The sequence below is a fragment of the Thalassotalea castellviae genome (genome assembly GCF_031846185.1).
GTDB classification, from domain to species: domain Bacteria; phylum Pseudomonadota; class Gammaproteobacteria; order Enterobacterales; family Alteromonadaceae; genus Thalassotalea_H; species Thalassotalea_H castellviae.
On sequence record NZ_JAVRIF010000001.1, the window covers coordinates 346027 to 403697 of the forward strand.

The 57671-nt window shown below is 37.1% G+C and carries 50 protein-coding genes and 1 tRNA gene (2 of these 51 only partly in view); 21 read left to right on the forward strand and 30 right to left on the reverse strand.

Going from position 1 to position 57671, the window contains the following annotated elements; genetic code table 11:
- From RM573_RS01545 to RM573_RS01575, 7 genes are all read right to left on the reverse strand, one after another.
- Window positions 1-2169, reverse strand: partial view of a choice-of-anchor D domain-containing protein gene (locus tag RM573_RS01545; RefSeq protein WP_311576182.1) — the 5' portion only. 789 nt of this gene lie to the left of the window's left edge; 2169 of the gene's 2958 nt are visible here — the first part of the coding sequence; its start codon is at window positions 2167-2169; its stop codon lies off the left edge, out of view.
- A gap of 408 nt (window positions 2170-2577) precedes the next feature.
- On the reverse strand, window positions 2578-3771 hold the full coding sequence (locus RM573_RS01550) for an MFS transporter (protein WP_311576185.1): 1194 nt from the start codon (window positions 3769-3771) through the stop codon (window positions 2578-2580).
- Window positions 3772-3832: 61 nt separating this feature from the next.
- Window positions 3833-5326, reverse strand: coding sequence for a tetratricopeptide repeat-containing sulfotransferase family protein (locus RM573_RS01555; RefSeq protein WP_311576188.1), 1494 nt, complete (start codon window positions 5324-5326; stop codon window positions 3833-3835).
- 275 nt (window positions 5327-5601) lie between these two features.
- On the reverse strand, window positions 5602-8097 hold the full coding sequence (locus tag RM573_RS01560) for a TonB-dependent receptor (protein ID WP_311576191.1): 2496 nt from the start codon (window positions 8095-8097) through the stop codon (window positions 5602-5604).
- Between the two features lie 109 nt (window positions 8098-8206).
- Window positions 8207-9052: a carbon-nitrogen hydrolase family protein gene (locus RM573_RS01565; RefSeq protein ID WP_311576194.1), complete on the reverse strand. Its 846-nt coding sequence runs from the start codon at window positions 9050-9052 to the stop codon at window positions 8207-8209.
- 334 nt (window positions 9053-9386) lie between these two features.
- Window positions 9387-11228: an aminotransferase-like domain-containing protein gene (locus RM573_RS01570; RefSeq protein WP_311576197.1), complete on the reverse strand. Its 1842-nt coding sequence runs from the start codon at window positions 11226-11228 to the stop codon at window positions 9387-9389.
- Between the two features lie 390 nt (window positions 11229-11618).
- Window positions 11619-13868: a heparinase II/III domain-containing protein gene (locus tag RM573_RS01575; protein ID WP_311576200.1), complete on the reverse strand. Its 2250-nt coding sequence runs from the start codon at window positions 13866-13868 to the stop codon at window positions 11619-11621.
- 774 nt (window positions 13869-14642) lie between these two features.
- Between RM573_RS01575 and RM573_RS01580 the strand changes: the two genes are divergently transcribed.
- Window positions 14643-17648, forward strand: a complete 3006-nt coding sequence (locus tag RM573_RS01580) for a TonB-dependent receptor (protein ID WP_311576203.1) — start codon at window positions 14643-14645, stop codon at window positions 17646-17648.
- 225 nt (window positions 17649-17873) lie between these two features.
- Here RM573_RS01580 and RM573_RS01585 read toward each other — a convergent pair whose 3' ends face one another.
- Window positions 17874-19229 (reverse strand): aminotransferase, encoded by a 1356-nt coding sequence (locus tag RM573_RS01585; protein ID WP_311576206.1) that lies wholly within the window; start codon window positions 19227-19229, stop codon window positions 17874-17876.
- A gap of 124 nt (window positions 19230-19353) precedes the next feature.
- Between RM573_RS01585 and RM573_RS01590 the strand changes: the two genes are divergently transcribed.
- Complete coding sequence (locus tag RM573_RS01590; protein WP_311576209.1) at window positions 19354-20280, forward strand: LysR family transcriptional regulator; 927 nt, start codon at window positions 19354-19356, stop codon at window positions 20278-20280.
- A gap of 122 nt (window positions 20281-20402) precedes the next feature.
- Here RM573_RS01590 and RM573_RS01595 read toward each other — a convergent pair.
- The 7 genes from RM573_RS01595 to rlmE all read right to left on the reverse strand — a co-directional run bounded on the left by RM573_RS01595 (window position 20403) and on the right by rlmE (window position 26753).
- Window positions 20403-20487: transfer RNA gene (locus RM573_RS01595), tRNA-Leu, on the reverse strand.
- A gap of 16 nt (window positions 20488-20503) precedes the next feature.
- Window positions 20504-20911, reverse strand: coding sequence for a preprotein translocase subunit SecG (secG, locus tag RM573_RS01600; protein WP_311577401.1), 408 nt, complete (start codon window positions 20909-20911; stop codon window positions 20504-20506).
- 9 nt (window positions 20912-20920) lie between these two features.
- The gene (gene tpiA / locus RM573_RS01605) at window positions 20921-21688 is read right to left on the reverse strand and encodes a triose-phosphate isomerase (RefSeq protein ID WP_311576211.1); all 768 of its coding nucleotides are present in this window, start codon (window positions 21686-21688) and stop codon (window positions 20921-20923) included.
- A 100-nt stretch (window positions 21689-21788) separates the two neighbouring features.
- Window positions 21789-23123: a phosphoglucosamine mutase gene (gene glmM, locus RM573_RS01610; RefSeq protein WP_311576213.1), complete on the reverse strand. Its 1335-nt coding sequence runs from the start codon at window positions 23121-23123 to the stop codon at window positions 21789-21791.
- A gap of 23 nt (window positions 23124-23146) precedes the next feature.
- Window positions 23147-23932 (reverse strand): dihydropteroate synthase, encoded by a 786-nt coding sequence (folP, locus tag RM573_RS01615; protein ID WP_311577404.1) that lies wholly within the window; start codon window positions 23930-23932, stop codon window positions 23147-23149.
- A gap of 153 nt (window positions 23933-24085) precedes the next feature.
- On the reverse strand, window positions 24086-26023 hold the full coding sequence (gene ftsH / locus RM573_RS01620) for an ATP-dependent zinc metalloprotease FtsH (protein WP_311576217.1): 1938 nt from the start codon (window positions 26021-26023) through the stop codon (window positions 24086-24088).
- 100 nt (window positions 26024-26123) lie between these two features.
- On the reverse strand, window positions 26124-26753 hold the full coding sequence (rlmE, locus tag RM573_RS01625; RefSeq protein ID WP_311576220.1) for a 23S rRNA (uridine(2552)-2'-O)-methyltransferase RlmE: 630 nt from the start codon (window positions 26751-26753) through the stop codon (window positions 26124-26126).
- 123 nt (window positions 26754-26876) lie between these two features.
- On the opposite strand from rlmE, the gene yhbY reads away from it, so the two are divergent.
- Entirely contained in the window at window positions 26877-27173 is a 297-nt protein-coding gene (gene yhbY, locus RM573_RS01630) for a ribosome assembly RNA-binding protein YhbY (RefSeq protein ID WP_311576224.1), read from the forward strand.
- Between the two features lie 127 nt (window positions 27174-27300).
- Here yhbY and RM573_RS01635 read toward each other — a convergent pair whose 3' ends face one another.
- On the reverse strand, window positions 27301-27681 hold the full coding sequence (locus RM573_RS01635) for a DUF3192 domain-containing protein (RefSeq protein ID WP_311576227.1): 381 nt from the start codon (window positions 27679-27681) through the stop codon (window positions 27301-27303).
- A 183-nt stretch (window positions 27682-27864) separates the two neighbouring features.
- Here RM573_RS01635 and RM573_RS01640 point away from each other — a divergent pair, with 183 nt between their 5' ends.
- The gene (locus RM573_RS01640; RefSeq protein WP_311576230.1) at window positions 27865-28173 is read left to right on the forward strand and encodes a hypothetical protein; all 309 of its coding nucleotides are present in this window, start codon (window positions 27865-27867) and stop codon (window positions 28171-28173) included.
- Here the strand turns inward: RM573_RS01640 and syd are convergent.
- A complete protein-coding gene (gene syd / locus RM573_RS01645; protein ID WP_311576233.1) occupies window positions 28170-28748 on the reverse strand; it encodes a SecY-interacting protein in 579 nt (192 codons plus the stop codon). The two genes, RM573_RS01640 and syd, sit on opposite strands and share 4 nt — an antisense overlap.
- Window positions 28749-28811: 63 nt before the next feature.
- On the opposite strand from syd, the gene queF reads away from it, so the two are divergent.
- The 5 genes from queF to RM573_RS01670 all read left to right on the forward strand — a co-directional run bounded on the left by queF (window position 28812) and on the right by RM573_RS01670 (window position 34218).
- Window positions 28812-29657 (forward strand): NADPH-dependent 7-cyano-7-deazaguanine reductase QueF, encoded by an 846-nt coding sequence (queF, locus tag RM573_RS01650; RefSeq protein WP_311576236.1) that lies wholly within the window; start codon window positions 28812-28814, stop codon window positions 29655-29657.
- Between the two features lie 199 nt (window positions 29658-29856).
- On the forward strand, window positions 29857-31452 hold the full coding sequence (locus RM573_RS01655) for a diguanylate cyclase (RefSeq protein ID WP_311576239.1): 1596 nt from the start codon (window positions 29857-29859) through the stop codon (window positions 31450-31452).
- A 30-nt stretch (window positions 31453-31482) separates the two neighbouring features.
- Window positions 31483-32832 carry a nucleotide 5'-monophosphate nucleosidase PpnN gene (ppnN, locus tag RM573_RS01660; RefSeq protein WP_311576242.1) on the forward strand — a complete coding sequence of 450 codons (1350 nt, stop codon included), beginning with the start codon at window positions 31483-31485 and terminating at the stop codon, window positions 32830-32832.
- Window positions 32833-33645, forward strand: a complete 813-nt coding sequence (gene xni, locus RM573_RS01665) for a flap endonuclease Xni (RefSeq protein WP_311576245.1) — start codon at window positions 32833-32835, stop codon at window positions 33643-33645.
- A 126-nt stretch (window positions 33646-33771) separates the two neighbouring features.
- On the forward strand, window positions 33772-34218 hold the full coding sequence (locus RM573_RS01670) for a DUF3192 domain-containing protein (RefSeq protein WP_311576248.1): 447 nt from the start codon (window positions 33772-33774) through the stop codon (window positions 34216-34218).
- A gap of 112 nt (window positions 34219-34330) precedes the next feature.
- Here the strand turns inward: RM573_RS01670 and rlmM are convergent, their stop codons facing one another.
- Genes rlmM through RM573_RS01690 form a run of 4 tightly spaced genes read right to left on the reverse strand, consistent with a single transcriptional unit; the run spans window position 34331 to window position 37480 of the window.
- The gene (gene rlmM, locus RM573_RS01675) at window positions 34331-35467 is read right to left on the reverse strand and encodes a 23S rRNA (cytidine(2498)-2'-O)-methyltransferase RlmM (RefSeq protein ID WP_311576251.1); all 1137 of its coding nucleotides are present in this window, start codon (window positions 35465-35467) and stop codon (window positions 34331-34333) included.
- Window positions 35464-35850, reverse strand: a complete 387-nt coding sequence (locus RM573_RS01680) for a DUF423 domain-containing protein (RefSeq protein WP_311576254.1) — start codon at window positions 35848-35850, stop codon at window positions 35464-35466. The genes rlmM and RM573_RS01680 overlap by 4 nt, the downstream gene beginning before the upstream one ends.
- 54 nt (window positions 35851-35904) lie before the next feature.
- Window positions 35905-36585 carry an alpha/beta family hydrolase gene (locus RM573_RS01685; protein ID WP_311576256.1) on the reverse strand — a complete coding sequence of 227 codons (681 nt, stop codon included), beginning with the start codon at window positions 36583-36585 and terminating at the stop codon, window positions 35905-35907.
- Window positions 36575-37480, reverse strand: a complete 906-nt coding sequence (locus RM573_RS01690) for a transcriptional regulator GcvA (protein WP_311576259.1) — start codon at window positions 37478-37480, stop codon at window positions 36575-36577. The genes RM573_RS01685 and RM573_RS01690 overlap by 11 nt, the downstream gene beginning before the upstream one ends.
- A 296-nt stretch (window positions 37481-37776) precedes the next feature.
- Here RM573_RS01690 and RM573_RS01695 point away from each other — a divergent pair, with 296 nt between their 5' ends.
- On the forward strand, window positions 37777-38064 hold the full coding sequence (locus tag RM573_RS01695) for a hypothetical protein (RefSeq protein WP_311576262.1): 288 nt from the start codon (window positions 37777-37779) through the stop codon (window positions 38062-38064).
- A gap of 217 nt (window positions 38065-38281) precedes the next feature.
- Here the strand turns inward: RM573_RS01695 and kdsA are convergent, their stop codons facing one another.
- From kdsA to hemA, 7 genes are all read right to left on the reverse strand, one after another.
- On the reverse strand, window positions 38282-39124 hold the full coding sequence (gene kdsA / locus RM573_RS01700; RefSeq protein ID WP_311576265.1) for a 3-deoxy-8-phosphooctulonate synthase: 843 nt from the start codon (window positions 39122-39124) through the stop codon (window positions 38282-38284).
- Between the two features lie 32 nt (window positions 39125-39156).
- Window positions 39157-40431 carry a DUF819 family protein gene (locus RM573_RS01705; protein WP_311576267.1) on the reverse strand — a complete coding sequence of 425 codons (1275 nt, stop codon included), beginning with the start codon at window positions 40429-40431 and terminating at the stop codon, window positions 39157-39159.
- Between the two features lie 109 nt (window positions 40432-40540).
- Complete coding sequence (locus tag RM573_RS01710) at window positions 40541-41326, reverse strand: tetratricopeptide repeat protein (protein ID WP_311576270.1); 786 nt, start codon at window positions 41324-41326, stop codon at window positions 40541-40543.
- Window positions 41327-41439: 113 nt separating this feature from the next.
- Window positions 41440-41802, reverse strand: coding sequence for a SirB2 family protein (locus RM573_RS01715; protein WP_311576273.1), 363 nt, complete (start codon window positions 41800-41802; stop codon window positions 41440-41442).
- 34 nt (window positions 41803-41836) lie between these two features.
- On the reverse strand, window positions 41837-42700 hold the full coding sequence (gene prmC, locus RM573_RS01720; RefSeq protein WP_311577407.1) for a peptide chain release factor N(5)-glutamine methyltransferase: 864 nt from the start codon (window positions 42698-42700) through the stop codon (window positions 41837-41839).
- 19 nt (window positions 42701-42719) lie between these two features.
- Window positions 42720-43808, reverse strand: a complete 1089-nt coding sequence (gene prfA / locus RM573_RS01725) for a peptide chain release factor 1 (protein WP_311576276.1) — start codon at window positions 43806-43808, stop codon at window positions 42720-42722.
- Window positions 43809-43947: 139 nt separating this feature from the next.
- On the reverse strand, window positions 43948-45210 hold the full coding sequence (hemA, locus tag RM573_RS01730) for a glutamyl-tRNA reductase (RefSeq protein ID WP_311576279.1): 1263 nt from the start codon (window positions 45208-45210) through the stop codon (window positions 43948-43950).
- A 163-nt stretch (window positions 45211-45373) separates the two neighbouring features.
- Between hemA and lolB the strand changes: the two genes are divergently transcribed.
- The 11 genes from lolB (at window position 45374) to arsJ (ending at window position 55383) form a co-directional block, all read left to right on the forward strand.
- On the forward strand, window positions 45374-46042 hold the full coding sequence (gene lolB, locus RM573_RS01735; protein ID WP_311576282.1) for a lipoprotein insertase outer membrane protein LolB: 669 nt from the start codon (window positions 45374-45376) through the stop codon (window positions 46040-46042).
- Between the two features lie 2 nt (window positions 46043-46044).
- Complete coding sequence (ispE, locus tag RM573_RS01740; RefSeq protein ID WP_311576285.1) at window positions 46045-46944, forward strand: 4-(cytidine 5'-diphospho)-2-C-methyl-D-erythritol kinase; 900 nt, start codon at window positions 46045-46047, stop codon at window positions 46942-46944.
- Between the two features lie 115 nt (window positions 46945-47059).
- A complete protein-coding gene (locus tag RM573_RS01745; RefSeq protein ID WP_311576288.1) occupies window positions 47060-48007 on the forward strand; it encodes a ribose-phosphate pyrophosphokinase in 948 nt (315 codons plus the stop codon).
- Between the two features lie 118 nt (window positions 48008-48125).
- Window positions 48126-48977 carry a substrate-binding periplasmic protein gene (locus RM573_RS01750; RefSeq protein WP_311576291.1) on the forward strand — a complete coding sequence of 284 codons (852 nt, stop codon included), beginning with the start codon at window positions 48126-48128 and terminating at the stop codon, window positions 48975-48977.
- 240 nt (window positions 48978-49217) lie between these two features.
- Window positions 49218-49847, forward strand: coding sequence for a 50S ribosomal protein L25/general stress protein Ctc (locus tag RM573_RS01755; protein ID WP_311576292.1), 630 nt, complete (start codon window positions 49218-49220; stop codon window positions 49845-49847).
- A 22-nt stretch (window positions 49848-49869) separates the two neighbouring features.
- Complete coding sequence (gene pth, locus RM573_RS01760) at window positions 49870-50454, forward strand: aminoacyl-tRNA hydrolase (RefSeq protein WP_311576295.1); 585 nt, start codon at window positions 49870-49872, stop codon at window positions 50452-50454.
- 38 nt (window positions 50455-50492) lie between these two features.
- Entirely contained in the window at window positions 50493-51584 is a 1092-nt protein-coding gene (gene ychF, locus RM573_RS01765; protein WP_311576298.1) for a redox-regulated ATPase YchF, read from the forward strand.
- Between the two features lie 132 nt (window positions 51585-51716).
- Window positions 51717-52559: a metalloregulator ArsR/SmtB family transcription factor gene (locus RM573_RS01770; RefSeq protein ID WP_311576301.1), complete on the forward strand. Its 843-nt coding sequence runs from the start codon at window positions 51717-51719 to the stop codon at window positions 52557-52559.
- A 22-nt stretch (window positions 52560-52581) separates the two neighbouring features.
- Window positions 52582-53073 (forward strand): phosphatase domain-containing protein, encoded by a 492-nt coding sequence (locus tag RM573_RS01775; protein ID WP_311576304.1) that lies wholly within the window; start codon window positions 52582-52584, stop codon window positions 53071-53073.
- Between the two features lie 9 nt (window positions 53074-53082).
- The gene (locus tag RM573_RS01780; protein ID WP_311576307.1) at window positions 53083-54102 is read left to right on the forward strand and encodes an ArsJ-associated glyceraldehyde-3-phosphate dehydrogenase; all 1020 of its coding nucleotides are present in this window, start codon (window positions 53083-53085) and stop codon (window positions 54100-54102) included.
- A gap of 42 nt (window positions 54103-54144) precedes the next feature.
- Window positions 54145-55383, forward strand: coding sequence for an organoarsenical effux MFS transporter ArsJ (arsJ, locus tag RM573_RS01785; RefSeq protein WP_311576310.1), 1239 nt, complete (start codon window positions 54145-54147; stop codon window positions 55381-55383).
- Here arsJ and RM573_RS01790 read toward each other — a convergent pair.
- On the reverse strand, window positions 55380-56174 hold the full coding sequence (locus tag RM573_RS01790; protein ID WP_311576313.1) for a phytanoyl-CoA dioxygenase family protein: 795 nt from the start codon (window positions 56172-56174) through the stop codon (window positions 55380-55382). The genes arsJ and RM573_RS01790 overlap by 4 nt on opposite strands.
- Before the next feature lie 99 nt (window positions 56175-56273).
- Window positions 56274-57671 carry the 3' portion of a winged helix-turn-helix domain-containing protein gene (locus RM573_RS01795; protein ID WP_311576315.1) on the reverse strand. 636 nt of this gene lie beyond the right edge of the window, so the window shows 1398 of its 2034 coding nt (coding positions 637-2034); its start codon lies off the right edge, out of view; the stop codon is at window positions 56274-56276.

Sequence of the window (57671 nt, forward strand, 5' to 3'; positions counted from 1 at the left end):
CTCTAACCTCATTAAACCAACGGCACCGACAACCGATTTAGCGGTTGAATAAGAAGGTAATGACATGACTTCACAATAAGGATAATCCCCTCTTCTGGTTTTACAACTACTGACATAGTTGATCCCATCAATCACGACCCCATAGACCGTTTGATCTGCAGAAGCCTGATCCGAACCAATTTTACTGGTATCAATTGATGCAGTTGGAAAATCAACCGTCAAGTCTGCAATTGTTTTTGTTGGCATACGACGAGCAACTTCGGCTTGGTAGTTATTTGCTATAACGCCAGCATTGACAACACTGCTTGGGGTATAGCTTGCATCAAGAATCCCCCAGCTATCATATTTAAAATAAGCACATGTTTCTGTCGCTATTTGATAGGCCACATTAGAAATAGACCCATCGGTTTTAAAAAGAAAGCTTAAGACACCGTTATGTGTACAGTTAGCGCCAGCTTCTTGTAAAGCAAAAGGAATTGACGCACGACTAAAACCATTATCATTATTTTCATTCCATACTCTGCCCGGCTCTAAAATGTAATGCCATGAAGGGTGTTCCGTTGGAATTAATCCTCGTTGAACAGGTATAATATGAGTACCTTCTTGCACGAATTCAAAATCAAACTCAGGTAGGTGCTCTGGATCCGTATAACTCCCAGCAATACTCGTACCTTGCTCTTGCAAGTTACCCGTGGTCGACTCTCCGGTGAGAACTAAGCTACCTTGAAAATTATTGGTTGGATTAGCCGCTTCATTTGGCACAGCAAAGGCACTGTAATCAACTAAGTTGAAGCTAGTGCTGTTTAATGCAGTTGAGGTAAGTAAGGTACGATTAACTGCACCACTACCCGATAATGGGTCGTAAACACTTCCCGAATTTTCTGCAATTGCGTTGCCAGTTAATGTTAAAGTAGCACTGCTTTCATCGGCATCGTTATTCGTGATCGTTAATAGCTCGTTTAACGTCCCTTCACTTGTAGGCGCATATTGAATATTGATATTGCAACTGCTATTTGGACTAAGAGTTTGATTAACACACGTTTCGCTACTGATACTTAACCCACTTGAGTCAGCACCATAAATACTTCCTATTAATAAATCGGCAGTGCCTTCATTGGCAACGGTGATCAGCAAAGACGACGTTTGATTTACAACCACATCACCAAAATCTGTCGAGCCGGTTATCGTTATTTCAGGAGCTTGAGCGGCGGAATAAATAGAAAATTCATCGGTATAACAAACATCATAATCATTATTATTATATTCGTTATTAGAATTGCCTTGCATTCGAACATGTAACTGGGCCAAATTATTGGCATCACTACTTAACTTAACACTACCATTACGGTAATACCAATCGTCTTCACCGTTCGAAACTGAAGCGATGGTTGAATAACCACTACCGGTATTAACTTGAATATCACAAGACTCGCCAGCTTCTAGCCAGCCCCCAAGTAAATGCCAATCGATAACGATATTACTTTTGCCGAGCGTTGAAAATGTTTTCGTTAAGTTTGCAGAGCCTCTCAATTTAATAGCATTGCCACTCCAAACATAAATACCGGTTTCTTGAGACACGCCGGTAGCAGCAGTAGCATTACCATTATCAGCAATCCAAGCTGACCAGCCAGCATCTAAATTATCGCTAAAGGGCAAAGTTGCTGGAGCAACAATCGGATCACCTTGAACGGTAATATTGTCAAAATAACAATTATCAGCATTATCCGTTGCATTAGCCCGCGCTCGTATTTGTAGGGCAGCATTATCGCTTGCCCCCGTTGGCGAAATACTTCCAGAATACCAAGTAACCCCATCGTCTTGTCCATTAACTACTTCTTCAATTGTTAGCCAATTTGCGCCATTATCAACAGACAGCTCTGCAATACATGTATCAGTACTTTCTAATAAATAGCCTACAACGCTTGCATCAATACTAACATTATCAAAACCTGCAGTTGATATGGTTTGCAATGCTGATTTCTTATTTTGTAATCGTAACGAGTAATTTCCGTTATATAAATTCGCTATAGCGTCATTGCCAACTCCAGAGATTTGCCAGTCGCTTATATCACCATCTTGAAAATCGTCACTGAAAAGGGTCTCTGCAACACTAGGAAAACTTAAGATAGATAAGAGTACGAACATACTTTTATTATTTATTTTATTCATCGTTTGTCCTTTTTATTATATTTTTTGATTAGATGTATTTTGATACAAATTCTATTAAGGGATAATCAAACTAGCACTGTAAAACTAATTCACATAGCACCAAAAGCCAGCATCATCTGGTGCCAGATCAAAACGATTAGAGACGATAATAGCTTTTTAAAACCAGTGAACTAAAGTTGTTAATATGTTGAGGACGACAGGTGTTTTGATGATTTTCTTCTAGTGACAAAACGAGGTTAATTTGCACAGTATCAACAAGATAAAAGTAAACGTCAGAAGTTATCGTTAAAAATATGGCTGGATGACAGTATTATTTGAATAAAAAAAGATAGTAGAAAAATAAGCTAATCTCGCGAGAATAAAATATTTATTCAAGCGAGAAGTTAACGAACTATAAAAGCTAAATCACTAAACCATTGTTTTTTTGTCGAGTGACAACGCTGGCTTAATCACCACGATTGCACATAAAACAAGACCTATTACCGCTATATCAATAACCTGCTGGTAATTCTCATCATGAAGCACTAACGCTGCGATCATCGGGCCAGATGCTAAGCCCATTTTAGAGGCGACGCCACCTAACGCTGCCATTTGACCACTTTTATCCAATTCAGAACAAATTCCAAATAAATAAGGTAATACAAATGCCCAAGTGATCCCAATAGTTATATTCGTCATTAAATAAATCATTTCATTGCTACTAAAGTGAAGTAACCAGCTACAAAAAGCCGTAAGTAAAGTGGCAATCACAACTGGAATGGTTCGGCCATATTTAGTACCTATCAGGATAACTAACAATGCCCCAATTAATGCCACCCAACTAGCAACACCTAAAGCATTGGACATAAAATCAAGCGATAAACCATCGGCTTTGCCTAAACTGATCATGTAAGCAAATAGCCCCATGTTCGCCGCTTGAAATAAAAAGATTCCGCTTAAGTTTAAAGTTAATGGCAACCGCAATCTTTGTGTTGTATCACTGGCAACAGTTTTTAAAGGCTCAATTATTTTTTCAACCTCATAATGAGGTAAAAACGGCATCATCAACAAGGTGATTAACGTAAAAGTCGTTAATGAGACAAATAGTGCACTAGTGCCAAATTCTGGAACCAACCCGGGTAAATACATGATGCCAAGGCCCCCAAGCCCCCATTGAATTAATAACAGATAGCCAAAGGTTCTATCGGCTTCAGAGGTGCGTGAAATAATACTAAAACCAATACCAACTAATAAACCGCCTGTTAAGCCATGAAAAGCTCTAAACGCAATCATAGTCACTGGTTCGGTAATAAAAATACAGCTTGCATCTATGGTTATTAAAGCAATTAATAATAAGTAACACCAACGTTGCCATCGAATATGTTTTATGACAAAAACCGCTAACAAAGCACCTATCGCTGCACCATATAAATTAGCGGAGCTGACAAATCCCGCCTGTTGACTGGTAAACGCAAGCCCTTCTTTCAGGCCGTTTACTACCGCAGGCATAATATTGATATAAAATATGCCTGCTGTTGTTAAAAACGCCAATATAATACGTGCAATCACGCCATTGGGGGCTACTTTTATTTGCTCGAAAGGGACTGTGGAAATACTTGGCATTTAATAACTCTTATTGTTAGATATGTTAATTAATAATCTGGTTTAACATGGAATATTCAGATCAGTCACAAGCGATACCCGCTTGGACAAGTAATTGCTTTATTGGTTGTAATTCTTTTTCAAACTGACGCCATTTACCCGTCGAACTTCGATAAACTTTTTCTCTTACTTGGCTGGCACTTGCAGTGGTAGATGGCGCGCTATTATTTTGAAAATCAATACACTGTTCTTGCCAATCGAGATCGCAATAAGCAATCAGTTTTTTCGCTTCTTTCGATAAATCATCAACCACATCTTCATAAGCAACTTGATGAATAATATTGGCTAATACCTTTAACCAATGTTGCATCATGTTATGGTGAGCAATGTAATATTGAGCCAATTCTGTTAATTGATAAGAAAATGGGTAACCATTAGTGAAAAGTTGCTTATAGATTGAAAAACAAGTATCTAAAGGATGCCGGGTCACATGAATGATTTTTGCTTTAGGTAACGCTAAATGGATCAATCCAACGTATAGTGAGTTTAACGGTAACTTATCGATAAAGTGACGCGTATGACCAGTCTCAGGCCGAGTGCTGTTGATATAATGTTTGCCCAGTGCTTGAAAATCAATCTGACTCGTTAATTCAACTAACTCATTTCGTGTTTGAGGTGGAGTTTTAGTGACATTTTTAACGGCTTCCATCATACACAAAGCAAAATTATTTAGCTCACCGGCATTAAACACTTCTTGGTGATTACTGATAATGCGTTCAACCAATGTCGAACCTGTTCGAGGTAAACCTAGAATAAATATCGGCTCATTATTTTCAAGCGGCGCTGCTTTATTTGACGCTTTTAACGTTAAATTGCTAGCTTGATATTGCTGAAAAAATTCTTTTGTAAACGTCGTGGTTATTTGTTTTAACGTTGAAATATCATGTTCAACTTGATATCGCATACAATCACGACGACTTTTAGCACCGAAATTGAGTTGTTCAAAACATTGTGAATATTTCCCAATGTCTTCTAATTCTTTTGCCAGAGCATAATGAATTTGCGCTTTACTAATCGGGTGTTTAACCCCTTGTTTTAATATTTGTTGAAGTTGGTCTATATGGTTATTGTTTTGGCTTTGTTTTTTTAAACTCGAGCGCAACCAATAAGCTTCATAATCATGAGGATTTAATGATAAAGCGTGATCTAAATGGGTTTCTGCTAAGGAAATATTGCCTTGATAACGAGCAAGAGATGCTAGATTAAAATAAAGTTGCGCACTTTCAACCGGTTGTTTCTTTTCATTAATAAAACCAACGGCTTGTTGATAATAATACTGCGCTTGTTCAAAATCATTTAATTGGTTAAACATCACAGCTAAGTCATTACATTGCGCTAAGTTTGCTGCTTGTTTGTTTTTCAAGTTAAGCGCAAGATCATTCGCGGCGCTTTTATCAAGCATTAACAACAAGGTATTCACTTTCTGTAATTGCCATTGTAACGAACTTGGTTGCAATTCGATCGCTTTATTGATGGTTGATAATGCCAATTCGGTATTTTTTAACTGAAAAGCCAAAAAGCTTGTAGCATACCAACCGTCTGCATTATCAGGAAATTCTTGGTTAATTTTTTGACACGCAAGCTCAGCTTTCGCGACATTCTTTTGATTAATAAAGGTCCAAGCTTGATCAAGTTTTAATTCAATGGCTTGGTTTATCGATGTGATACTGATGTTAAAATCCTTACACTCAAAATAAAAACACTTAGAAAGAAGTAATCATAACAACATAACTTGTTGTGAAAACGCTAGCAACAATGATCATTCACATGACCATTGTTGCTAACGACCGATTAAAAACTATATTTAGCCGTAAGTCCTATTGTTCTAGGTTGACTAATATAATCTTTTGATGAATTACCTAAAAAGTTTTCAGACGGGTCTGTGCCCATAGCATTTTCAGGTATAACGCCGGTAACACCATCCTCATTGAAGATATTATTCACGTATAAAGTAATATCCCAATTATCAGCACTTAATCGAGTGCTTGCTCCCCAGATAGAAAAGCCATCTATATCTGATTGATATTTACCTTCACCAAGTGCATTGACTGTATCCGACTGATAATAACCATTCACTTGTGATATCCAATACATGCCATTATCCATAGAATGGGTGTAATCCATCGATAAACTCAAGGTGTTTTTAGGCGTAGCAGGTAAACGGGTTCCGTCTGAAGCAACTAAGTAGGTGGGATCAGTTGCACCAATACCTGATGGTGCATAGAAATCATCTGTTAATTCCGCTTCAATATAAGCATAGCCAAGTACGTAATGTAAATCTTCGGTTAAATAGCCTTGCAGTTCCAACTCAACGCCCGACGTTTTAGCTGATTCACCATTTGCTACGGCGAAGAATCCCCAAGTAGTTGCGGTGTTTAATTGCGGATCTTGCCAGTCAATCATAAAGGTTGAAAGCGTATAACTATGTGCGCCGCCAGATAAGTAGCCTTTAACACCCATTTCATAGTTCACGGCATAATCTGAAGTATATTGTTGCCACTCAGGTCTTTCTTCTAATGAGCCACTAAGTGGCACCGCGTTAGCACCACCTCGACGATAGCCTTCAGCGATTGTTGCGTAAAGCATAGTGTCGTCTGATAAATCGTAAGACAAATTACCTTTAAACAAGGTGTCGCTTTCTTTCGTTTTAAAACTTGGCTCATCACCTAAAAACGGCCAAATAGGTAATGATAAAATTGTGTCATTACTAAATTGGTTATCGAAATAACGTGCTCCGACAGTAGCGCGGAATTTATCTGAAATATGATAAGTTAATTCACCAAAAACTGCCGTATCTTCGAAATTTTGATTTCTGATATAATGGAAGTCATTATCAGTATAAACCATACCGTAGCCCCCCATAATATCCCACCAAGTTGAGAACGCTGAGAAGGCCCACTCTTGATACCCTGGCATATAGCTATCTTGAGTAGAAAGCGTGTCTTGATCCATATAGTAAGCACCAATTACCCAATCAATATTGGCTTTACGTTCATTCGATACTAGACGTAACTCTTGCACAAAAGCATCTTCTTTATAACCGCGTTCAGCCATAGCTAAAGGTCGAGGCGTGCCATAATACAGATCAGCAAACCAGTTGTTTTGTGCGTAAAACCCTGTGTTATCGCTAATTGAGTTACCTTCATGCGTATATTGAGATGAGCTTGATGTTAAAGTTGCAAAACCTAAGTTCCACTCAACTTCTAACGTAGTTAATGATACATCACGTTCAGAAGGTTCAAGCAACACAGCACCATTTTCATAATCACCGTAGGCTTGTTCACTACCATCAACCCAATGAGTACCGCGGGTAACTTGTCTACGTCCGCCTATTTCATCATTTTGAAATTGATGGGCTAATAAAAAAGTTAAATCACTAGTCGCTTCAAACAAAGCAGATACTCTACCGTAAGTAATATCCACGGTATCTGCGTCTTCAACACTTCTAAAGGTATTTCCACCAGAAGCTATATCACCATTACTTGCAGGAGGGTTATAACCTGGAGAAGCAACAAATCCGCCTGAAGGGTCAAAATTTGCCGAAGGAATACTACCGGCTGGAGCTTTAGAATTATCAACTAAATTATAAACATTGGTGTAATCTACAATTCCGTCGTTATCAATTTTTCCTACATTGGCTCGAATAGCGAAGCGATCGGAAATAGGCAAATTGAGCATAATATCTGTATTTAAATTAAAGCCCTCAGAGCCTTCTGCTTGCCCTAAACCAACACTGGCTGTGCCAGTAAATTCTTCGGTATCAGGACGATTCATACGATATTTTACGGTACCCGCTAACGAACCCGAGCCATATAACGTCCCTTGTGGTCCACGCAGCACTTCTACCATTTCAACATCTTTTAAAATGAAATTGGCATATAAAGGCGTATCGTTAATATAAGAAGCAACCGTTGGTACCGCTGACAAAGCAACGTCGCCATTTGCACCACCATCAACGTTGACACCACGAATAATAACCCCATTAACCGCGCCAGAATTGCGATAACCGCGATCAACCACAGTGATACCAGCAACATTGCGCATCAAATCAGAAGCATCAATAATACCAGCATCTTCGAGCTCTTGGCCTGACACCGCGGAGATATTATAAGGAATTTCTTGAAGTGTTTGTGCTCTTCGGTTTGCGGTAACTTCAATTATTTCAATTTTGCCTTTTTCAGTAGCTTCTGCTTCAGCGGCATTTGCGCCTATCGATGTAAACGACATGAATAAAGCGGTACTCACTGCACTAGAAACGAGCGACTTACTAAAATCTACCTTTTTCATAATATTCCTCGGTGTGTATTGTTTTTAATTTTTCTGAATTTAGAGTAGAACAATCAAATCGCTCAACATAGAGCCAGTTTTGTACTTATGATAGTTCCAGTTTTACGTTTTAACTTTTCGGTACTTCTAATGGTCCAAGTTTGCTCAGTGCGCTATTTTTACGTGCTTTTTCTTGGTTATACGAAAATTTTATTGGGTTATCTCTAAAACTTTTTAACGGTTGACCTAAACCATGTATACCGCGTTCTCGGTTGCGTCGTACCACCGAAAAGTCAATTTCAACCGGAAACACTTCTTTGTTGATCCCCGCTTGATGAATAACACTGCCGTCGGGAGAAACAATGATTGACTTACCATTGCCATAATCTCCAAGGCCATTTACAGCAATAACATAACACTGATTGGTAACAGCGGTAGATTTTGCCATTGATAGCTCCACTTCACGATCTATGGTGCCAGTTAAAGTAGGATAAATAAGTACTTCAGCTCCCAAGCAAGTTAACTCCCTACTCACTTCAGGAAACCAAAGATCATAACAAATGGCTACGCCAATCCGTCCTTGTGGTACGTCAAAAACCACAAAATCTTGGCCGCAAGATACGCCTTTTTCATAAGGCAAAAACGGATATATTTTACGATAACGTTCAATCACAACCCCTTCATTATTAATAACGGAAGTTGTGTTAAATATTTCATCATCACATAACTCGTAATCTGAACCTGGTATCAACCAGATATTGAGTTCTTTTGCTAAATCGCAGTAAAATTTTTCTGCTTTACTGGGCAATGTAGATGCATATTTTTTTTCTGGACCATAAGTACAAAGTTCACTGAGCACTATCATATCCACCCAAGGGAAGCGCTTTTTGGTGTTTTTTATCTCTTGACCGATAGTGGCTAAATTATCGCCACATGGAAGTGACAACTGCATACCGGCGATAGAAAAATGGCTCATTACAATAACTCTCGTGATAAAAATGAATAAACAATCTAATTAATAATTTTACTGTACGGAGTTTAACAAGATAAGGTTAGTACCAGATAGAAACTAACTATAGGTCCAGTGTTGAATTTAAAACAAAGTAACTAGGAGAAGGTGCTTCAACATAAAAAGCTAAAGCTTATGCTTTTTGCATTAAACAAAGCCTAAGGGGTTAAACAAGTTGCATCACCATATAGTGTAACACCTTGTTTTAATTGTTTATATTGAGTTATTTTTTATAAAACTACTTAAGTAAAACTCCCTGCTATTATTGTTAAATTAAATAAAAAAATAATGGATAAAGACATTAATCAAGATACGTTAATTGACGGACAAAACAGTAGTTTTGATCGAACCATTTCATATCATTGCCATCCATAATGACATAAAAACCTTTAACTTCACCGTAGCCCCATAAATTCCATTGACGATAATACATATCTCCTTCCACCCACCAACGTCCAATATCAAATTCTGCGTCAATACCACCGGTATGTCCTTTCATTGAACCATCACTTAATAGCTCAATAATACAAGGAACGCCATAAACCATTTGACACTCTAATTTGGCTCCAGACAAGGCATTCTGTAGCGAAGCACCCGTTAATAGATTACCTTTTGCATCCGATAATTTTTCTTCAAATTCATCCGTTAATTGATGAATAAGATCTGCTAATTTACTCACCCCTACGCGAATTTTATCCGTTGCAATACTGGTAATTCCCATCCGGAAGCAATTCTCAGGATAAACAGAGCTGGCAAAATAGCGTTTCGCAGGCTCAATTAAAATACCTATTTCTGCGGCCTTCTCGCGTAAGTAATCTCCATCAAGTTGTTTTGGCCCTGTGATCCAATACGCGGTGCCTCCTTGGATAGGTCCAGTATCAATACTATCAGGTAAATAGATATTTAATGCTTCTCTTAATTCTAACCAACGCTCAAAAAACACCTTATGCAAGTGCATCATAAAAGAGTCGTAATAACCCAATGATAAAAAGTAAGACACCGCACGTTGATTCGATAATGGAGGATTGCGCATCATTATTTTACGCAGTTTTTTCAGTTCATTAATTACTGAGCTATCAGCAACAATAAACGCAATTTGAACCCCAGAAGCTAATACTTTCGACAAACATGACACATAAACCACCCGATTGTTTTTATCTAAACTCCTTAAAGCAGGGTGTGGTTGACCAAGAAAATTACTTTCAAACTCAAAATCATCTTCAATAATTATAAAGTCATGTTTATCAGCTTTTGTCAGCAGTTGATCTCGACGTTCCATAGACATAGTAATACTAGTTGGGGTTTGATGACTCGGTGTGGTGTAAATAACATCGCAATCATTGAGCTTGTCATCAACCACCATGCCTTTGTCATCGATCTCTTGATAAACTAACTTTGCACCTTGTTGTGACAATAAATCACGCATTTCAGGATAGCCAGGCTCCTCTACAGCAGCAGTAACTGAGTTATCTACAAATAATTGGGTAATTAAATGGAGTGCTTGTTGAGTACCAACCGTAATTATAACTTCTTCACGGCTTGCTTGAATGCCGCGGCGAGGTAGAATTTTACTTCGGATCTCATCAATTAACATAGGATCATCTTGTAACCCTTGTAACTCAGACCATTGATATATTTCACCGCTGGCATTGGCACGGTTATTAGCATCACGCCATTCTTTTATCGGATATAATGACGAATCAAATTTACCATCAATAAATGGATAACTATAACTACGCCAGTTTGAGGGACATGAACTATAGGTTGTTAACGATACCGCGCCTTTAAAATTATAATGAAAAGGCGTTTTAAATTGCGCTAATGATGTCGATTTTTTACTAGTAAGTGCTTGATTGTGTAATTGTGAGTTTGATGTTTGAACACAACCTTTGTGAATATTGTCACTGACAAAAATTCCACTGCGTTCTTTCGAAATTAAGTAGCCTTCTTCAATTAACGCTTGATACACAAGAACTATAGTATTTCTTGAAACATTTAATTGTTTGGCAAACTTTCGAGAAGATGGAAATTTACTGTTTGGTGGAAAAGCGCCAACGAGAATACCATCAACCATTTTAGTACGAATTTGACTTTGCAAACTTTCATCTGATTGATGATCTATATGAATTAAAGGACTAACCATCTTACGACACCTATTTACCAAATGACTAATTTACCAAGAAAAAAGTAAATGATTTACCGTGTAATCTAACCTTATTTCTTTCAACAAATAAATAGTAAATATTCAACGCTATGTTTTATTTGTACAAAACATTCACAATTTTGAGTCATTATAAGCAAGAAAACGGTTTGGTAACCAATGCGGTTGCACGATAAATAGGCTAACATTTAACAGTAATGATCCCCCTTTCAAACATGGCAAATTTAACTGATGTTAAGTACGCACATAAAAAAGCATCGTTTCATAAATGTAGCGGATATTATGGTTGGGTAAAGTGTGAAATCACAGATTAATAAACAGAAAGCTCGTATTAATGGTATAAAATCAATACGAGCTCATAGCTCTCGAAGCTTAGTTCAGGTAAAAATATTGAAATGGACCAGTCCAATGATATGTTTGACCATTTAGTTTCAATTGATGCTTTGCCGCTTTATTAACGTTCTTATTAGCAACAACAAAATAACGCATGTCACCTTTTACCGTTTTAATGGATACGGCGGTATAGTTGTCATCATCTTGAAGGACTAATAATTCAGCAATATTACTATTTGAATTATGTGCTGATTCAGAAACGGGGGTATAACTGCCATGCGGTTCGATCACTGATGCAAAAAGTGTTTGTTTAGCATTCTTTCGGCTAAGGATAATGGCAGGATCTTTACGTAAATTAAACTGAGGATCATTTGCACCAATACGGGCAAGTTGCACTTTATCACCCTGTTCAGTCGCCATGGTTAAAGTATAAAAACGGCCTTTATCTAACCATGAGAATTTAGTATTTTCACTATTGGCTATCCCCTCAGCTTCCAAGTAAAGGTGTTGATAACCATTATTATCGCCTAACGGTTTTAAAGTGCGAGGAATTTGATAATCAATATTTGATTTTAGTATTTGACCAAAATAGTAAAATGGTAAGTCATATTGGTGATTGTTTTGAGCATCAGCTTTAAACAAATCTAAAACGAATGCTTTTTCAAAAGCTTCATCTTTGATCATCGCCATGGTTCTTTGCATTTTAGTGCCTGGGTAGGCATTTAGTTCTTCAGCACTGATCACTTGAACCGCTTTATTTGAAGCGTCGTAAAAACGCAACTGGGAATGATGTAGGCTACCTATTTCGTATTTTCCAGAAAAATGTGATTGTCTATTTTGAACCAACGTATTATGCGCAATGGTTTGTTTTGCCCAAGTTTTGTTTTCTGGCAGATAATTGCCTCCTCCTTTTTGTTCAATATTAACAAAACGAGCTAAACCGTAGTCCTGCATGATTTCTTCGCCTTGGCCATAAAGTGAAAATGACAATTTGTCATAATGGCCATGACTTAAGCCTTGAGCGGTATATTTAAATAATAAGGTTAACGCTTCATCACCATGACGTAATAAACCTAATCCACCTTCATCGCCATCAGATCCATCCGAGTAATTTTCAGAGCCTTTGGTAAATTTTTTCGCTAAGCCATCACGAATGCCAGCAGCAACGGCATAACCGGTGTCATCAAGTAAAACCCGCCCTTGTTTTTCGGCGATACTCAATAAACGAGGATCTTTATTACCATAAAAATAAGCTATATTAACCGCAGTTACTACCGCATCGTTGTAGTACGACATACCTTTTTGGCCATCATTAATCGGGAAAAAGTCACCGTCAGCATCAGATAAATTCAATAAAACATCTACCGCTTTTAATAATACGCCATTTTTATAATTTAATACGTCAAGATCTGGCCTTGCATTATTTAATGCTTGGGCAAAAACTAAAAAAGGATACATAGCATAACGTTGATAGTAAGGTCCTTCGGTATAATATCCATCAGGTGAAAAAGGTTCATTTAAATTCGCGAAAAAACCAGCGCCTTGTCCTTCTACTTTCAGGAAACCACCATCATCATCTTTTGCACCAATTGCTAAACCATCTTCTTCTAAACCATATAAAGCTCGTTGAATAAGCTCTTCATCTTGCATGACTAGACCTATCATACCAACAGCTGCAGCTCCCCATGTACTATGGTTGTGTACTCGATTAAAAAACTGCGGGCTATCAATTGAGATATGATCAGCAAAAGGTTTAAATAAATTATCTTCTAAGGTTTCTCTGTCTGCTGCAGGTAACCAGTCATAAATAGCATCATAAGCTTGCGCTGCATACACCAACCAATTTGAATCATTTAGCGATTGCCAAAAAAGTTTTCCTCTTGCGTATGAACGTGTTTGTGGGTGTAAAGGGAGATCTTTATACATAGCTTCATATTGAAAAAACATATCACGCACATAGTTTGCATACTTTTCATCTTCTAAAATTTGAAATAAGACGCCTGCCTTTTGTAATAAAAAGAAATTCGCTTTATGACGTTGATGAGTATAGCCACCGGAAAAATCACGGGGTATCGGAGTATCAATACCTTGTTCAATTTCAGCATCAACTTCTGTTTTCAATTGTTGCAAGGTTTTATCAAACAAAGGTGTTTTTCCTAAGCTTGCTTGAATTTTTGTGATGCCTTCTTTCGTTAAAATTAATCCTTTGCGATCACTTGCATGACAGGCTGAGATAAGCCCAAAATTGATAGCGATTAACAACCAAGCAATCATGATAATTGGCTTCATGTATTTAATACCTTTTCCATTGTTTGAGAAAAATAAAGCAAAAGTGTTAAAACTTAATTCTTCTCAGAACACCTTTTGCTCATTATTAAACGATGAGTTGTTTAATAATAATATTGATTTACTTATTTTTAATTAATATAAGCAAGTTAAAAAGAGTAATAATTTAAAATAAGAGCATCGAATTTACACCCTTAACTTAAAATAACAGCATCTTTATTTATATTGCTAATCTCTCCATAGTTTTCCTAAGAGCTAGGTAAAACACTGGTAATAGACCTGACTTTCAAATTGGTTACAAAAGTCAAAATCAAATGTAAACAAAAACAACCAATTGGTCAACCAAAACGCTTATCATAGTTTTTTAATCAACTATTTAATCATTCTATTTGTATATTTATCAAACCATTTAGCGATAAATAACTGCCAAATCAGCAATACTGAACAAAATATAGCTGCAAAAAAATATTTTAAATAAAACGATTAAAAACAATAACTTAAACAAAAAGCTCCATGTAAAAACAAAGCCAACACTAAATGTTAAACCATATTGGTAATAACCGATGCGATATTTATTTTGACCAATTAACCACTAAAAGGGTTGACCTTTTGAATTTTAATTGTAAGTATAATGAACAATCTTTGTAAGTATCATCGATATGCTTATAAAGATTAAAAGAAAGGTTTATCAAAAAGACTATATAAAATTTATTCAATAAAAGTGTTAAACAAAAAAACATTTTTATTTTTAATGATAAAGAACCACTGGGGAAAAACATGAAACAAAAACTATCGAAAATAAGCTTAGCAGTTCTGTCTGCTACTGCGCTTAATATGACAACATCTGTGTACGCACAAGATGCTGAAGAAGCAGCGAAAGAAGTTGAAGTTATCGAAGTTACAGGCATGCGTAGTTCACTAACAAGCGCACTTGCTGAAAAACGTGACACTGATAACTTAACCGAAATCATCATGGCAACGGATATTGGTAAGTTACCTGATCAAAACTTAGCAGAAGTACTTGAAAACGTAACGGGTATTCAAATTACACGTACCGCAGGTATAGGTACAGGTGTTCAAATTCGTGGTAGTAATGCTAACCGAGTAGAAATTAACGGTGCTTCAACAGTAGGTTCAGGTGCTGGCCGTAGTGGTATGAACTTTGAAGATTTATCGGCTGCAATTATCGCTGGTGTTGAAATTACTAAAGCACCAGAAGCTAAAACAACAGAAGGCTCTATTGGCGGTACGGTAAATTTACGTACCATTCGCCCGCTTGAATTATCTGAAACATTAGGCTCGTTACGTGTTCAAGGTGAAGACAGTAGCCTTACCACCGATGGTGTACAACCACGCATTTCTGGTGCATACGGTGATAACTGGGAAACTGACTCTGGTCGTTTTGGTGTCGTAGTAAGTGGTAGTTATACAAAACAAGAAGCAACTTCATTCCGCCCTCGTGTTGACCGTGATGGTAGTCTTGTTGAAAACGCAAGTGCTGATGTTTACCGTAATGGTTCATTAGAAGACCAAGCCACTAAACGTCCAGTAGCTCAATCTTTTGACTTTCTAGGTGTTCAATTCTTAAACCAAGAACTAGAAAACTTTGAATATGAAACCACTAACTTAGCAACAACGTTTGAATTTGCACCAAATGCAGATATGAAATTTTTCTTTGATGCGATTATAACTTCTCAAGAACGTCGTCAAGACAGTACTCGTGTTCAAGCATCAGGTGTTAGTAGTGTATTAAATTATAATTTACCGACTGAGTTCGAAACAGTAGATTTTGGCTCTTTAGACGGTGTTGATTTAGGCAGCATCCAAGCAGCATTACGCGGTACAGTTCAACCAAACTTAGGTGTGGATGATGATGATCCTAACTTACGTTTTAACAGTGATACAGGTGCACGTGTTACAGATACACAAGTATTTAGACTAGGTGGTGAATGGCAAGGTGAAGACTTGTTTATTAGTGCAGAAGTGTCAACTTCTAGCTCTGACACAAGAACACCTTCTTTGAACTCTCAATTAAACTTTATCAACCCTAACCCACTGACGCCACTTGATGGTTCAAGTAACGATAATGCCGTACCATTTATTTATGATTTATCTGGTAATGCGTTAACTTTTGGTGTGGATTTCGACTCTCCTTATGCTCCAACAGTAGCTGACTTATTAAATCCAAACAATGTGGTATTAGACCAAGTAGATATTTCACGTAGTACGGTTGATAACTCTGACGATACTTTCCGTATAGACTCAACTTACTTTATCGACGATAACATTATTACTTCAATTGACTTTGGTTACCGTTACAATAAAGCTGAGCATAGTGCGGTTTCTATTACTGACCGTATCGGTGGTTTTAGTAAAATGGTAGATAGCCCTAATGGTTCTTTATTTTCTGAGCTTTTAGTTGCTGGCCCTAGTCATTTTGGTGACGCTGATGGTCGTGAATTAGCTATGCGAAATTTCTTAATTGTTGATCCTAACCTTGCATTTTCTGACCCTGATAAAGTTTTATCTGTTTTAGAAAGCGCAATGGCAACTCATGGTGGTAATCAAGATTATTCTGACTTAACACCAGGTGATACTGCAGCCTTTAACATTGAAGAAAAAAATCACGCGTTTTATGCACAAGCAAACTTTGAGTATGAAATGATCCGCGGTAACTTCGGTGTTCGTCACGTTAAAACTGATATAGCATCTACTGGTAACACCGTTGTAAATGGCAACGTAACGCCAACAACAAACACTGCAGATTATAGCTTCACATTACCGCGTTTAAATATTGTCGCTGATGTACATGATGATGTATTGGTACGTTTAGGTTGGGGTAAAGACATTTTACGTCCAAACTTTGGCGACTTAAATACTTCTGTATCATTTGGTACTAACGAAAACCAAGCTGTAGAGTTAGGTAATGCGGCTCTAGAGCCTGAAGAAGTTACTTCGTTTGATATTGGTGCTGAGTGGTATTTTGCTGAGGCTGCTGTAATCAGTATTGGTTACTTTAAGAAAGATCGTACTAACTTATTTGTGATTGAATTAGACAGTGCGACACTAGATGCAAATGGCTGGCGCGACAGTAACCCTGCTTGTTCTGGTGGTGGTATATGGAACCCAGCAGTACAACCAAACGTCTTGGGTGACCCAAATACAGTTGGCTTATGTGTTGACCGTGAATCAAAATTCAATGACTCAGCTACAACAACTCAATCAGGTTTTGAAATGGCATTTCAATATGACCTATCAAGCTTTGAAGAACAGTTAGGTTGGGCATCAGGTTTTGGTATTGTTGCTAACTATACTATTCAAGAATACAAAGGTGGTTCTGCATTCTATACGTCTGCAACGCGTGGTACCGATATCTTTAATGCTATTAACGGTGTGTATGATGACAGCCAATTTGTTAAATACACATCAGACCGTGGTCTTTTAGATTTCTCTGAAAATGCGTATAACGTTGCTGTATACTATGAAAAGCATGGTTTAGCCGCTCGTTTACGTTACACATGGCGTGATGCGTTCCGTACAGAAGATACGGCAGCGGGTGCAAGTCTTAACTCTACATTAGGTTTCCCTGTTACTACACATGACAGAGGCCAGCTTAATGCCAGTGTGAGCTATGATGTAAACGAAAAATTAAACATTGGTTTAGAAGCAGTTAACTTAACGGAATCAGATATTACGCAATCTTGTGTTAACGAAGGCGCTTTATTATGTGCTCAAGGTATCACTGACCGTCGTATCACTTTCGGTGCTAGCTACCGCTTTTAATACCAGTTTGAATATATCAACTTGATATTTTCATAGAAAAAATGAATAAAGAGCAAGCCGACCGGCTTGCTTTTTTTATGAAAAAAATTTGATTAAAGGTGAATACCTTGAGTATGGTTAATGCTTATTGATATGCCCAACTTACCCGCTTATGTATAGAAAAAACGAGTGTTGATATGTTTGAGAAACGTTTAAACACTCATTTAGCCCTTGAATTTACCCCCGCTACACCTTAACAATTAAGTTATTTTTCATAGCATAGATTAGTGTTTCGTCTAACGCTTTTTCCAAAACGAATATCATCTCGTCTATTTGTGAGGTTGTAATGATAAGTGGCGGACAAAATGCTAAAGAAGAGCCTGCAATCGCGCGCGTTATCATACCTAACCTCTGGCATGCCGCCATCGCATAATGACCGATGTCACCATTAGGAAAAGCTTGACCTGTTTTTTTATTTGCCACCATTTCAACGGCCGCAATCATGCCTTTTCCACGTATCTCACCAACTAAAGGATGCGCGTTTAATTTTTGGAGTTTAGACTGCATATAGTCACCTTTCACTGCAGCGTCATCGAACATATTATCTCTTTGATATATTTCCAAAGTTTTTAACGCAACAGCACACGCCACCGGATGACCTGAGTACGTATAACCGTGTCCGAATACTCCAACTTTATTACTAGGTTCAATTAATGCCTGATAGATATCGCCACTGATCAGTGAAGCACTGATTGGCATATACGCTGAGGATAATTGTTTAGCTAACGTCATTAAATCGGGTGATTTTATTCCCATAGTATTACTACCAAAATCGTTACCCGTTCGGCCAAATGCAGTAATAACTTCATCGCACCAAAATAAAATATCGTACTTTTCCAAGATAGCTTGGACTTTTTCGTAATAACCTGGGGGTGGCACAATGACACCACTGGCTCCAGTTATAGGCTCAACAATAAAAGCCGCGATAGTCTCAGGACCTTCTTCAATAATGAGTTTTTCTAGATTATTTGTGATCCTATCGACAAACTCTATCTCACTTTCATTTTCTAATGCACCTCGGTAGTAATGGGGTGCATCTGTTCGTAAAATACCTAATGCCTCAAAAGGTAAATCAAAATTCGAGTGATTTACAGGCAAGCCTGTTAAAGAAGCAGAAGCGATGGTCACACCATGATATGAGCGCTCTCTGGCGATTATTTTATACTTTTGTGGCTTTCCAATCGCATTAAAATAGTATCGTAATAACTTAATATGAGTATCATTTGCGTCACTACCAGAATTACCAAAAAATACCTTTGCATTATTCATTGGTACCATAGAGGTTAATTTCTCGGCCAAATCAATTCCCACTTGATGAGTTTTCCCACCAAACATATGGGAATAAGACAACTTACTCATTTGATCAGTGCAAGCATCAATCAATTCTTTATTGTTATAGCCTAAGGAAGAGCACCACAAACCAGCCATGGCTTCTAAATATTTATTTCCTTTATTATCATAAACATAAACACCTTCACCTCGTTCAATGACTAAGTTACTTGGCTTTTTCAGATTGGTGGTTGGGTATATAATTTGGCTCATAATCAGTTATAGTCTTTGGTTATTGTTTAATAAATCGTATAAGAACTTTTAATTTGTTTATATAATTACTTGCCTATACTTACATTTAGATATACAAATATAATAAAACTTTTCATGAGTCATTATGGGTAGAAAAAAAGCCGCTCTTTCACGTCAACTTGCAGACATTGATTTACGTTTGTTAAATGTTTTTAAAGCTGTGGTTGATTACGGTGGATTTAGTGCCGCCGAACTCCCTCTTAACTTAGCGAACTCAACAATATCTAATTACATTTCAGATTTAGAAAAAAGATTAGATATGCATTTATGTATTAGAGGGCGTGCAGGATTTAATTTAACTGAACACGGTGTAGTAGTTTATAATGCGACAACAGAGCTATTAGCTGCCATAGATCAATTCCGTACGACAATTAACCATTCACACAACCGACTTTCCGGCTATTTACATATAGCGTTTGCTGAACACATGTTAAGTGTTCACAACTCATGTGTAACCGATGCACTAAAGTCTTTTACCCAATTAGCACCAGATGTAGAAGTAAAAATCAGTACCATGAGTTCAGATGAAGTAACTATTGCGGTTCAAAACAAAAAAGTTGATATCGGTATTACCGTATTATCTGAGCGTTATCATGAAATAGAAACGTTAGCTTTATTCTCTGAGGAAATGTATGTTTATTGCGCTAAAGGACATCCGCTTTATGAACAAAACAATATTACAACACAAGATTTACAACAGTACCCATTTGTAGAATCTCCCCGGCTTTTGCGTGGCCGTGAACCTCATCCTGATATGGAGTTGTGGAAAAAAATGGCGAAAGCACATCATCAAGAAGCAAGAGCAACGCTTATTTTAACAGGGGCATATCTTGGAATATTACCCAAACATATCGTGATGAATTGGGGATTAAATCAAAGAATGAAGCCGCTATTCCCTAAGCTTTACGGGTATCAAAACACCTTTAAAGCAATTAGACGAAAAAATATCGGCAACGCGTTAATCTCAAATGCTTTTTATCAGTGTTTAACTGACTCATTGAAAGTTCAATAAATATTGTTGTACAAAAACAATAGTAATTTTAACTACTGTATTAGGTTCCCGCTAGGTTCCATGATTTAAAATTTTCAGGAAACAAAAAGGCTTACATCGCTGTAAGCCTTATTCTATATAGTTGGTGCAGATGGAGAGACTCGAACTCTCACGCCCTAAGGCACCACCCCCTCAAGGTGGCGCGTCTACCAATTCCGCCACATCTGCAATTTAAAACTTTTAACTAGTCTGGAATATCGCGGTTATCCGTTGCTTTCTTTTCTGAAGTAGCAGCAGCTGGTACATCAGGGTTTTCTGAAGCAACTGGTTCGGCACTTTCTTGAATTGGCGCAACATCATTACCTGGGATAGTTTGCTCAGCAGGAACAGCTAACTCGTTCCACTCATCACTTGATTTCACACGATTTGCAGTTAAGTTACCTAACACTAAACTGATAACAAAAAAGGCAATGGCTAACCAAGTAGTGGCTTTAGTTAAAAAGTTACCCGAGCCACTTGAACCAAAAATAGTTGCTGACGAGCCGGCACCAAATGATGCGCCCATATCAGCACCCTTACCTTGCTGAATTAACACTAAACCAATTAAGCAAATTGCTACAATTAGGTAAATTACAATTAAACTTTGATACAACATATTTTACTATCCTTTCGCAGCTGAACAAATCACTTTAAATTCGTCAACTTTTAAACTAGCACCACCAATCAATCCACCATCGATATCTGGTTGTGCAAATAATGTTTCGCAGTTAGAAGCATTAACACTTCCACCATATAGCAATGGCACTTTGTTCGCTATTTCAGCGTTACTCAGAGCAAGAAATTCTCGAATAAACTGATGCGTTTCTTGTGCCATTTCAGGTGATGCTGTTTTTCCTGTACCTATTGCCCAAACAGGCTCGTAAGCAATAACAACATCATCAAATTTTTCAATACCAATTTTGTCAATTACCGACTGTAATTGAGCCGATAATACAAGATTAGTTTGCTCGGTTTCTCGCTCCGCTTCACTTTCACCGATACATAATATTGGTGTTAAACCAGCATCAAGAACACAAGCCACTTTATCCGCAACTAACTTAGATGATTCTTTATAAATATCGCGTCTTTCTGAATGCCCCACAATAACATATTGTACTGAACATTCCTTCAACATATCGATAGATATTTCACCTGTAAATGCACCGCTTTGATGTTCATTAACATTCTGACTGCCTAAATGAATGCTTTTTTGTAAGCCTTCGCGTTGAGCAATGGCTGTAAATGAAGCGAGATAAGGAAAGCTTGGACATACCACTACATCAACATTTTCAGTCAAGTGTACAGCATTCAATCCAGTAATCATGTCATTGATTAACGATAAGTTGCCATTCATTTTCCAGTTGGCAGCTACAATTGAGCGTCTTTTCATTTGTCTTTCCTAAATCAAAGCGGCGAGATATTAACGAACCTACTCACAAGATACAAGTATTTCACTTAATAACTTGTTCATTTGCTCAATATTCAACCGGTTAACAAGCTTTTTTGACGGCATCAGCAATTTCATTCGCTAAAGCGGTTACTTCATCAATTTCTGGACCTTCAACCATAACTCGAATTAATGGCTCGGTTCCTGACTTTCTTAATAGCACTCGACCTCGTCCGGTAAGCTTTTCATTGACTTTATGAACCGAAGCGACCACTGAATCCGCTTGTAACGGATCGTTATCACCCGAGAAACGAACGTTCACTAATACTTGTGGTAGTTTTGTCATGCCTTGGCGTAGTTCAAACAAGCTTTTCCCTGTTGAACAAACAGCCGTTAATACGTTTAATGCGGCAATTATGCCATCACCTGTAGATGTATGTCTTAAGTTAATCACATGACCTGAGTTTTCAGCACCTAATTGCCAACCATTTTGCTTAAGCATTTCCATTACATAGCGATCACCTACTTTACTACGTGCAAAAGGTACTCCCATGTCAGCTAAAGCTAACTCTAGGCCCATATTACTCATTAACGTACCAACAACGCCTCTAATACTTCCTGATTTCAAATCATGGCTAGCGATCACATAAACACATTCATCGCCATCTACAATATAGCCCGTGTGATCAACCATCATCAAACGGTCACCATCACCATCTAAGGCGATTCCTAAATCAGCTTGATGTTCAACAACCGCTGCGCTTATCGCATCCATAGAGGTTGCGCCACAGCCTTCATTGATATTTTTACCGTTTGGTGACGTACCAATTTCAATAACTTCAGCGCCTAATTCTCGAAAGACATTAGGTGCAATATGATAGGTTGCCCCATGGGCACAATCGACGACAATTTTCATGCCCGACAAAGAATATTCACTCGGGAAGTTACTCTTACAAAATTCTATGTATCGCCCTGCTGCATCATCAATTCTATTCGCGCGCCCCAAATTAGCCGAATCAACACAACCCATGTCTTTATCAAGTTCAGCTTCAATAGCAAGTTCAACGTCATCAGGTAACTTTTGCCCATCTTGTGAGAAAAACTTTATACCGTTATCGTAAAAAGGATTATGAGAGGCACTGATCACAATGCCTGCTTCAGCACGAAAAGTTTTGGTTAAATAAGCAATAGCAGGAGTAGGCATTGGGCCTAATAAACCAATATCGATACCCGCGGCAGAAAAACCAGCCTCAAGTGCTGATTCAAACATATAGCCTGATATACGCGTGTCCTTACCCACCAATACTTTTTTTGTCCCTTTTGCTGCTAACACTTTACCTGCAGCATAACCAAGTTTCATCACAAACTCAGGGGTGATTGGATATTGCCCGACTAATCCTCTCACGCCATCAGTACCGAAATATCTTCTTTCAGACATTATTTTTCCTTAATTTTAAAATTTCACTCGCAGGTGATTTTATGCGTAGTTGCTAATATTCTCATAGCGTCCATGGTTTCTTTAACATCATGCACACGTATTATTGATGCGCCATTTTGAACCGCTAGAATAGCAGTGGTAACACTACCAACTAAACGCTCTGAAACATCTCTCTTTAATAAGTTACCTATCATAGATTTACGAGAAGTTCCTGACAAGAGGGGTAAACCTAACGTTTTAAATGAAGTTAATTGCGACAGCAATTGATAATTTTGCTCAAGCGTTTTACCAAAACCAAATCCTGGATCTAAAATTATCCGTTGCTTATTGATACCTTTGGCTTCACATGCGGCAATACGTTGTTTAAAAAAAGTTGAAATATCTTCAATCAAATCATCATAATGAGGATTGTGCTGCATAGTTCTAGGTTGCCCTTGCATATGCATTAAACAAACGGGCACAGTAGATTGAGCGACAACTGACAAACAATGATCATTTTGTAATGCTCGTACATCGTTAATTAAATCAGCGCCGTACTCTATAGCTGAAGCCATCACAGCTGATTTACTGGTATCAATTGATACCGCAACATCAAAACGCGCTTTAATTGCTTTTAGCACGGGAATAATACGAGAAATTTCATCGGATTCAGCCACATCGACAGCGCCCGGCCTAGTAGATTCACCACCAATATCAATAATATTTGCGCCATCGTTGATCATAGTTTCAACTTGACGAAGTGCATTATCGATTTGTGTATATTGACCACCATCAGAAAAAGAATCAGGGGTGACGTTTAAAATGCCCATGATCTGAATATCTTGAGGAGCAAATGATATTCCAGCGGGGCTAGTTAAAATATTCAAACAAGTCTCTTATTTTTATTAACGGTATAATTAAATAAAATAAAGCCCCGATTAACTAAGTTTAAATCGAGGCTTGTTTTGCATTGCTGAGTAAATTTATTTAGCCGGCATATCAGACGGCTTATCTAAATCAGGTTCAACTTTATTTTCATCTTTCGCGTCTTTTTTAGCCGCTCCAGATTTAGGTGGTTCATTTTTATCAATGTTATCGCCATGGAAATCTGACGGTGGACGAACTTCTCTACGCGCCATTAAGTCATCAATTTGTAACGCATCAATGGTTTCATAGTGCATTAACGCATCTTTCATCGCGTGCAAAATATCAATATTGTCTTTTAATATTTGCTCAGCGCGTTGATAGTTACGATTCACAAATTCTTTTATTTCAGCATCAATCGCTTGCGCCGTTTCATCAGACATATTTAACGACTTAGCAGACGTTCGACCTAAAAATACTTCGCCTTCTTCTTCAGCAAATAACATAGGGCCCATTTTTTCAGATAAACCCCATTGTGTTACCATTTTTCGCGCTAGCTGAGTAGCACGTTCAATATCGTTAGAAGCTCCGGTAGAGACTTTGTCAGCACCGTAAATCATTTCTTCAGCAATTCGGCCACCATAAAGTGATGAAATATTGCTTTCTAAATGCTGTTTAGAGTGACTAAATCTGTCTTGCTCAGGTAAATACATAGTCACCCCTAACGCACGACCGCGAGGAATAATACTGACTTTGTAAACAGGATCATGATCTGGTACTAAACGACCAACAATGGCATGCCCTGCTTCATGATAAGCCGTCATCTCTTTTTCTGACTCAGTCATCACCATAGATTTACGCTCTGAGCCCATCAAGATCTTATCTTTTGCTTTTTCAAACTCTTCCATTGATACAACACGGCGTGTGCAACGTGCAGCAAATAATGCAGCTTCATTAACTAAGTTAGCTAAATCAGCCCCTGAAAAACCAGGGGTACCACGGGCGATTACAGATGCTTTTACATCATCACCTAAAGGTACTTTACGCATATGTACTTTTAAAATTTGCTCACGACCACGAATATCAGGTAATCCAACCGTTACTTGACGGTCAAAACGACCTGGTCGTAATAAAGCTGGATCTAATACATCAGGGCGGTTAGTTGCAGCAATAACGATAACGCCTTCATTACCTTCAAAACCATCCATTTCAACTAACATTTGGTTAAGTGTTTGTTCACGTTCATCGTGACCACCACCCATACCAGCGCCACGTTGGCGACCTACCGCATCAATTTCATCAATAAAGATAATACAAGGTGCAGACTTTTTCGCTTGTTCAAACATATCACGTACGCGTGATGCACCAACACCGACAAACATTTCAACAAAATCTGAGCCTGAAATAGTAAAGAAAGGTACTTTCGCTTCACCAGCAATCGCTTTGGCTAATAATGTTTTACCTGTACCTGGTTGACCTACCATAAGAACACCAGATGGGATTCTACCACCGAGTTTTTGGAATTTTGATGGGTCTTTTAAATAATCAACTAATTCAGAAACTTCTTCTTTTGCTTCATCACAACCTGCAACATCAGCAAACGTAGTTTTAATTTGATCTTCGCTAAGTAAGCGTGCTTTAGATTTACCAAATGACATGGCGCCTTTTCCGCCACCACCTTGCATTTGACGCATGAAGAAAATCCAGACACCAATCAGTAAAATCATTGGGAACCAAGAAACGAAAATGGTCGTTAAGAAGCTTGTTTCTTCAGGTAATTCACCCGAAGCATTAACGCCTTGTTTAACCAGATCATTAATTAAATCGCGATCATAACCACCGGGAATAACAGCAATAAAAGTTTCACCGCTACGTTTAACACCTTTAATGACACCATTTCGATCAACATTCGCTTCTCTGATTTGTCCTTGACGAACATCTTGAATAAAACGCGTATAATCGACCTGTTGTTCATTAGCATTGTTTGGCGTAAAACTCTGAAATACTGACATCAACACAACAGCTATTACTAACCACAAAATAAGATTTTTTGCCATATCGCTCAACTTAATGACCTCTTGATAAATTTAACACCTAATGAATATTGTTCAAAAAACAACCCCAAAAAAGTGTCTTAAAATAATTATGTTTAATTTACTACAATTTAAAGCCTGTCGCTACTAGATAAACCTCTCTTGATCTCGCACGAGACGATTGAGGCTTTCGAGTTTTAACCGTTTTAAATACTTGGCGGGTTTCTTTCATAAATTGTTCAAAGCCCTCACCTTGAAAAACTTTAACCACAAACGCACCATTTTTTTTCAATACTTGATGACACATGTCTAAAGCTAACTCTACCAAATACATGCTTCGCGCAGAATCTGCACTATCATTTCCGGTAAAGTTTGCAGCCATATCAGACATCACCACATCAATATTTTTACCATTAATACGTGTTAGTAAAGCATCGAGTACAGCTTCCTCTCTAAAATCACCTTGCAGAAAATCGACGCCTGCTATGGGGTCCATCCCTAAAATATCGCAGGCAACTACTTGACCACTTTCGCCCACTGCTTTCACGGCATATTCTGACCAACCACCAGGTGCTGCGCCTAAGTCCACCACTTTCATACCGGGTTTGATCAATTTGTCTTTTTTATTGATTTCTTCAATTTTAAAAACAGCGCGAGAACGTAAGCCCAATTTTTTGGCTTTTTTTACGTACTCGTCTTCAAAATGTTCCTGCATCCATTTTTGGCTGCTATTTGATAATTTACTTTTACTCATTTAGCTAACTTTTCACTTCGACTGAATAAAAATCAAACAAAGCTTTACACGTTTTATTAGTATTACAAACAAGATGAGGGTAAAATAGCGTTAATTCAAGCTAACTTGTAACGAAAATTGTTAATGAGCCTAAATAAAAAACAAATCCAGCATCTAAAAGGGCTGGCACATTCATTGAAACCTGTTGTTCTTCTTGGTAATAATGGATTAACGGAAGCGGTAGTTGCCGAAATCGACTTTGCTTTAAATCATCATGAATTAATTAAAGTAAAAATTCCAACCGATGATAGAGAAACCAAAGGATTAATTGTTGACGCAATTTGTCGTGAAACTGAATCCACGAAAGTACAAGTGATTGGTAAAACTTTAGTTATTTATCGCCAGTCGCCGGAACAGAAAATTCGTATTCCAAAACTATAACGTTAACCTAAATCGATAACGTTTAAAGTTCAGTTAAAAAATGAAAAAAGCCAAGTAGTTTATTTACTACTTGGCTTTTTATTTTGCTTCATTAATATCGTTTTTAATGCACTAATATTTTTGCCTATTAACGAGAAATGTTTCGTGAAAAGTCACCACCCTGACCAGTTTCAACAAGCTCTCCATTGACAAAATATAAATAAGTACATTCGTCACGTGTTGTTAAACCATCTTTATGAATACGATTAGTACGATAAAATAAAACGCGTATTGCGTTACCATCTTTTTCATAAGTTTCATTAAAATCAGCAACACCAAGACGGTTAGTTACATCAATAATGCTAGAGTTTAAAGCAATGCGGCTGATTTTTTTTCTGTTAGTATATTCTCGATTTTCATAATCACTCGACATATTGTATCCATCGTCACCACCAACAGACACAACACAGCCAGTTAATGATAAGGTTAACGGAGCAGCAATAATTAACGCTAAAATAGATTTTTTCATGTTTTATACTCTTTTGTTCAAATTATTATTGTGAATTTTGAATAAGTAGTAGCAAAAGTCACTCCAAAAAACATAAGTTATTGATTAAAAATAATTTTATTAAAAAAGTGTGTAATTCAACTAACACTTACTCTAATTTTTTCGCTAAAATATAGTTTTTTTAACGAAGATAAAGTTATCAATATGACCATCAATGATGAGATTTTAGCCATTGCTAACCAGCTTGCGAACCAAGGTAAGAAACCGACAGTAGCACTAATAAAAACAAGACTTTCACAGCCCGTTCCTTTACCTCAATTGATTGCTACTTTGAAAACTTGGCAACATGAGCCCAGTTTTACCGAAATCAATACTGTTGAAACGGCAGCTATTAAGGATGAACCAAAAAATAATGACGCGTTAACGGAAATAATTAATCAGGCGATAACACCATTAAAAGATGAAATTAACTCGTTGAAATTAATGATTGAGCAATTAATCAATAAAAGTTAATCAGTTTCTGGCTCAATATAAATATCAGGTTGTAAACTCGCGATAAAGTCTGTTAATGAATCGGCAATTTTTTTATGTGGTTTACAACCAACTCTTTCTGCCCATACTTCACCACTTTCATTTTCTACAGTGAGCATAATATTGTCATCATCGGTTACAGCAAAAAATAAGGTTACTGTTTGTTTGAGCTTCTGCTTCATTAAAACGTGACCAATGAGGTTTTCTTGCAAACGAGCAAAGTCATCTTCACTCCAAGCAAATAACAATTGTAAATGCCCTTCAGAACAACTTGCAGGAATATTTTCACTAAATATGGTGGTAAAATAATGAACAATAGAAGGATGAATCACGAGATCAAGCGCATCCTCTAAATTTGCAAAAGACAATGCTGGTTGCATTTCAACTGGCTGCCAGCACATCAATTTTTCATCAAACTTATTTTGTAAACAGGGCGAGGGCCACTGTTCATCATGCTCGACTAAAGGTAAATGCTGGAGTTTCTCTTGATATTGTTCAACATAGCGTTGACTAAAGGTAAGTATATTTGCTGTTAATTGTGTGTCGGTTGTTTTCATCTAATGAATAATTCCTATAAAATAAATATTGCAGCGAAAATTACTTAGCGAACCATCACTATCATGAGCCATTATAACAACGCATCCGAGTTAGATAAATTAACTTTAGGCAAAACTACCCAGTACATTAGTCAATACCAACCTTCATTACTACAAGGTGTTCCCCGTAGTTTAAATCGAGAAGCGTTAAATTTAACACCAGAAGACCTACCCTTTCACGGAGAAGACATTTGGTATGGCTATGAATTATCTTGGCTAAATAAAAAAGGTAAACCCGTTGTTGCCGTTGCAGAATTTAGGTTTCCGTGTACAAGCCCTAATATTGTTGAGTCAAAATCTTTTAAACTATATCTGAACAGCTTTAACCAATCAAAATTTGCCGATATAAATGCGGTGCAAACTGTGCTTTGCCAAGATTTGTCAAAAACGTCTGGCGCTCAAGCTCAGGTAAAATTATTTAAAGTGGACAATTGTGCACCGTTAGAAATTAATCACTTATCTGCTCAATGTATTGATGAACTTGACATCGCAATAAACGAATATACCTTGAACCGTCAACATCTATCAGTAGAAACTGACGAGAAAATGGTTGATGAACTTTTGGTATCTCATTTATTAAAATCAAATTGCTTGATCACCAACCAACCCGATTGGGCAAGTATTTATATTAAGTATTCAGGTAATAAAATCAATCATAAATCATTGCTGAAATATCTAATTTCGTTTCGCCAACATAACGAATTTCATGAGCAATGTGTGGAACGTATATTTTGTGATATCCAACACTTTTGCCAACCAGAAAAACTCACGGTTTATGCAAGGTATACTCGCAGAGGTGGTTTAGATATTAACCCGTTTAGAAGCACTGAAGTCGGCACTGCCCCACTTGCTAGAACATTAAGACAGTAATCTTTGATCTAACAACATTAATTAACTAAAATTTTATTAAATTGTTTTTTCTCCGCATACTAATGCTGACTTTTTTAATATCTGCGTATATTATTAATAAACAAATAATTATTTTTACACTTTTGTATTTTAAACTCGAACAGTTGAATACTAAAAACTAGATAATCTGTACTCATCATAATAAAGGATATGATTCTTCATGAGCGGTAATTCAACGGTCGATAAAGAAATAGCAGCACTTAAGAAAAAGCTCGATGCAGCTATTGAATCTCGTAGTATTATCGATGATGAATTTAAATTACAAACGACACTATTTACCGAGTTCATCATTAAACTAAGTCAAGCAACTAAAGGCATTGACTTATCCTTGGATAATAAACTAGCAAAATTACGATCATTATTTACCAAATCGGCGCCGATTGCCGATGTACAAAAATTAGTTAAGGAAATAACCTTACTTCTGCAAAAATTTTCGATAAAGAAAGAGCAAGAAATAGCTAAATTACAAAGTGAATTTAATTTAGCCGGACAAGCGCTTCAAAAAGTAAATGGCTTACCTGAAAATTTAAGAAGACAATTACGTACTCTGTTAAAAGATAATGAAGAAACAAAGGAAGCATTGGCACAATATATTCCTTTAATGAGTCAATTAGTAAATTTTTATCAAACCGCCTTAAAAAAAGGCAATGTGACTGATAACGCAGAAGGATTACTAAGTCAGCAAAATAGTAATAGAAGTGAAAAAACGGTTACAAAACCAGATCATAAAGTCATCGAAAGATTTACTGAGTTGTTATCAAAAATCAATGTTTCTCGACAATACCAAAATCAATTATTAAAAATAAAGTCTGAATTAAAAGATGATATGCCTAATGAAAAATTATTTAATAGTTTTTTAGCGGCTTTCGACGTCATTAGTCATGATTTACAGCACGAAAGAAATACCGCAAAAGTGTTTTTATCGACGTTAAGTGAAACCCTTTCAACCATTCAGACTGCAGTAAAAAGTACCATTTCAACACAAGATAAATGTAATAAAAGACATCAAAAACTCAATACGCAACTCCAAAACCAAATTACCGACATGGCGAGTGGATTAGACCAAGCGAATTCATTGGTTGATATAAAAGTAGATATCAGCGGAAAGCTAAAAGCTATAGCGAATACGCTCGACGAAAAAACCTCACTTGAGAGCACGTTACAAGTAGAGCTTGAAAAGAAACTTGTTGAAATGCAAACAAAAATTGAAACACTTGAAGAGCAAAGCATCACCTTTGAGAAACGTATTCAAGAACAACAAGCCAAAAGTTTACAAGATGCATTAACAAAACTAAATAATAGGGCTGCTTTTGATGAGTACTTTGCTAAAGAAACAGTAAGATACCAACACAACGGCGGCTTGTTAGCAATCGCCATTGCAGATCTCGATGACTTTAAACGAATTAATGATACTTATGGTCATACTGCCGGGGATAAAACCTTACAAGTGCTTGCAAGCACATTCAAAAAGAACCTAGCTGGCGATGCTTTTATTGCTCGTTATGGTGGAGAAGAATTTGTTTTTATTTTTAGAGGTTTCGATAAAGCTGAAATTATAAGTAAACTCAATGCCTTAAAAGTTAATATTGCGAGACTGCCTTTTAAGTTTAAAAATAACAAAGTCTCAATGACTTTATCTGTTGGTGTCACTCACATTAAAACAGATGACAATGTTCATATAGCTTTTGAAAGAGCTGATACCGCACTTTATAAAGCCAAAGAAGAAGGAAAAAATAGAGTTATTTATATTCAGTAAGCTTATATAGAGTCATTAAAGGAGTAATAAATGCATACACATTTAGACCCAGTTGGGAATATGAAGTTACTTTCTCCTATTGAAGTAGCACAACTTCAACAATCGGCATCAAGTAAGTTATATAACCTCTATAGAAATTGTTCCCTCGCAGTGCTAAATTCTGGTAGCCACACTGACAACGCAGAAGTTATTTACCAGAAATTTCAAGATTTTAATATCGAAGTATTACGCCGTGAACGCGGGGCAAAAATTTCACTTGAAAACCCTCCTGAACATGCCTTTGTTGATGGAAAGATAATTCTTGGCATTCAAGAACATTTATCCGCAGTATTAAGAGATATTTTATTTACCAGCCAACGATATAAAAATATATCACCTGACAACGAAAACATTACTCATATCACCTTTGATATATTAAGAAATGCTAATGTCATTATCCCTGACAGCGAGCCAAATTTAGTTACCTGTTGGGGCGGTCATTCTATCAATCAAACTGAATATCGTTATACCAAAGAAGTGGGTTATCAATTAGGGCTTCGTGGCTTTAATATATGTACAGGATGTGGGCCTGGAGCCATGAAAGGCCCAATGAAAGGTGCGACAATTGGCCATGCAAAGCAACGCAATAATCATGGCAGATATATAGGGTTAACCGAGCCAAGCATCATAGCTGCAGAGCCACCTAATCCTATTGTTAATGAATTAGTGATTATGCCTGATATCGAAAAACGTCTTGAAGCTTTTGTGCGAATATCTCATGGCATTATTATTTTTCCAGGGGGTGCAGGTACGGCAGAAGAGTTACTTTACATTTTAGGCATTATGCTTAACTCAAAAAATCAAGATCAAAAACTCCCTATTATCTTAACCGGCCCTGCCTCAAGTGCCGCCTACTTTGAAAAAATAGATGCGTTTATTGGTGCAACCTTAGGCGAAAAAGCACAAAATTTATATCAAATTATTGTCGATGATGCGGAAAACGTCGCTAAAAGCATGAAATCAGGATTGAACGACGTACTCTCTCATCGCAAGCAAACTGGCGATGCTTATCACTTTAACTGGTCTCTAGTGATTGAAAATGACTTTCAACAACCATTTGAGCCAACACATAAAAATATGGCTAAAAATAAAATCAGTTATGATTTGGATATTGCTACCTTAGCAGCAAATTTACGACGAGTATTCTCCGGTATCGTTGCGGGTAACGTGAAATCAGATGGCATCAAAGAAATCAGAGAGCATGGCCCTTTTCAAATCACCGGAGATAGTCGTATTATGTCGTTAATGGATGAGCTACTTAATTCCTTTGTTGAGCAACAACGGATGAAATTACCGGGTACTGAATATATTCCGTGCTATCAAGTCATTAGGGAAAAATAAATGTCAGTACATGTAGTATTAATTGACGCTTTAAATTTAATTAGGCGAATTTATGCGGTACAGGAACGTCCTTTTTTAATGAACAATGAGTTAGCAGACAATACTAAACAACAAGTCTTATTTAACACTCAGCAAGCTTGTAGCCAAGCACTAAGTAAAATACTTGAATTACAACAGCCCACTCATGCTCTTGCAGTTTTTGACAGTATAAAACCTTGTTGGCGATACGCTCTTTATCCTGATTATAAAAAAGGTAGAAAGAAGATGCCTGCGCATTTAGCGGATAAATTAATCGATATCCAAGATGCATTTATGGAGCAAAATGTTGACTCATTAATTTCAGAAGAAGATGAAGCTGATGATTTAATTGCCACTTTAGCAATAAAGGTTGCACTTCGCGGACAAAAAGTGACCATTATTTCAACAGATAAGTGTTTTCTTTCATTATTGAATCAAAACATAGAAGTATACGATTACTTTAATCGTCGATATCTCGACCATCACTACGTCAAAGAAAAGTTTGATGTACGAGCCGACCAATTATTAGATTTATGGACCTTAACGGGGGACTCTACTAATAAAATTCCTGGGGTCGCGGGAATTGGCCAAGTGATCGCGTCAACCTTATTAAACCAATACGGTTCATTAAATGCGATTTTAGTCGCCAATGATTTGAAAAGTAGCATTAATGAAAAGCTCAAAAAACATACCGAACAAATTGAATTAAGTAAAAAACTGCTTCAATTAAAACAAGACATCCCTTTAGGGTTTAATTTAAAAGACATTCGATTAACCGAAATGAGCCATAGTTAAAAGCAACGGCTGTTTTCACAAAAATAAGTAAATAACAGCTTTAATCGTTAAAAACTTCCAATCATTTTCGCATATCGTTATGCTATACAAAATTTTTACATTGAATCCGCTCATTTAAAGGTTAACATGAACAAAAAAGTCATTTCGCGCATCTTATTAGCATTAGCTGCATACGGCGTATTTGTCGTACTTGTAGTAAGTTTTTATGATGACAGCCCAGCGAATATGCAGTGGGAAGATAGGGAAGCCTATAACAGACAATTTATTAGTAAATTAAAGTTAGGCGAATTCACCTTTGACCAAGCACTTGAAAAGCTAGGAAGTCCAGATATTACTGAAGCGAAAAAATCGAAAGACACTAACTATCAAGTCTTATTTTATCGTACTCAACATGTAAAATCAGATGGAATAACAACGCAAGATGAATGTACCTACTTGTTGTTTGTTAATGACCAACTTGCAGAGTACGCAAAAGCCGAGCATTACAAAGGGTTGGATGACGTTATCACCGAATATTCGATTAAGCACTCATTAGAAAGCCAAGTAAAACATTTAGACAGTATTGCCAATTAACCTGTTTAGCACGGGTAAATATTGTAAACAAACTTATACAATCGAAACAAAAAAAGAGCAATACATTGCTCTTTTTTTGTGTTCACAATTCTCAATAGAAGAGAGTGGTTTGCTACCTTTGATTGTCTCGGTGCACTTTATATTTTACTAATAAAGTAATTTCATCACGATCATAATACAGATGTTTTGCTTCGTAATAACAATTAGGTAACGCATCTTTTAATTTATCGAGTAGCCCTTTTACAGTATCGTATTTTTTTGCCATCGGCAGTTTTAAATTAACAATAGCTTCGCGACAATAACCTTGAGTAAACCAATGAATAATTAGATCAACCACGCGCTGTGGCTTTTCAATCATATCGCATACAAGCCAATCAACCGGTGTTTGATCAGGAATATTCACTTTTTCACGCTTTTTAGTTTCACGCACTAACCAGTAAATTTCATGTTTAATAGGCTCATATTTAAAACCGTCAACCATGCGATGCTTAACTTGTCCTGTTTCCATCAAAGACTCTGCCATCGGGCCATTATCAATAGATGTTACCATCATGCCTCGACGTACAAGTTGATAGGTCCAACCGCCAGGTGCCGCGCCTAAATCAACGGCTTTCATACCAGAGCACAAACGATATTCTCTTTCTTCTTTAGGAATAAAATATAAAAATGCTTCATCTAATTTCAGTGTTGAACGACTTGGAGAAGCGCTTGGAAATTTTAATCGAGGGATCCCCATCACATGAGGCGAAGTATTGTTACCTAGCGAATAGCCTAAGATCACTTCGGTACCACTGAAAAAAAGGGCATGTAAAACGGCACCTTCATGTTGATTTTTTTCCGTGAGAACTTTTTTCTTTCTAAGGGCTTGTCTTAACGGAACGGCTAATTTTCGACAAAACTTAGATAACGCTTTACCGTCATTGGTATCAGGTGTTTCCATTCTTAAATCAGCATATTGCCATTCACTGCCAAGCTCCTCAACAATAGCTTCTACTCTATTATAATCAGGTAGTGCTATTTTATCGGTTAAGGTAACAAACCACTGACGCGTAAAGATAAGGCGCTTTAGTGGTAGCTTTGCCATTATTTTTTCACCATCTTCTGGATTATTAAGATGATAAAAAACAATCCCTTCGTTTTTAGCTATCTGTAAATAACCAAAGGCTTCAAGCCAAGCTGCTTTTTCTTGAATTTCAGCACCACACTCTTTTTCAAAGCCGGGTCTGCAATATAAAACTATTGATGTCATGATTTTTCTTTACCTAAAAAAGCTAAACTTAACCAACCTAACGCTAATGTTATTCCTCCAAGGGGCGCAAAACCACCGAGACTTAACATGCCAGTATAGGTTTTCAAATATAAACTGCCACTAAAGAGTATTATCCCTAAAATAAATAAAATCGCCGAAATAAATAAAGTACGAGATTGGCTATTTCGATAAGCTAAACCAACAACCAGTAATGCAAGTGTATGAATAACTTGATATTGATGTGCCGTTATTAAACGAACTTTATCTATTTCATTGATATGTTGACCCGCATGAGCTAGCCAAGCGCCGAATAATACAGAAAAACACCCACTAAGGGCAGTAAATACTAAAAATACTTTAACAAAGACGTGCTTGCTTTTCATTTTAGAGGCCTTATTTATTATTAACAATTCTAAGAGAGTAACTAGTTATTGGCTTTAGCTGTGTTCGTTGATAAATGTTTGTATAAGTTGTACTGCAGATTGAAGGTGTTGTTGATGAGTGTAACCAGACTTCACTCTTGGTTTTAAATCATGGTCTCCATCAGCTAAAAAAGCAACCTGACACAATGAAGACATTTGATACCGCTCTATTTCTTGTTTATTGCCTAATGCATCTCTTTCACCTTGGACAATTAAAATAGGTGATTTGGTATTTTGCAATGGCTCTAAACGTAATTTTTCCGGTTTTTTTTGCGGATGAAAAGGATAACCTAAACAAATGACGCCTTTTACTTTAACTAATTTATCTTCAACTAATGTTGCTGCAACCCTTCCGCCCATTGATTTACCTGCAAGAAATAACGGTAAAGAGCTATCAACATGAGATAATACTGTTTTTAAGCAATTTAACAATTTTGGTATTCTCTCTGGTGGATAGCGTTTATCCTCTTTTAACCGCTTATCCATATAACCAAAATTAAACCGTAAGACATTAATCTTTTGAGCATTTAATAACTCAGTCATGGTTTGCATAAAATCAGATGATTTATCGGCACCAGCACCATGAGCGAATACAACCAAGGCAATGGCACCATTCACGTTATTTTCTACCACAGAAATATCAGGTAAATTTTCGCCAGTGACATTTACAAAGTTTTTTTCTGTTTTATGCATCATTCCATTCTTCTTCTTGGGCAACCGTATCAAGCACCCATTCTCTAAAAGCAGCTATTTTACCTACATCGACCTGATGTTCTCGACAAACTAAATAAAACGAATCTTTACTAATAAGCGTATGCGAAACAGGCTTAACTAATCGCCCAGCATCAAGATCAGGTTTAGCTAAAATACTTTGTGCTAACGCTATTCCCTGGCCGTAAACAGCAGCTTGTACCACCATCGCTGAATGACTAAAAATAGGTCCATGATTAACATTGGTCCCTTTTACGCCAACATCTTTAAACCAACGTTTCCAGTCTCGTCGAGAGGTATCATGTAAAAGAGTATGATTGGTTAAATCATGAATTGTGTTTAACGGTTTATTCCCTTCTAATAATAAAGGCGAACATACCGGTATTAAATATTCGGTATGTAACTTATCGACATGAACGCCTGGCCAACGTCCTCGTCCATGATAAATAGCAATATCAACATCTTCTGTTAATGAATTATCGGCTTGATCAACGGCTTTGATTCTTACATCAACATCAGGATTTAATAAATTAAAAGTGTTTAATCGAGGAACCAGCCATTGAATTGCAAAACTTGGCTGTAAACTGACAGTAATTGCACCTTTCGCTCCACGCGCTAATAATTTTTCAGTCGCTTCATGGAGTAAATTGAATACATTTTTGATATCAGAATAATATGATTGCCCTTCTTCAGTTAATAAAAGCGCACGATTTTTTCGCATGAATAACTTTAAGGCTAAATGTTCTTCCAAAGATTTAATTTGATGACTAATTGCCGCTTGAGTAACAAATAACTCTTCAGCTGCACGAGTAAAACTCAATTGTCTTGCAGAAGCCTCAAACGCCCTTAAAGCATTGAGTGGAGGTAAACGAACAGCCATGACATCACCTATTATAATAGTTAAATATGACATTTTTTTGAATAAAAACTCTATTCAAAAAATAAAAACCAATTAGCATTAGTTTTTCTAATGAATGGCATTATAAAATGTCATTTTATTTATTACCAGTATTAACTTATCATTTACTCATAGATGAAGGACACCATCTTTATCCTACCATGAGATAAGCATGAGTAGCTGGGCAAGAATGTTTACCTAAAGAAAACATTAGACCACGAGAGAAAAGGTCCTAAAACATCTATATGGATATTTGACGTTTTATACAGGTGACTACAATGAAATTACTTACACAACTCTCTACCGTTTTAACCCTAGCATTAGCAACCACAGTTGCAAATGCCAACACAACCAACGTAACCACAACTGAATTAGTGAAAGCACAACCAATTAATGCTGCAGAATTGATCAATACTGTGGAGTTAAACCTTGTTCAATCTATGGAACAATTAAAAATTACGTTCGTGAATGATACCGTTAATAATCAAAAGTTATTGATTACACAGGCAAAGTCTGACAGCAATACTAAAGGCTACACAACTAAGCTTTCTTTAGCGGCTGAATAAAGCCAGATTAACAGTTTTAGGTTTAAATTCATTCCCAACTGAATTTAACCTTAGTTAAGCGTTAAAAGCTTCTCTAGGGCGATTGACGTGATAAACCACATGAGGTTCTTTAGTTTGATGGCTTAGTAATCTTTTGCGGTTAAAAAAATGCTCGCGCATAAATATTTAAGGGTGCTTATGCACCCTTTTTCTTTGCCTATACGCTTTTAATAAAACACTATTGAGTGATCAAAGCAGGAAAGCTTTTAACCAGGTCGTCCACCGCTTTCATCTGTTCTAAATACGGCAATAATTTATCTAAAGGTAATGCACAAGGGCCATCACATTTGGCAACAGTAGGATCAGGATGCGCTTCAATAAACAAGCCAGCAATGCCTAATGCCATTCCACTTCTTGCTAATTGCGCAGCTTGAGCTCGACGACCATCAGCAGAATCTGCTCGGCCGCCAGGCTTTTGCAAGGCATGAGTAGCATCAAAAATGACGGGGGCATACGACTTCATTTCTTCCATGGCTAACATATCTACCACTAAGTTGTTGTAACCAAAACAGCTGCCTCGTTCACATAAAATAATTTTATCATTTCCAGCTTCGCCGAACTTGTTAATAATATGACGCATTTCATGAGCTGCTAAAAACTGCGGTTTTTTCACGTTAATAATGGCATTGGTTTTTGCCATCGCAACAACGAGATCCGTTTGACGTGCAAGAAATGCCGGCAACTGAATCACATCAACAACATCAGCAACGGGCTGAGCTTGATACGGTTCGTGAACATCTGTAATGACAGGAACATTAAAGGTTGATTTGATTTCTTCAAAAATCTTTAAACCTTCATCTAAGCCTGGTCCTCGGTATGAATGCACCGAAGATCGATTTGCTTTATCAAAAGAGGCTTTAAAAACATATGGGATGTTTAATTTCTCAGTGACTTCAACATAATGTTCAGCAATTTTCATCGCTAAATCACGGGATTCTAGAACATTCATGCCACCAAAAAGTGTAAAAGGCTGATCATTACCTATCGTAATATCATCAAGTTTAATCTGAGAAATACTCATTTTTGTTCCTAACTATTATTTCTATTAATTTTTTAGCCAATGGCCTGCAAAATTTGACCACACAACCATGCCATATATGTTCCTATGGTATAGCCTAATACGGCCAATAAAACCCCTACTGGCGCTAAAGAGGGATGAAAGGCAGAAGCAACAATTGGAGCAGAGGCCGCACCGCCAACATTAGCTTGGCTGCCTACCGCCATGTAAAATAAAGGCGCTTTAATTACCTTAGCGACGATCAACATCAACGAAGCATGAATAACCATCCAAATAGCCCCAATGATGAAATAAATCGGTGCATCAAGGATCATAGTTACATCCATTTTCATACCAATAGTGGCAATAAGAATATATAAAAATGCCGAACCAACTTTAGAAGCACCTACTCCTTCAAGTTCACGAGCTTTGGTAAATGACAATGCAATACCGACAGTACTGGCAAAAACTATCATCCAAAAAAACTTACTATGAAAACTAAATTTAGCTAAGCCTGGAAAGTTTTCAATAAAATATGGCGTAATATTATCGGCAAATAAATGTGCAAAACCAGTGACACCTAGACCAACAGCAACAATAATCATGATATCTGAAAGCGTCGCAATTCGACCATGTTTAGCATGAAACTGTTCAACTTTTTCTTTTAAATCAACAATCGCACTAGTGTCAGCACCGGTTTTTTTATCGATATTGCTGGCATTTGCCGACATAACAAGTAACACCGCCATCCATAAATTAGCAACAATGACGTCAACCGTTACCATGGCAGAGAAAATTTGATCCCCTGCACCATAAATTTCTTTCATGGCGGCTTGGTTTGCACTACCACCTATCCAACTTCCAGCTACGGTTGTCATTCCACGCCATACGGCTTCTGGACCTGAAACACCTAATAATTCAGGAGCAATACTTGAGACAATTAATAAAGCTATTGGCCCGCCAATAACAATCCCTATCGTACCGGTTAAAAAAAGTATGACGGCTTTATTACCTAATCTGGCAATCGCTTTTAAATCAACGCTAATAGTTAATAATACTAAACAAGCCGGTAGTAAGTATCGTGAGGCTACATAATAAAGTTGAGATGACTCCCCATCAATAATGCCAAAGGTATTTAATAGTGAAGGAAGGAAATAACATAATAAAACGGCAGGCACAAAACGATAAAAGTTTTTCCAAAAGGGTGACTTACTGTGAGCGGTATAGAATACCAGTCCAAGCATAATAGTGATAATACCGAGCACGGTGGCATCATTGGTTAAAAGTGGGGTGTGTTCAACCACTTCAGGTGTAGACGATAACGCAAACATACTTTCTCCCAAAATTGTTTGTCTAATTTTTATATGATTGTTTTAATTATATTTTTTATTTTGAACAATAACTCGTTAATTATTTAACCTTCTCTTATGACAGACATCATTAGTGTAACACGGTATCTGAAATCGTAATTTTATCTAACTGTAATTTCAATAATTGAGCGGCCGGATCTTGCGGGCACTCTTTGACAAAAAATTGGTAATCATCATACGCCACTTTAAAGCAATCTAATTGATGAAGTAAAAAACCTCTATCTCTTCGCTCAAAAGGATCATCAGGTCTAAGTGCTAGCAACAAATCTACGCACTTTAACGCTTTATCAAATTGCACTTCTCTAATTAATGAATTTTTTAGTGAAGTCAAATACTCGACTAAAATACTCTTTACTTCCATTGGTGCTAAAAAGGTTTGAGTTGGATCCCCGTCCAATTCACCTAAACGATCATCTAACTGTTGCCAATTTAATGATTCGCCACTGACAGGCTCAAAAATAATAGAATAAATGTCATCACAAATTATACGAACCATCACTTTCTCTGGCACAAAGACAATTTCTGCCTCCATATCACACGCATTAACAATCGCTTGAACGATAGCGGCTTTAAGGACAGGAGCCATCAACTTATATTCAACTGCTGATGAAATCTTTTGAGCAACAACCGGCCAAACATTTCGTTCGTTATCAAGAAAAAGTTGGCTAACATAAAGCTCATTGATTAAACACTCCGCTTTTTCCATCGGCTCTTCAATATCAATAATCGCCAAACGACAAGCTTCAATAACCTCATGTAACATTTTCTCAAAGCTTGGTGTTTCTGAAAAAATATATTCTTCAACCAATGCAAATGACGATAATAAATTTCTTTGTTCTGAGTTGAGCTCAGACATCAACAAATCATTCATTTATAACAACTAAAACCTTATTACTTTGTTTCTTCTAAGATATGGGGTAAAAATCATTTTTAAAGTCAGATGGTATTAAAATGGCCTCAAAAAGTAATTTAGAAAAATACCGTTTCTTTTGACATCGCAAGTCTTGCGACTAATAAAATCCAACCCATCGCGCCTAAGTAGCCAATAACTTGCATCATTCTATTTCTAGCAAGTTTTAACGTGTAATAACCGGTAAAAATGTAAGCAAGTACTGCAATTAATTTTTCGCCAAGCCATAGTTGCTCAAATGGGTTTAACGCTAATTTTATCATCATAGCAACGCCTAAACCTAATAACAGAGTATCAATAATGTGCGGCGCTATTTTCACCCACTTTTTATTTAACTGCGCAGAGTCAGCCAAAGTCCAATAAAAGCGTAATGTAAATAACAGCACGCTAATTAACGCAATCGTCATATGTAAATGTTTCATGTTTTATCCTTTGTTATTCTTCTTGTTTATATAATTATTGATGGGACTTATAACATGCGTATGTCACACGTTCATTACCGTTATAATCTTTTACCGTTTCTATTTCACTAAAACCATTTTGCAAAAATAATTCATGTATTTTCTTCGCTTGTTTAAAACCGTGCTCAAAATACAGGAATGCATTATCGTTTAAAAAAGCGATTGAATTTTTGATAATATGTTCAATATCAGCAAAACCTTGATCTTCAGCAACAAGCGCACTTTTCGGCTCAAATCTTACATCACCTTGCGCAAGATGTTCATCTAATTCATCAATATAAGGAGGATTACTCACAATCAGGTCAAATCTTTTTTCATTGGTTACATTAGAAAACCAATCACTTTGAAAGATTTTAACCCTAGATAACCCCAAATGTTGTGCGTTTGATTTTGCTAACGCTACCGCTTCATTTTGAAAATCTACCGCATCAATTTGCCAATTTTCACGCTCAGACGCTAAAGCAAGTGCGATAGCTCCTGTTCCTGTGCCTAAATCTAAGCAATGAAGCATTGGATCCGTATGATTATTTAATACAGTTTCCACTAAGACTTCGGTATCAGGTCGAGGAATAAGTGTTGATGGAGCAACCTGAAATTTGAGTGACCAAAATTCTTTATAGCCAAGAATATATGCAATTGGTTTGCCTGCTCTTCGCTGTTCAAATAAAGTGACGAATTGTTGAAATTCTTGCAGCGATAACTGTTTATCAGGCCAAGTCAGCAAATAACTTAATGGTTTATTAATAACATGACTTATCAACAATCTGACATCGAGTTTGGCACTATCAGACAATGGCGCTAATACTTGTGCGCCATTCTTTACTAATAGAAAAATAGAGTCGGAAGCAGAAAAAGGCATATCGATAAAATTAAATAAATTAATTTTGTTCTGCAAGCGCCGCTAATAAATCCGCCTGATTTTCTTGTAAGATTGGCTCTAAAACCAGTTGTAAATTACCTTCTACTACTTCATTTAAGCGGTATAAAGTTAAATTAATACGGTGATCTGTCATACGACCTTGCGGATAATTATAAGTGCGAATTCGTTCTGAACGATCTCCACTTGCCACTAAATTTCGGCGAGAAGATTCTTCTTCACTACGGCGTTTTTCATCTTCCGCTTGTTGTAAACGGGCTTGTAAAACCGACATCGCTTGTGCACGGTTTTTATGTTGTGAACGCTGATCTTGACACTCAACCACCACACCCGTTGGAATATGCGTAATACGAATTGCTGAATCAGTTTTATTAACATGCTGTCCACCAGCACCTGAGGCTCGGAAAGTATCTACTTTTAAGTCAGCTTTATTAATTTCAATCGCTTCAGACTCAGGAATTTCAGGCATGACAACCACTGTACAAGCTGAAGTATGAACACGACCTTGAGATTCAGTTTCTGGTACACGTTGTACACGGTGGCCACCCGATTCAAATTTCATTTGACCGTAAACACCTTCACCGTTGATCTTAAAAATAACTTCTTTAAAACCGCCCTGCTCACTTTCGCTAAGGTTCATCACCTCAATTTTCCAGCCTTGTTTTTCACAATAACGGGTATACATACGATATAAATCACCCGTAAAGATAGCCGCTTCGTCACCACCTGCTCCAGCACGTATTTCAACGAAACAGTTATTGTCATCATTTGGATCTCGAGGCAATAAAAGAATTTGTAATTGATCTGAAATTTCTTCAACGGCCTTTTTAGCTTCTTTAAACTCTTCTTGTGCCATTTCACGCATATCAGGATCGTCATCTTTTAGCATTTCTTCTGCCGTGGCAAAATCATTTTCTGCTTCTTGATACTGATTAAAAACACTTGTTACTTCTTCTAAGCGTTTAAATTCCTTAGAAAGCGCTAAAAACTTTTCTTGGTTAGCGATAGTATCGGGATCTGATAACAAGGCTTGAACTTCTTCAAAACGTTCAACTAAACCTTCAAGCTTTTGATAAACTGATTTATTCATTAAATATTCTTTTATTTGCTATAAATGAGTGAAATTCCATTCGAAAGTATAACTGATAGTAATCGATAAGAGTTAACAAGAATGATTTATTTTAGATTGCGGGCAGTGTAAAGATTTCAACAACGACTTTCAATAATTGCTACTTATCTATTTGTAAAACGTCTCTTAAATAAACTATTTTATCTAATTCGCCCCCTTGGGCTGCTGTTTGAATGGCATTGGTTGGGGCATGCATTAATTTATTGGTTAATTTTGTTGCTAGCTCCGCGACGACAGCTTCAGGCGCTTTATTACCTTGTAATTGTATTAGCGCTTTTTCAAGTAAAAAATCTCGCTCAGTCAAACATTGTTTACGATAACTGACGACAGTATCTTGTGTATTTAACCCTCTTAACCAAGACATAAAGCCACTGGTTTGATGATTAACAATTGCTTCAGCTTCAATCGCAGCTTTACGGCGATTTTCCATATTTTGCGCAATAATGCTTTGTAAATCATCGACAGTATATAAAAAGACATCTTCTAAATCAGAAACTTGCTCTTCAATATCACGAGGTACGGCTAAGTCGACCATAAACACAGGACGATGTTTACGTTTCGCCAAGGCTTGTTCAACCATACCTTTGCCAATTAAAGGTAAAGTACTGCCTGTCGAACTAATCACGATATCAGCATCCGCCATATGTTGCGGGATTTGCGCCAAAGTGATCACATCAGCACCTACTTGTTTCGCCATATCTTCTGCTCGATTTAGCGTTCTATTTGCCACCGTGATATGGCCGACTTTATTTTCGTAAAGATGTTTCGCCACTAATTCGATGGTTTCGCCCGCGCCCACGAGTAATACTTTTGCTTTTTCTATACTTGCAAAAATATGCTTAGCTAAATTAACCGCTGCAAAAGCAACAGACACAGCACTTGAACCAATTTCAGTTTCTGTTCGCACTTGTTTAGCAACGCCAAAGGTACGTTGAAATAAACGGTCCATCACTAATGCCATCGACCCTGCGGCTTTCGCTTGGCTATAGGCTTGCTTCATTTGCCCTAAAATTTGTGGTTCACCTAAAACAAGTGAATCAAGTCCACAGGCAACTCGCATCATATGGTTTACCGCTTTTTGGTCACTGTGCCAATACAAACTTGGGATAATAGTAGAAGCAGGTATATTATGATGATGTTCTAGCCAAGCAATGACTTTTTCTTGGGTAATATCGTATTTGTCAGCGGCAACTAAATATAATTCAGTTCGATTACATGTAGATAATATCGCCGCCTCTTTACATTGCACTTGTGAAAGCATCTCTTGCAACGCGACTGACAACTTATCAGGATTAAAAGAGATTTTCTCCCTGATAGCGACGGGTGCGGTTTTATGATTGATACCAACGGCAACTATGGACATACGTTAACTATTAAACCTACTTGAAAGTAATCTAGTAAAAACTTACTTTTATTTATTAAGAATTAAATTAAATATCTATGATAATAAGGTATTATGCCAGCAGCTTATTAAGTGCAACCTGATCTAACACAAACTATTGTGTTAATTTTACGAAAGATTGGCGGTGATTGAAAGCAATCACCTCGATAAAACTGAAAGTACCGTTAAAATAATGTTCATGACCAAACACATCATCACGCTGCTATGTCTATTATTTCTTCTAATGGGTTGTGCCACGAATAAAACTATAGAGCAATCACAACCAGCAGTTAATCAATCAAAAGCAGCACGTTTTGAAAAAATTACGCGTATTCAACAATGGCAAATTAAAGGTAAAATTGCCTTTCTCCAAAAGCAAAAACGAGAAAGTGCTTCATTGTTTTGGCAATACAACCAAAATAATGCGCAACAAACTCTTAAGCTCACCACGTACTTAGGGATTAATGTATTAACGCTTAACACTGATAATGGCAAGCACAGTGTAAAAGTAGATGGAGAAAGCTATCAAAGTGATAACTTAGAACAATTAATATATTCTCTGACCGGTTTATTACTGCCTACAAAAGCTTTACATTATTGGTTAAAAGGTCAAATTTATTCTGCTGCGGATACAATCACCTATGATAAACAATCACAATTACCCAATACACTTACCAGCTATTATCAAGGAAACACATGGCGGATAAGCTATAAAAAGTATCAAACCGTAGATGATGTTCAACTCGCTCATCAGATATCAATTAAACAAAATGACTTAACCATTAAAATAATCATCAATCATTGGAAGCTATAACTATGCCTGTTAGTTTACCTGCAACTGACTCTCCATTTTACCCATTTCCATCACCCGCTAAATTAAATTTATTTCTACATATCGTCGGCCGAAGAACCGATGGTTATCATGAACTGGAAACCGTTTTTCAGTTTTTAACTTTGGCCGACAATATTGCGATTAAGCCGACAACCACCTCAACCATTACCTTATTAACACCGATTGACGGTGTTCCAAATGACGATAATTTAATTGTCAAAGCAGCCAAATTACTGCAAGCAGAAACACAATCACCATACGGCGCTGAAATAAAAATAAATAAATTGTTACCTATGGGCGGTGGTTTAGGTGGTGGTTCGTCCAATGCTGCAACCGTATTATTAGCATTAAATGTGTTATGGCAATGTAAACTCTCTTATCAACAACTTGCCGAATTAGGGTTACAACTAGGTGCGGATGTACCAATCTTTATTCATGGTTTTGCTGCATTTGCTCAAGGTATCGGCGAAAAGTTGTCGCCTGTTTATCCTGATGAATCTATCTATTTAATCACTAAACCTCAATGTAGTATTTCGACCCAACAAGTATTCACGGCAAAAGCACTCACTCGCAATACTAGAAAACTTGATAACAACGCATTTGATGATAAAACATACATCAATGGCTATCATAATGATTGTCAAAATTTAGTAATAAATCACTATCCTGAGGTTGCCAAGTTGCTTGCTTGGTTGATAGAATACGCGCCGTCTCGAATGACAGGTACAGGCGCTTGTATTTTCTCTCGCTTTGATTCTGAAGAAGAAGCTAAACGAGTACAAAAATTACTTCCTAATACCATGACTTCATTTGTTACTAAAGGTATTAATACTTCACCTCTACATAGTGTTTTACAGCAATTAGAGTCTGAGATTTGTACTTAATTTTTTTGAAAAAAAAGCCTGAAAAGTTGGCTTTTTTAAAATAATGTGCTGATATTAACAACATGTTTTATTCAGCATTCTACTTATAATGTCAAAAGTTTCTGAGGAACTGCTAGTGCCTGACATGAAGATCTTTGCGGGTAATGCCACCCCTGAATTGGCCAAACAAATTGCTAATCGTCTCTACATTACACCAGGAGAGGCCAAAGTTGGTAGTTTTAGTGATGGCGAAATTAGCGTTGAAATTACTGAAAATGTTCGCGGTGCTGACGTTTTTATCATTCAATCAACGTGCGCTCCAACCAACGATAATTTAATGGAACTTATCGTAATGATTGACGCGCTTCGTCGTGCATCAGCTGGCCGTATTACCGCTGTTATGCCTTACTTCGGTTACGCTCGTCAAGACCGTCGTGTACGAAGTGCTCGTGTACCTATTACCGCTAAAGTTGTCGCTGACTTCTTATCGAGTGTTGGTGTTGACCGTGTTTTAACGGTTGATTTACACGCAGAGCAAATTCAAGGTTTCTTCGATGTGCCGGTTGATAATGTATTCGGTACGCCAATTCTATTAGAAGACATGAAAGACAAGAATTTAGAAAATCCTGTCGTTGTTTCTCCTGATATTGGTGGTGTAGTACGTGCGCGAGCAGTCGCTAAATTATTAGATGATGCTGACTTAGCTATTATTGATAAACGTCGCCCTAAAGCGAATGTTGCTCAAGTTATGCATATTATTGGTGATGTTGCTGGACGTGATTGTATTATCGTTGACGATATGATCGATACTGGCGGCACATTAGCGAAAGCAGCAGAAGCGTTAAAAGATCATGGAGCAAAACGTGTATTTGCTTACGCAACTCACCCTGTATTATCTGGCAATGCTGCTGAAAACCTTAAAAATTCAGTAATAGATGAAGTTATTGTTACTGACTCTATCCCATTATCACCAGCAATTAAAAAGCTTGGTAATGTACGCCAATTAACGTTAAGCGGTATGTTATCTGAAGCGATTCGCCGTGTTTGTAATGAAGAATCAATTTCTGCGATGTTTGATAGTTAATATAACAGACAATTCGATAGATTTTAAAAAGCACCTTAGGGTGCTTTTTTTATGAGAGAAATATTTTATTTTTTTGTCTACACTTAAAATATGTCCCACAGCATCAGCTTAGGCGTCGATGAAGGTATTTAATAAAACAGTTACATTTATTTTTCTATTGTTTTCAATAAATACGTTTGCATCTATTCAAAAATCACTGTTCATAAATGATATTAATTGGCCGCCCTTTTTCTTCCAAGAAATAAAAGATAACACTATGGGAATTGGCAAAGAAATTATTAATCTCTGTTTAAGTGAACAAGATTATCAGTGGCAATACAAAAATCTTCCCATTAAAAGAACGCATCAAAATATGGCATCAGGCGAACTTGATATCAGTGTCTATTCTTATAAAAAAAGCAGAGAAGACTTTGTTATTTATGGCGCTGAGCCTATTTTTTTTTCTCAATATGGCTTCGCATCCAATAGCCAAGACGATATCACTATCAATAAATTAGATGACATAAAGCAATATCAACTGGGACATTTAGCAGGCTTAGCTCACACGCAAGAACTGATGAAAATAATTGAAGAAAAAAAAGCACTCAATCAAGTCACTGTTGGATATAGTATTGATGCTATGCTTAGACAACTCACCGCTAGTCAACAAAGATTTCAAATACTACCTAACTCGATAGAAACATTATTATGGCGGGCAAAACAATTAAACATTGAAAGCCAGTTACATATTCATGACTTTGTTTTAAAACAAAAAGCCTATTACGTCACGGTATCTAAAGCCAGTAAACACATAACTAACCCGAAAATATTTCTAACAAAATTTGACGCTTGTATTAAAGCTTTAAAAAAGTCAGGTGAATATCAAAAAATCAGCGAAAAATATGGACTAATATCACAACTCGCACTCTCGCCGCCCAAAAGTCTTTACCAGCCAATGGACCCATTGAAAAAAATTCCTTTTATAGATTAAAACAGGTAAAGCTCGTATCTTTTTGCCGCGAGTAAATATGCCCATTGAACTCAGGAAATAGCACTTTAAAAGTAATCAACGATTAATTACAGTAAACGTTTGGTTTTCCAGCCATCAAATGTTATTATGCCGCGCCTTTTTTATCTGCCGTTAAGAAATTAATGAAGATTTAAAATGGCGATGCGTTATTTTTGGTCGCAAAAAATAACAAAAATTCAATTAAAATTAAGGTATTAAACCATGACTGATTTATTTACTTTGGATGCTGAAGTACGTACAGACACAGGGAAAGGTGCGAGCCGCCGCCTACGTCACGCGAACAAAGTTCCAGCTATCCTTTACGGCGAAGGCAAAGAGCCAGTTTCTTTAACATTAGCGCACAACAAAGTTTTCCGTGCACAACAAGAAGAAGCTTTCTACTCTCACGTTTTAACATTAAACGTTGATGGTAAGCCAGTTGAATGTTTAATTAAAGACATGCAACGTCATCCTTTCAAGCAAATCATTATGCACATGGATTTCATGCGTATTGATGCAACTCACTCTGTACACGTTAATGCTCCAATTCACTTTGTGAACGAAGATGTTGCAGAGAAAAAAGGTGGTGCTATTGCTCACCACATTAACGAAATTGCGGTTAGCTGTTTACCTGGCGATATCCCAGAATTCATCGAAGTTGATGTTGCTGGTTTAGAAGTTGGTCAAACATTACATTTATCAGACATCACTTTACCTAAAGGTGTAACTTCTGATGAATTAGCTAAAGGTGAAAGCCATGACCAAGCTGTTGCTTCATTAAATGCGCCTAAAGGCTCAAGCGATGAAGAAGCTAGCGATGAAGCTGCAGAAGAAACTGCTACTGAAGAATAATCCAAAGGACACTATCCTTTAGATGACTATTCAACTAGTTGTGGGCCTGGGTAATCCAGGCCCTGAATATACAAAAACCCGCCACAATGCTGGAGTTTGGTTCGTAGAAGAACTCGCTTCACGCTATAACATTTCGTTAAGACCTGAAAAAAAATACTTTGGATTATACGGCAAAGGCCAAATTGGTAATGAAGTGATTCATTTACTTATTCCAACGACATTTATGAATAAAAGTGGTCAATCGGTTGCCCCACTGGCAAATTTTTTTCGCATTCCCGTTGAAAATATTTTAGTTGCACATGACGAACTAGATATGGAACCTGGCGTGTGTAAAATTAAACAAGGTGGCGGACATGGTGGACATAACGGCTTACGTGACATCATTGCACGTATGGCAAATAATAAAGAATTTTATCGGTTACGCATAGGTATTGGCCACCCTGGCCATCGAGATCGCGTGACTGGTCATGTACTTGGCAAAGCGCCAGCTATTGAACAAAACAAAATAGATCAAGCCATTGATGAAGCATCACGCTGCATGGATATTTGGCTTAAAGATGATTTAAAAAAAGCACAAAATCGTCTGCATTCATTTAAAGCGTTATAATACAAATCGTTAATCGCTTAACATATTAAGGTAATATCATGGGATTCAAATGCGGTATTGTTGGCTTGCCCAACGTTGGTAAATCTACACTTTTCAATGCACTCACCAAAGCTGGTATTGAAGCAGCAAACTTTCCATTTTGTACGATAGAGCCAAATACTGGTGTGGTACCCGTACCTGACCCTCGTTTAGATGCATTAGCAAAAATTGTTAATCCTGAAAGAGTTTTGGCTACCACTATGGAGTTTGTCGATATTGCTGGTTTAGTTGCAGGTGCTTCAAAAGGTGAAGGTTTAGGTAATAAATTCCTTGCCAATATTCGTGAAACAGACGCCATTGGCCATGTAGTTCGTTGTTTTGAAAACGATAACATAATCCACGTTGCCAATAAAATTGATCCCGCCGCTGATATTGACGTGATCAATACTGAATTAGCATTAGCTGATATGGACACCGCTGAACGTGCGATAACTCGTCAAGCAAAACGTGCAAAAGGCGGTGACAAAGACGCTAAATTTGAAATTCCTGTTTTAGAAAAAATATTAAAACATGTTGAAGAAGGTGAAATGGTTCGCTCTTTAGACTTAACAAAAGAAGAAAAAGCAGCCGTTGCTTATCTAAACTTTTTAACCATTAAACCAACCATGTATATTGCAAACGTAAATGACGATGGTTTTGAAAACAACCCTTATTTAGATGTTGTGCAAGCAATTGCAGACAAAGAAGGCGCGGTTGTGGTTGCTGTTTGTGCTGAAATTGAAGGCGAATTGTCTGAGATGGATGATGAAGACCGTGAAGAGTTTATGGCTGATTTAGGCCTAGAAGAGCCAGGGTTAAATCGTGTGATTAACTCAGGTTATGGTTTATTACACTTACAAACATATTTCACCGCTGGGGTGAAAGAAGTTAGAGCATGGACAGTGAAACAAAATGCGACGGCGCCACAAGCAGCTGGTGTTATTCATACTGACTTTGAAAAAGGCTTTATTCGCGCCGAAGTTATTGCCTATGATGACTTTATTGAATTTAATGGTGAATCAGGTGCAAAAGAAGCGGGTAAGTGGCGTTTAGAAGGGAAAGATTACCTAGTTAAAGATGGAGACGTTGTCCACTTTAGGTTCAATGTTTAATACATAAAACAAATAATTAAAACGAAAAGCGAGCTAAGGCTCGCTTTTTTTTATATGTAAATTACCTCTTGCCCTTTACATATGAAATTTCATATATATAATATTTCACATATTAAAGGTTGGTGACGTTATATGAATAATTCCATTAAAAACGAAACAACTCAAGAAGTACAAAACGCTAAACAGAAAGTGCTTTTTTTATGTACCGGTAATTCAGCAAGATCACAAATGGCTGAAGCATTATTAAGACATAAAGCTGATGATATATTTGAAGTATATAGCGCAGGAACTTCTCCTGAAATGGTTGATCCACGTACGATTGAAGCGTTAAGTAAATTTGGATTAGACACACAAAACCTTCAGTCTAAAGACATGTCCGAGTTTGCCGGTATAAATTTTGATTATGTGATCACTCTGTGCGATAAAGCGAATACTGAATGTAGAAGCTACCCTCACACCGAGAAACAATTAGCTTGGGACTTCCCCGATCCTAAGACACGTTCTGGTCATAATCCATTTTCAGCAACACTTAATGAGTTGAACAACCGCTTATCAATGTTTCTCTTAGTAGAAGAAAAAAAACTGATTAAGCTTAAAGAAAGCAATGACAACGATAAAATTGAAAACATAGACCCTATCGAATTTTATAAAACTCTTACCGACAATATTCGTTTAAAAACATTAATGTTAACTCACTATCACGGTGAGCTTTGTGTCTGTGAATTAATGACAGCATTAGACGAAGACAGCCAACCAAAAGTTTCTCGCAATTTAGCGGTATTAAAAAAAGCAAACATACTCTCCGATAGAAAACATGGTAAATGGGTATTTTATCGTATTACCCCTGAATTACCGCTTTGGGCAAAGTCGGTAATAGCGGAAACAACCGAAAATAACGTGCTATTAATCGCTGAAGAATTACAGCGTTTAAACGCAATGAATAACCGGCCAAATAAAGCTAATTTTTGCTCATAACCTAAATCATTGGAATCGATATATGACCACTCACCCTTTTGATATGTTAACGCTAGAAAATGGCGCTCAACTTATTTTCACACCTTGTCCTGGCACTAAAGAAGCAACATTAGTAGATGCGGTCAGCACATTGAAACAAGCGGGTACTGAGATGTTAATCACGCTCATGTTTGATGAGGAAATGGAAAAGCTTTCGGCACAATCATTACCTAAAGTATGCGCTGAAAATAATATTGTATGGTTGCAGCTGCCGATATTAGATGACGCAGCGCCCAATCAAGCATTTGAAAGCCAATGGCAAGCACATAAAGCAAGCATCCTCGAAGTTATTAATAATAAAGGTACCATCGCCGTGCATTGTAAAGGCGGCTCGGGCCGTACAGGTTTAGTGATTGGGCTTATCTTAGCGGCTTACGGTTACTCGGCTGACAACGTTATCGAAGCAGTGCAAAAAATAAGGCCTAATTCTTTAAAAAACCCTACTCAGCTTGATTATTTTGTCTCACAAATTTAAGGCAACATCATGACAATTAAAATAGGAATTAACGGCTTTGGACGCATGGGACGTTTAACAATGCGCGCGCTTTTTGATCAAGACGATATTGAAATAATTCATATCAATGATCCCGCGGGAAATGCCGAAACCTTAGCGCATTTATTAAATTTCGATTCTGTACAAGGTCGTTGGCACCATGATGCAATAGCCGAAAAAACAAATGATGGCGAAGTTATCATCATCGATAATAAAACTATCACTTGTACACAAAATGTTGCCACTCAAGACACAGATTGGTCAAAATGTGATGTGGTCATTGAAGCTTCAGGAAAAATTAAAACCAACGCATTATTACAAGCTTATTTAGCACAAGGCGTTAAACGTGTAGTGGTGACAGCTCCAGTGAAAGAAGAAGGTATTTTAAATGTAGTAATGGGTGTCAATGATGATTTGTACGACAAAGCCATTCATCCAATTGTAACCGCAGCTTCTTGTACCACTAACTGTATAGCACCTGTCGTAAAAGTTATTCATGAGAAGATTGGCATTAAACATGGTTCAATAACCACCATTCACAACATCACGAACACCCAAACAATTATTGATGCGCCGCATAAAGACCTACGCCGTGCCCGTTCTTGCGGCACTAGCTTAATTCCAACAACGACAGGTTCAGCAACGGCAATTACCCATATTTTCCCAGAGCTAAAAGGCAAATTAAATGGTCACGCGATTCGTGTGCCGTTAACCAATGCCTCTATTACTGATTGTGTTTTTGAAGTAGCAAAAGGGACGACTGTTGAAGAAGTCAATCAATTACTCAAAGATGCCGCTGATAATGAGCTCAAAGATATTTTAGGTTATGAACAACGCCCGCTTGTATCAATTGATTACAAAGGTGATCCGCGCTCAAGCATAGTTGATGCACTATCAACGATGGTCGTAAACGATACCCAAGTGAAAATTTACGTGTGGTACGACAATGAATGGGGTTATGCCAATAGAACCGCAGAATTAGCGTTAAAAGTTGGCTTATCCGACCGTTAATATCACGACAAAATTGTTTGAATAAAAACTAGGAAAAGCAATATGGGGCTGTTATCGCTATCAACATTATCACCACAAATTAAGCAATACTTGGTGGTAACTGGCAATTATTGGGCATTTACGTTAACAGACGGCGCTTTGCGCATGCTAGTGGTGTTGTATTTTCATCAGCTTGGTTATAGCCCCTTAAATATTGCAATGTTATTTTTGTTTTATGAAGTATTTGGCGTGATCACCAACTTAGTCGGTGGTTGGCTTGGTGCACGTCTAGGCTTAAACAAAACGATGAACATAGGGTTATTTTTACAAATAATAGCCTTACTTATGTTAGCCGTGCCCAGCGAAATGCTCACCGTGGTCTATGTGATGGTGGCTCAAGCATTATCGGGAATCGCCAAAGATTTAAATAAAATGAGCGCTAAAAGCTCAATAAAATTATTAGTGCCTGACAACGAAAAAGGCGGCGATAAAAACCACAGTGAAAGCAAACTATATCAATGGGTTGCTTTATTAACGGGTTCTAAAAATGCACTAAAAGGCGTTGGTTTTTTTCTAGGTGGTTTATTACTCACCTTATATGGTTTTAAAGGAGCCGTGCTGTTAATGGCTGCTTTGCTCGCTTTAGTGTTCACTTGTAGCATACTCTTTTTAAAGGCGGATTTAGGCAAAGCGAAAAACAAACCTAAATTTAATGAGATATTCTCGAAAAGTGCTGACATCAATATTCTATCTGCTGCTCGCATGTTTTTGTTTGGTGCGCGTGACGTATGGTTTGTCGTCGCATTGCCGGTATTCTTGGCCGTTACCTTTAATTGGGATCATTGGTGGGTGGGTGGCTTTATGGCAAGCTGGGTTATCTGCTACGGTATTGTGCAGTCGATAGCGCCTATTATCACAGGTAAAAAATCAGGTAAAACCCCCTCTGGAAAAGCAGCTTTTATGTGGGCAAGTTACTTAACCTTAATTCCAGCTTTAATCGCGCTAACTTTACAATTTAACTTTTATATTCAAGTGTCAATTATTGTTGGCTTGATGATTTTCGGCGCGGTGTTTGCGATAAACTCTTCATTACATAGTTATTTAATTGTTAGCTATGCTGGTAAAGATGGTGTATCGCTCGATGTTGGCTTTTATTACATGGCCAATGCCATGGGCAGATTAATCGGCACATTACTTTCAGGTTGGGTATATCAAGCGCATGGCTTACAAGCGTGTTTATGGATATCTTCGCTATTTTTAGTAACGGCGAGCTTATTATCGTTAAAGTTAAAACGTAATTAGTTTTTCTTTTTAAGCGTTATAGTATTTTGGTAAATTCGTCCATCATGTATTTTTTCAAGCATGGCCAAAGAAGGAAGGCAGTCATCGTCAACATAATCAGCAAAATCACCACAAGGATCAAACACCAAAATATCTAACGCTAAACGGTCTAGCCCATATATTCCTCGATGGATCATATCTGCAGAAAACACTAATAAATCCCCTGCCGCTAACTGAACTTTTTGACCCAGTGATAGTGGCTCGTCACTTGTTCTACCATGCTCTTCTTGTCTTACATTATGCTCTTCTTCATTGTCCCAACGTTTATGCGTTTCAGGTACAAGTTCCATCCCTAATTCATCAAATAAAGGTACCCGTAAATGCACAACCTGCGTTTCTTGTATCGCCCGCTTTTGCCCTTCAATGTCGTGATCATACTGACAATCACGATGCCAAAAGTCTTTTTGACCCGGGTTTACCGGATTAAAAAATAATTGGGTATTCATAAACGATGGTGCCTCAGGAATAAGCAAATCAATGACCTTCATTAACTTTTCTGAGCTAATAAAGTTAAATAGCTTGAGTCTATCGTGAGTGGTTAAATATTGGCTACCGGTAATTAATGATGAGTTAAAAGCTTCTTCGTGATAAAAAGTAGCATTGTCTTGTTTCCAGGCATGGTGAAAAGTTAAAATCACTTTTCTTAATGCGGCTATCTCGTTAACTGAGAAATAATCTCGAATAACAAAATAGCCCTGCTTTTCATATTGTTTGACTAATTTTTCATGGAACTGATGATTTTCGTTTAACATTTATGCCTGTTTACCCACAATGAACTGCTGAGTAATTATCGCTTAAAAATGAAGGTTTCAACATCACTATTCGATTTTTATGGACAACTTTTTAAGCGCTTAATGTGCTAATTGAAATTGCCAAATATTACTGGTATTCACTTCTACTTTTTCGCAAGCAAAAGTTTGATGGTTAAAAGTCATATCACAACTAAATGGTACTTTTTGATCAAAACGATATATTGGCTGTGATACCCTAGAATTCACATCGAAAACACGGTATTCCTTATTCAATATATAATAAATTTTGTCATCTCGTAATTGCCAATGACGCCATCCAGTAATGGGTAAAGATTGGATAATCTGTGATTCTATTTGTGTTTCTAAATCTATTTGAAATAAGCCGGGTTGGGTAAATTTAGTAAAATAGACATACTTATCATTGCCTTGCACACTATAACCACCTTTACGTGTGACTTGTTTCACTTGTAAATCATGTAAGGTTAATTGCCAAATATTCCATTTTCCATTAACTTCTGCGCTGAACATAATAGACTCATTCACAAAAGTAACATGATGAACTTTACCGAATGTAGGCACTAATGGTTGCCAAGTTTTTTCTTTCACAGAATAGAGATATAAACGATTATTCATACTAACGACGAGTTTTTCATCATCGGCTGACCACGACATTGCGCTAACAAATTCAATCGTATCTTCAAATTCTATCGCGTAAGGGACCTGTTCATCTTGTTTGAGGTAAATAGATAACTGCCCTGTTCTATCAGAGACAAAAGCAAAACTATTTGATTGGCTAGCAAATTTTGCCCGATGACTTATACCACTGCTTCGAGTTAGCGCTTGAGGTTGTGCTTTATTTATTGAATATTTAAAGATATTAACGGTTGATTGGCCCCGTTCACTGAAAATTTTCTGATTATTGTCGTCTTGCATCAAACGACCAAATTGGTCACTTTTTTCCACCGTTTCAAAGGCGATATTTTTAACATCGTAGAGATATAAACCAGTATTATTTGATGTCAAAAGTTGATGATTATCTTGCCAAAGTAAACCATAAACATTATTAATAAATGGGACATTGGTCTGTATTTTATTATCCGCTAAATCAAGTAATTTTAATCTGTCTGTGCCATCTGCGTCATACTCGACAACCGCTAAACTCAAGTTATCTTTGGAAAGAGCAAAAAGATAATCTCCTAAGTTATTCCCTGATTGAGCAGGATGGGTAAGTTGTGTTTTTCGTCCCGTATCTAATTGATAAGAATACAAGGCGTAAGGCTCAGAAATACTATTTCTAAACCGGTATATTAAACGGTTTTTTCGTTGATCATGAACAATCGGTGTGAAAACTCTTTTTCCGCATTCGATAAGACGATGAAACTGCTGGCTCTTCTTATCAAAAAAAACAATTTCACAGGCCCTTTCTTCAAGGTTATTCAATCGTGTGGCATAAATGTTTCCATCGTTAGCCGCAATCACGTCGGTATAATAAAAATT

Excerpts from the sequence above, each read along its gene's own strand:
- queF (WP_311576236.1), top strand. The coding sequence starts at position 28,812 with ATGAGCCATTATAACAACGCATCCGAGTTAGATAAATTAACTTTAGGC.
- RM573_RS01790 (WP_311576313.1), bottom strand. The coding sequence starts at position 56,174 with ATGTTAAACGAAAATCATCAGTTCCATGAAAAATTAGTCAAACAATAT.
- RM573_RS01590 (WP_311576209.1), top strand. The coding sequence starts at position 19,354 with ATGGGTAGAAAAAAAGCCGCTCTTTCACGTCAACTTGCAGACATTGAT.
- RM573_RS01715 (WP_311576273.1), bottom strand. The coding sequence starts at position 41,802 with ATGAAACATTTACATATGACGATTGCGTTAATTAGCGTGCTGTTATTT.
- RM573_RS01680 (WP_311576254.1), bottom strand. The coding sequence starts at position 35,850 with ATGAAAAGCAAGCACGTCTTTGTTAAAGTATTTTTAGTATTTACTGCC.
- prfA (WP_311576276.1), bottom strand. The coding sequence starts at position 43,808 with ATGAATAAATCAGTTTATCAAAAGCTTGAAGGTTTAGTTGAACGTTTT.
- RM573_RS01710 (WP_311576270.1), bottom strand. The coding sequence starts at position 41,326 with ATGTCTGAGCTCAACTCAGAACAAAGAAATTTATTATCGTCATTTGCA.
- RM573_RS01695 (WP_311576262.1), top strand. The coding sequence starts at position 37,777 with ATGAAATTACTTACACAACTCTCTACCGTTTTAACCCTAGCATTAGCA.
- RM573_RS01640 (WP_311576230.1), top strand. The coding sequence starts at position 27,865 with ATGACCATCAATGATGAGATTTTAGCCATTGCTAACCAGCTTGCGAAC.
- RM573_RS01685 (WP_311576256.1), bottom strand. The coding sequence starts at position 36,585 with ATGATGCATAAAACAGAAAAAAACTTTGTAAATGTCACTGGCGAAAAT.
- ppnN (WP_311576242.1), top strand. The coding sequence starts at position 31,483 with ATGCATACACATTTAGACCCAGTTGGGAATATGAAGTTACTTTCTCCT.
- RM573_RS01580 (WP_311576203.1), top strand. The coding sequence starts at position 14,643 with ATGAAACAAAAACTATCGAAAATAAGCTTAGCAGTTCTGTCTGCTACT.
- xni (WP_311576245.1), top strand. The coding sequence starts at position 32,833 with ATGTCAGTACATGTAGTATTAATTGACGCTTTAAATTTAATTAGGCGA.
- RM573_RS01670 (WP_311576248.1), top strand. The coding sequence starts at position 33,772 with ATGAACAAAAAAGTCATTTCGCGCATCTTATTAGCATTAGCTGCATAC.
- ispE (WP_311576285.1), top strand. The coding sequence starts at position 46,045 with ATGCCTGTTAGTTTACCTGCAACTGACTCTCCATTTTACCCATTTCCA.
- RM573_RS01560 (WP_311576191.1), bottom strand. The coding sequence starts at position 8,097 with ATGAAAAAGGTAGATTTTAGTAAGTCGCTCGTTTCTAGTGCAGTGAGT.
- hemA (WP_311576279.1), bottom strand. The coding sequence starts at position 45,210 with ATGTCCATAGTTGCCGTTGGTATCAATCATAAAACCGCACCCGTCGCT.
- kdsA (WP_311576265.1), bottom strand. The coding sequence starts at position 39,124 with ATGAGTATTTCTCAGATTAAACTTGATGATATTACGATAGGTAATGAT.
- prmC (WP_311577407.1), bottom strand. The coding sequence starts at position 42,700 with ATGCCTTTTTCTGCTTCCGACTCTATTTTTCTATTAGTAAAGAATGGC.
- folP (WP_311577404.1), bottom strand. The coding sequence starts at position 23,932 with ATGGGCATTTTAAACGTCACCCCTGATTCTTTTTCTGATGGTGGTCAA.
- RM573_RS01775 (WP_311576304.1), top strand. The coding sequence starts at position 52,582 with ATGACCACTCACCCTTTTGATATGTTAACGCTAGAAAATGGCGCTCAA.
- tpiA (WP_311576211.1), bottom strand. The coding sequence starts at position 21,688 with ATGAAAAGACGCTCAATTGTAGCTGCCAACTGGAAAATGAATGGCAAC.
- RM573_RS01780 (WP_311576307.1), top strand. The coding sequence starts at position 53,083 with ATGACAATTAAAATAGGAATTAACGGCTTTGGACGCATGGGACGTTTA.
- rlmE (WP_311576220.1), bottom strand. The coding sequence starts at position 26,753 with ATGAGTAAAAGTAAATTATCAAATAGCAGCCAAAAATGGATGCAGGAA.
- RM573_RS01585 (WP_311576206.1), bottom strand. The coding sequence starts at position 19,229 with ATGAGCCAAATTATATACCCAACCACCAATCTGAAAAAGCCAAGTAAC.
- RM573_RS01550 (WP_311576185.1), bottom strand. The coding sequence starts at position 3,771 with ATGCCAAGTATTTCCACAGTCCCTTTCGAGCAAATAAAAGTAGCCCCC.
- glmM (WP_311576213.1), bottom strand. The coding sequence starts at position 23,123 with ATGTCTGAAAGAAGATATTTCGGTACTGATGGCGTGAGAGGATTAGTC.
- RM573_RS01770 (WP_311576301.1), top strand. The coding sequence starts at position 51,717 with ATGAATAATTCCATTAAAAACGAAACAACTCAAGAAGTACAAAACGCT.
- RM573_RS01690 (WP_311576259.1), bottom strand. The coding sequence starts at position 37,480 with ATGGCTGTTCGTTTACCTCCACTCAATGCTTTAAGGGCGTTTGAGGCT.
- ftsH (WP_311576217.1), bottom strand. The coding sequence starts at position 26,023 with ATGGCAAAAAATCTTATTTTGTGGTTAGTAATAGCTGTTGTGTTGATG.
- rlmM (WP_311576251.1), bottom strand. The coding sequence starts at position 35,467 with ATGACATCAATAGTTTTATATTGCAGACCCGGCTTTGAAAAAGAGTGT.
- RM573_RS01570 (WP_311576197.1), bottom strand. The coding sequence starts at position 11,228 with ATGGTTAGTCCTTTAATTCATATAGATCATCAATCAGATGAAAGTTTG.
- yhbY (WP_311576224.1), top strand. The coding sequence starts at position 26,877 with ATGAGCCTAAATAAAAAACAAATCCAGCATCTAAAAGGGCTGGCACAT.
- syd (WP_311576233.1), bottom strand. The coding sequence starts at position 28,748 with ATGAAAACAACCGACACACAATTAACAGCAAATATACTTACCTTTAGT.
- ychF (WP_311576298.1), top strand. The coding sequence starts at position 50,493 with ATGGGATTCAAATGCGGTATTGTTGGCTTGCCCAACGTTGGTAAATCT.
- RM573_RS01565 (WP_311576194.1), bottom strand. The coding sequence starts at position 9,052 with ATGAGCCATTTTTCTATCGCCGGTATGCAGTTGTCACTTCCATGTGGC.
- RM573_RS01750 (WP_311576291.1), top strand. The coding sequence starts at position 48,126 with ATGAAGGTATTTAATAAAACAGTTACATTTATTTTTCTATTGTTTTCA.
- RM573_RS01635 (WP_311576227.1), bottom strand. The coding sequence starts at position 27,681 with ATGAAAAAATCTATTTTAGCGTTAATTATTGCTGCTCCGTTAACCTTA.
- arsJ (WP_311576310.1), top strand. The coding sequence starts at position 54,145 with ATGGGGCTGTTATCGCTATCAACATTATCACCACAAATTAAGCAATAC.
- RM573_RS01755 (WP_311576292.1), top strand. The coding sequence starts at position 49,218 with ATGACTGATTTATTTACTTTGGATGCTGAAGTACGTACAGACACAGGG.
- RM573_RS01705 (WP_311576267.1), bottom strand. The coding sequence starts at position 40,431 with ATGTTTGCGTTATCGTCTACACCTGAAGTGGTTGAACACACCCCACTT.
- RM573_RS01575 (WP_311576200.1), bottom strand. The coding sequence starts at position 13,868 with ATGAAGCCAATTATCATGATTGCTTGGTTGTTAATCGCTATCAATTTT.
- RM573_RS01655 (WP_311576239.1), top strand. The coding sequence starts at position 29,857 with ATGAGCGGTAATTCAACGGTCGATAAAGAAATAGCAGCACTTAAGAAA.
- pth (WP_311576295.1), top strand. The coding sequence starts at position 49,870 with ATGACTATTCAACTAGTTGTGGGCCTGGGTAATCCAGGCCCTGAATAT.